At 54.3% G+C, this 56,936-nt stretch carries 53 protein-coding genes and 1 tRNA gene; 37 read left to right on the forward strand and 17 right to left on the reverse strand.

The window, feature by feature from the left end; translation table 11 throughout:
• Window positions 1-165 precede the first annotated feature (165 nt).
• The 8 genes from AC4IC4_RS04210 to dinB all read left to right on the forward strand — a co-directional run bounded on the left by AC4IC4_RS04210 (window position 166) and on the right by dinB (window position 7,372).
• Window positions 166-1,509, forward strand: a complete 1,344-nt coding sequence (locus tag AC4IC4_RS04210) for a Na(+)-translocating NADH-quinone reductase subunit A (protein WP_491472204.1) — start codon at window positions 166-168, stop codon at window positions 1,507-1,509.
• Window positions 1,510-1,512: 3 nt separating this feature from the next.
• On the forward strand, window positions 1,513-2,748 hold the full coding sequence (locus AC4IC4_RS04215; protein ID WP_491472205.1) for an NADH:ubiquinone reductase (Na(+)-transporting) subunit B: 1,236 nt from the start codon (window positions 1,513-1,515) through the stop codon (window positions 2,746-2,748).
• Entirely contained in the window at window positions 2,741-3,535 is a 795-nt protein-coding gene (locus AC4IC4_RS04220; RefSeq protein ID WP_032646966.1) for a Na(+)-translocating NADH-quinone reductase subunit C, read from the forward strand. Before AC4IC4_RS04215 ends, AC4IC4_RS04220 begins: the two co-directional genes overlap by 8 nt.
• Window positions 3,528-4,166, forward strand: a complete 639-nt coding sequence (locus AC4IC4_RS04225; protein WP_032646968.1) for an NADH:ubiquinone reductase (Na(+)-transporting) subunit D — start codon at window positions 3,528-3,530, stop codon at window positions 4,164-4,166. The genes AC4IC4_RS04220 and AC4IC4_RS04225 overlap by 8 nt, the downstream gene beginning before the upstream one ends.
• A gap of 6 nt (window positions 4,167-4,172) precedes the next feature.
• Complete coding sequence (gene nqrE / locus AC4IC4_RS04230; protein ID WP_023334613.1) at window positions 4,173-4,769, forward strand: NADH:ubiquinone reductase (Na(+)-transporting) subunit E; 597 nt, start codon at window positions 4,173-4,175, stop codon at window positions 4,767-4,769.
• Window positions 4,770-4,779: 10 nt separating this feature from the next.
• Window positions 4,780-6,003 (forward strand): NADH:ubiquinone reductase (Na(+)-transporting) subunit F, encoded by a 1,224-nt coding sequence (gene nqrF / locus AC4IC4_RS04235; protein ID WP_491472206.1) that lies wholly within the window; start codon window positions 4,780-4,782, stop codon window positions 6,001-6,003.
• Entirely contained in the window at window positions 6,003-6,206 is a 204-nt protein-coding gene (gene nqrM, locus AC4IC4_RS04240) for a (Na+)-NQR maturation NqrM (protein ID WP_023615899.1), read from the forward strand. Before nqrF ends, nqrM begins: the two co-directional genes overlap by 1 nt.
• A gap of 107 nt (window positions 6,207-6,313) precedes the next feature.
• Window positions 6,314-7,372 carry a DNA polymerase IV gene (gene dinB, locus AC4IC4_RS04245; protein ID WP_008500252.1) on the forward strand — a complete coding sequence of 353 codons (1,059 nt, stop codon included), beginning with the start codon at window positions 6,314-6,316 and terminating at the stop codon, window positions 7,370-7,372.
• A 76-nt stretch (window positions 7,373-7,448) separates the two neighbouring features.
• Here the strand turns inward: dinB and pepD are convergent, their stop codons facing one another.
• The gene (gene pepD, locus AC4IC4_RS04250) at window positions 7,449-8,906 is read right to left on the reverse strand and encodes a cytosol nonspecific dipeptidase (RefSeq protein ID WP_491472207.1); all 1,458 of its coding nucleotides are present in this window, start codon (window positions 8,904-8,906) and stop codon (window positions 7,449-7,451) included.
• 260 nt (window positions 8,907-9,166) lie between these two features.
• Here pepD and gpt point away from each other — a divergent pair, with 260 nt between their 5' ends.
• The 3 genes from gpt (at window position 9,167) to crl (ending at window position 11,433) form a co-directional block, all read left to right on the forward strand.
• Window positions 9,167-9,625 carry a xanthine phosphoribosyltransferase gene (gpt, locus tag AC4IC4_RS04255; RefSeq protein WP_010427903.1) on the forward strand — a complete coding sequence of 153 codons (459 nt, stop codon included), beginning with the start codon at window positions 9,167-9,169 and terminating at the stop codon, window positions 9,623-9,625.
• Between the two features lie 104 nt (window positions 9,626-9,729).
• Window positions 9,730-10,974 (forward strand): esterase FrsA, encoded by a 1,245-nt coding sequence (gene frsA / locus AC4IC4_RS04260; RefSeq protein WP_045909843.1) that lies wholly within the window; start codon window positions 9,730-9,732, stop codon window positions 10,972-10,974.
• A 57-nt stretch (window positions 10,975-11,031) separates the two neighbouring features.
• Complete coding sequence (crl, locus tag AC4IC4_RS04265; protein ID WP_024909470.1) at window positions 11,032-11,433, forward strand: sigma factor-binding protein Crl; 402 nt, start codon at window positions 11,032-11,034, stop codon at window positions 11,431-11,433.
• Window positions 11,434-11,582: 149 nt separating this feature from the next.
• Here the strand turns inward: crl and phoE are convergent, their stop codons facing one another.
• Complete coding sequence (gene phoE / locus AC4IC4_RS04270; protein ID WP_032646978.1) at window positions 11,583-12,635, reverse strand: phosphoporin PhoE; 1,053 nt, start codon at window positions 12,633-12,635, stop codon at window positions 11,583-11,585.
• Window positions 12,636-12,939: 304 nt separating this feature from the next.
• Here phoE and proB point away from each other — a divergent pair, with 304 nt between their 5' ends.
• The 4 genes from proB to AC4IC4_RS04290 all read left to right on the forward strand — a co-directional run bounded on the left by proB (window position 12,940) and on the right by AC4IC4_RS04290 (window position 18,096).
• Window positions 12,940-14,043 carry a glutamate 5-kinase gene (gene proB / locus AC4IC4_RS04275; RefSeq protein WP_061715910.1) on the forward strand — a complete coding sequence of 368 codons (1,104 nt, stop codon included), beginning with the start codon at window positions 12,940-12,942 and terminating at the stop codon, window positions 14,041-14,043.
• A gap of 11 nt (window positions 14,044-14,054) precedes the next feature.
• On the forward strand, window positions 14,055-15,308 hold the full coding sequence (proA, locus tag AC4IC4_RS04280) for a glutamate-5-semialdehyde dehydrogenase (RefSeq protein ID WP_491472208.1): 1,254 nt from the start codon (window positions 14,055-14,057) through the stop codon (window positions 15,306-15,308).
• 111 nt (window positions 15,309-15,419) lie between these two features.
• Window positions 15,420-15,495: transfer RNA gene (locus tag AC4IC4_RS04285), tRNA-Thr, on the forward strand.
• A gap of 918 nt (window positions 15,496-16,413) precedes the next feature.
• Window positions 16,414-18,096: a hypothetical protein gene (locus AC4IC4_RS04290; protein WP_491472209.1), complete on the forward strand. Its 1,683-nt coding sequence runs from the start codon at window positions 16,414-16,416 to the stop codon at window positions 18,094-18,096.
• A gap of 78 nt (window positions 18,097-18,174) precedes the next feature.
• On the opposite strand, the gene AC4IC4_RS04295 is transcribed toward AC4IC4_RS04290, so the two are convergent.
• From AC4IC4_RS04295 to AC4IC4_RS04325, 7 genes are all read right to left on the reverse strand, one after another.
• Entirely contained in the window at window positions 18,175-19,065 is an 891-nt protein-coding gene (locus tag AC4IC4_RS04295; RefSeq protein ID WP_491472210.1) for a DUF5677 domain-containing protein, read from the reverse strand.
• Window positions 19,066-19,444: 379 nt separating this feature from the next.
• On the reverse strand, window positions 19,445-20,122 hold the full coding sequence (catA, locus tag AC4IC4_RS04300; protein WP_491472211.1) for a type A chloramphenicol O-acetyltransferase: 678 nt from the start codon (window positions 20,120-20,122) through the stop codon (window positions 19,445-19,447).
• A 63-nt stretch (window positions 20,123-20,185) separates the two neighbouring features.
• Window positions 20,186-22,117: a putative bifunctional diguanylate cyclase/phosphodiesterase gene (locus tag AC4IC4_RS04305; protein WP_491472212.1), complete on the reverse strand. Its 1,932-nt coding sequence runs from the start codon at window positions 22,115-22,117 to the stop codon at window positions 20,186-20,188.
• Window positions 22,118-22,134: 17 nt separating this feature from the next.
• Window positions 22,135-22,629: a putative pterin-binding protein gene (locus AC4IC4_RS04310; RefSeq protein WP_024909477.1), complete on the reverse strand. Its 495-nt coding sequence runs from the start codon at window positions 22,627-22,629 to the stop codon at window positions 22,135-22,137.
• A gap of 400 nt (window positions 22,630-23,029) precedes the next feature.
• Window positions 23,030-23,617 carry a cytochrome b gene (locus tag AC4IC4_RS04315; protein ID WP_491472213.1) on the reverse strand — a complete coding sequence of 196 codons (588 nt, stop codon included), beginning with the start codon at window positions 23,615-23,617 and terminating at the stop codon, window positions 23,030-23,032.
• Window positions 23,614-24,687 (reverse strand): catalase family peroxidase, encoded by a 1,074-nt coding sequence (locus tag AC4IC4_RS04320; protein ID WP_491472214.1) that lies wholly within the window; start codon window positions 24,685-24,687, stop codon window positions 23,614-23,616. Before AC4IC4_RS04320 ends, AC4IC4_RS04315 begins: the two co-directional genes overlap by 4 nt.
• Before the next feature lie 162 nt (window positions 24,688-24,849).
• Window positions 24,850-25,461 carry a flavin reductase family protein gene (locus tag AC4IC4_RS04325; protein WP_491472215.1) on the reverse strand — a complete coding sequence of 204 codons (612 nt, stop codon included), beginning with the start codon at window positions 25,459-25,461 and terminating at the stop codon, window positions 24,850-24,852.
• 276 nt (window positions 25,462-25,737) lie between these two features.
• Here AC4IC4_RS04325 and AC4IC4_RS04330 point away from each other — a divergent pair, with 276 nt between their 5' ends.
• Window positions 25,738-26,031, forward strand: a complete 294-nt coding sequence (locus tag AC4IC4_RS04330; RefSeq protein WP_071884809.1) for a hypothetical protein — start codon at window positions 25,738-25,740, stop codon at window positions 26,029-26,031.
• On the opposite strand, the gene AC4IC4_RS04335 is transcribed toward AC4IC4_RS04330, so the two are convergent.
• Window positions 26,028-27,812, reverse strand: a complete 1,785-nt coding sequence (locus AC4IC4_RS04335; RefSeq protein WP_491472216.1) for a diguanylate cyclase — start codon at window positions 27,810-27,812, stop codon at window positions 26,028-26,030. The genes AC4IC4_RS04330 and AC4IC4_RS04335 overlap by 4 nt on opposite strands.
• A gap of 119 nt (window positions 27,813-27,931) precedes the next feature.
• Window positions 27,932-29,041, reverse strand: a complete 1,110-nt coding sequence (locus tag AC4IC4_RS04340) for an AI-2E family transporter (RefSeq protein ID WP_024906767.1) — start codon at window positions 29,039-29,041, stop codon at window positions 27,932-27,934.
• 363 nt (window positions 29,042-29,404) lie between these two features.
• On the opposite strand from AC4IC4_RS04340, the gene mmuP reads away from it, so the two are divergent.
• From mmuP to tauD, 6 genes are all read left to right on the forward strand, one after another.
• Entirely contained in the window at window positions 29,405-30,805 is a 1,401-nt protein-coding gene (mmuP, locus tag AC4IC4_RS04345) for an S-methylmethionine permease (RefSeq protein ID WP_008503244.1), read from the forward strand.
• Window positions 30,792-31,724: a homocysteine S-methyltransferase gene (mmuM, locus tag AC4IC4_RS04350; protein WP_208763541.1), complete on the forward strand. Its 933-nt coding sequence runs from the start codon at window positions 30,792-30,794 to the stop codon at window positions 31,722-31,724. The genes mmuP and mmuM overlap by 14 nt, the downstream gene beginning before the upstream one ends.
• 649 nt (window positions 31,725-32,373) lie before the next feature.
• Window positions 32,374-33,336, forward strand: coding sequence for a taurine ABC transporter substrate-binding protein (gene tauA, locus AC4IC4_RS04355; RefSeq protein ID WP_001018397.1), 963 nt, complete (start codon window positions 32,374-32,376; stop codon window positions 33,334-33,336).
• 10 nt (window positions 33,337-33,346) lie between these two features.
• Entirely contained in the window at window positions 33,347-34,114 is a 768-nt protein-coding gene (gene tauB / locus AC4IC4_RS04360; RefSeq protein ID WP_491472217.1) for a taurine ABC transporter ATP-binding subunit, read from the forward strand.
• Entirely contained in the window at window positions 34,111-34,938 is an 828-nt protein-coding gene (tauC, locus tag AC4IC4_RS04365) for a taurine ABC transporter permease TauC (RefSeq protein WP_048225831.1), read from the forward strand. The genes tauB and tauC overlap by 4 nt, the downstream gene beginning before the upstream one ends.
• Window positions 34,935-35,783 carry a taurine dioxygenase gene (gene tauD, locus AC4IC4_RS04370; RefSeq protein WP_148768971.1) on the forward strand — a complete coding sequence of 283 codons (849 nt, stop codon included), beginning with the start codon at window positions 34,935-34,937 and terminating at the stop codon, window positions 35,781-35,783. Before tauC ends, tauD begins: the two co-directional genes overlap by 4 nt.
• 105 nt (window positions 35,784-35,888) lie before the next feature.
• Here tauD and olsF read toward each other — a convergent pair whose 3' ends face one another.
• Together olsF and hemB are read right to left on the reverse strand one after the other, a co-directional pair.
• Entirely contained in the window at window positions 35,889-37,589 is a 1,701-nt protein-coding gene (gene olsF / locus AC4IC4_RS04375; protein WP_491472218.1) for a bifunctional ornithine lipid synthase OlsF, read from the reverse strand.
• A gap of 72 nt (window positions 37,590-37,661) precedes the next feature.
• Complete coding sequence (hemB, locus tag AC4IC4_RS04380) at window positions 37,662-38,636, reverse strand: porphobilinogen synthase (RefSeq protein WP_023334658.1); 975 nt, start codon at window positions 38,634-38,636, stop codon at window positions 37,662-37,664.
• Between the two features lie 451 nt (window positions 38,637-39,087).
• Here hemB and AC4IC4_RS04385 point away from each other — a divergent pair, with 451 nt between their 5' ends.
• A complete protein-coding gene (locus AC4IC4_RS04385; RefSeq protein ID WP_491472219.1) occupies window positions 39,088-41,862 on the forward strand; it encodes an autotransporter YaiT-related protein in 2,775 nt (924 codons plus the stop codon).
• 97 nt (window positions 41,863-41,959) lie between these two features.
• The gene (locus AC4IC4_RS04390; RefSeq protein ID WP_491472220.1) at window positions 41,960-42,583 is read left to right on the forward strand and encodes a helix-turn-helix domain-containing protein; all 624 of its coding nucleotides are present in this window, start codon (window positions 41,960-41,962) and stop codon (window positions 42,581-42,583) included.
• Between the two features lie 2 nt (window positions 42,584-42,585).
• On the opposite strand, the gene ampH is transcribed toward AC4IC4_RS04390, so the two are convergent.
• Window positions 42,586-43,746 carry a D-alanyl-D-alanine-carboxypeptidase/endopeptidase AmpH gene (gene ampH, locus AC4IC4_RS04395; RefSeq protein WP_024906778.1) on the reverse strand — a complete coding sequence of 387 codons (1,161 nt, stop codon included), beginning with the start codon at window positions 43,744-43,746 and terminating at the stop codon, window positions 42,586-42,588.
• A 204-nt stretch (window positions 43,747-43,950) separates the two neighbouring features.
• On the opposite strand from ampH, the gene AC4IC4_RS04400 reads away from it, so the two are divergent.
• From AC4IC4_RS04400 to AC4IC4_RS04410, 3 genes are all read left to right on the forward strand, one after another.
• Window positions 43,951-44,484, forward strand: coding sequence for an isochorismatase family protein (locus AC4IC4_RS04400; protein WP_024906779.1), 534 nt, complete (start codon window positions 43,951-43,953; stop codon window positions 44,482-44,484).
• Window positions 44,485-44,599: 115 nt separating this feature from the next.
• On the forward strand, window positions 44,600-45,820 hold the full coding sequence (sbmA, locus tag AC4IC4_RS04405) for a peptide antibiotic transporter SbmA (protein WP_148768968.1): 1,221 nt from the start codon (window positions 44,600-44,602) through the stop codon (window positions 45,818-45,820).
• Window positions 45,821-45,834: 14 nt separating this feature from the next.
• A complete protein-coding gene (locus AC4IC4_RS04410) occupies window positions 45,835-46,932 on the forward strand; it encodes a DUF1615 domain-containing protein (protein ID WP_491472221.1) in 1,098 nt (365 codons plus the stop codon).
• On the opposite strand, the gene AC4IC4_RS04415 is transcribed toward AC4IC4_RS04410, so the two are convergent.
• Window positions 46,929-47,228, reverse strand: a complete 300-nt coding sequence (locus AC4IC4_RS04415) for a DUF2755 family protein (RefSeq protein ID WP_024906782.1) — start codon at window positions 47,226-47,228, stop codon at window positions 46,929-46,931. The two genes, AC4IC4_RS04410 and AC4IC4_RS04415, sit on opposite strands and share 4 nt — an antisense overlap.
• A gap of 247 nt (window positions 47,229-47,475) precedes the next feature.
• On the opposite strand from AC4IC4_RS04415, the gene AC4IC4_RS04420 reads away from it, so the two are divergent.
• A complete protein-coding gene (locus AC4IC4_RS04420) occupies window positions 47,476-47,712 on the forward strand; it encodes a DUF2754 domain-containing protein (RefSeq protein WP_023334666.1) in 237 nt (78 codons plus the stop codon).
• Here the strand turns inward: AC4IC4_RS04420 and ddlA are convergent.
• Complete coding sequence (gene ddlA, locus AC4IC4_RS04425; RefSeq protein WP_491472222.1) at window positions 47,709-48,809, reverse strand: D-alanine--D-alanine ligase; 1,101 nt, start codon at window positions 48,807-48,809, stop codon at window positions 47,709-47,711. The two genes, AC4IC4_RS04420 and ddlA, sit on opposite strands and share 4 nt — an antisense overlap.
• A 103-nt stretch (window positions 48,810-48,912) precedes the next feature.
• Between ddlA and AC4IC4_RS04430 the strand changes: the two genes are divergently transcribed.
• The 6 genes from AC4IC4_RS04430 to adrA all read left to right on the forward strand — a co-directional run bounded on the left by AC4IC4_RS04430 (window position 48,913) and on the right by adrA (window position 54,581).
• A complete protein-coding gene (locus AC4IC4_RS04430; protein WP_417926935.1) occupies window positions 48,913-49,596 on the forward strand; it encodes an extensin-like domain-containing protein in 684 nt (227 codons plus the stop codon).
• Window positions 49,597-49,764: 168 nt separating this feature from the next.
• Window positions 49,765-50,979, forward strand: coding sequence for a multidrug efflux MFS transporter (locus AC4IC4_RS04435; protein ID WP_024906785.1), 1,215 nt, complete (start codon window positions 49,765-49,767; stop codon window positions 50,977-50,979).
• A gap of 210 nt (window positions 50,980-51,189) precedes the next feature.
• On the forward strand, window positions 51,190-51,450 hold the full coding sequence (gene iraP, locus AC4IC4_RS04440) for an anti-adapter protein IraP (protein ID WP_024906786.1): 261 nt from the start codon (window positions 51,190-51,192) through the stop codon (window positions 51,448-51,450).
• Between the two features lie 99 nt (window positions 51,451-51,549).
• The gene (gene phoA, locus AC4IC4_RS04445) at window positions 51,550-52,965 is read left to right on the forward strand and encodes an alkaline phosphatase (protein WP_491472223.1); all 1,416 of its coding nucleotides are present in this window, start codon (window positions 51,550-51,552) and stop codon (window positions 52,963-52,965) included.
• Between the two features lie 89 nt (window positions 52,966-53,054).
• Complete coding sequence (gene psiF, locus AC4IC4_RS04450; RefSeq protein WP_023334671.1) at window positions 53,055-53,375, forward strand: phosphate starvation-inducible protein PsiF; 321 nt, start codon at window positions 53,055-53,057, stop codon at window positions 53,373-53,375.
• 102 nt (window positions 53,376-53,477) lie between these two features.
• Window positions 53,478-54,581: a diguanylate cyclase AdrA gene (adrA, locus tag AC4IC4_RS04455; RefSeq protein ID WP_491472224.1), complete on the forward strand. Its 1,104-nt coding sequence runs from the start codon at window positions 53,478-53,480 to the stop codon at window positions 54,579-54,581.
• Window positions 54,582-54,597: 16 nt separating this feature from the next.
• On the opposite strand, the gene proC is transcribed toward adrA, so the two are convergent.
• A complete protein-coding gene (gene proC, locus AC4IC4_RS04460; protein WP_032646136.1) occupies window positions 54,598-55,407 on the reverse strand; it encodes a pyrroline-5-carboxylate reductase in 810 nt (269 codons plus the stop codon).
• 97 nt (window positions 55,408-55,504) lie between these two features.
• Here proC and AC4IC4_RS04465 point away from each other — a divergent pair, with 97 nt between their 5' ends.
• The 3 genes from AC4IC4_RS04465 to yaiA all read left to right on the forward strand — a co-directional run bounded on the left by AC4IC4_RS04465 (window position 55,505) and on the right by yaiA (window position 56,867).
• A complete protein-coding gene (locus tag AC4IC4_RS04465; RefSeq protein ID WP_491472225.1) occupies window positions 55,505-55,963 on the forward strand; it encodes a YaiI/YqxD family protein in 459 nt (152 codons plus the stop codon).
• A 143-nt stretch (window positions 55,964-56,106) separates the two neighbouring features.
• Window positions 56,107-56,631: a shikimate kinase AroL gene (gene aroL, locus AC4IC4_RS04470; RefSeq protein WP_090418061.1), complete on the forward strand. Its 525-nt coding sequence runs from the start codon at window positions 56,107-56,109 to the stop codon at window positions 56,629-56,631.
• A gap of 44 nt (window positions 56,632-56,675) precedes the next feature.
• Window positions 56,676-56,867, forward strand: coding sequence for a protein YaiA (yaiA, locus tag AC4IC4_RS04475; RefSeq protein WP_023334675.1), 192 nt, complete (start codon window positions 56,676-56,678; stop codon window positions 56,865-56,867).
• Window positions 56,868-56,936: the final 69 nt, after the last annotated feature.

A 56,936-nucleotide genomic window follows, 5' to 3' on the forward strand; every position in this document is an offset into this window, starting at 1 on the left:
AAATTAGTTTTACTTTATAAACCATCAAAATCGCGATGGCTCCAGGAACTTTGCGCATTAGCTCGCAATTTGGCGCGCGCGACGGCGGATTCCCTGCCCGCGAGAAGGGGAAAATGTTACACTTCGCGCCCACTGGATTGTTGTTCATGGAAACCTGCTAACCACATGTTTAAAATAAAAAAAGGACTTGATCTGCCGATTGCAGGCGTGCCCGCGCAGCACGTTTCGACAGGCGCAAGCGTTCATCATGTCGCCATTGTGGGCGACGACTACCTGGGAATGCGACCTTCTATGTTGGTACAGGAAGGCGATCGCGTGATCAAAGGACAGGCGCTCTTTGAGGACAAAAAAAATCCCGGCGTGGTGTTCACGGCGCCCGCGAGCGGCACCGTTGTGGCGATTAACCGTGGCGAACGGCGCGTTCTGCAGTCGGTGGTTATCCGCATTGAAGGCAACGAACAGCGTGAATTCGCCCATTACGTTGCCGCAGACCTCGCGTCGTTGAGCCGTGACGCCGTTCAGGCTCAGCTTCTGGCGTCCGGTTTATGGACCGCGCTTCGTACGCGTCCCTTCAGCAAATCCCCTGTTCCGGGCACGGAACCGGCCGCGATTTTCGTCACGGCCATCGACACCAATCCGCTTAGCGTGGACCCGCAGCCGGTTATCCTGGCACAGCGCAAAGCCTTCGATGCCGGATTGACCGTTTTAACCCGCCTCACGTCAGGGAAAGTCCACGTTTGCCAGGCCGGCGGCGGCAAGCTTGGCGGGCATACGCAGGGGCAGGTCACGTTTAATGAGTTTGCTGGCCCGCATCCGGCGGGTCTGGTCGGAACGCACATCCACTTTCTTGAGCCGGTAAGCCTGACGAAACGGGTCTGGCATCTGAATTATCAGGACGTCATCGCCATCGGTAAGCTTTTTACGACGGGTGAACTCTGCGCTGAACGGATCGTTGCCATCGGCGGGCCGCAGGCTGCACACCCGCGCCTGGTGAAGACGCTGCTGGGCGCAGATATCAATGAACTGCTGGTGGGGGAAACCAAAGAGGGTGAAAACCGCCTGATTTCCGGTTCGGTCCTCAGCGGACGCCATGCTGCCAATGCACATGCGTATCTGGGACGTTTCCATTTGCAGGTCAGCATTGTGCAGGAAGGGCGTGAGAAAGAGCTGTTCGGCTGGGTGCTGCCCGGTGCGGAAAAATATTCCGTCACCCGCACCACGCTGGGCCATTTCCTGCGTAATAAGCTGTTTAGCTTCTCGACCAGTACGCACGGTGGCGAGCGCGCCATGGTCCCGATTGGTAACTACGAGCGCGTCATGCCGCTGGATATTCTGCCGACCATGCTGCTGCGCGATCTGCTCGCCGGTGATACCGACAGCGCGCAGGCGCTGGGCTGTCTGGAGCTGGACGAAGAAGATCTGGCGCTCTGTACCTATGTCTGTCCGGGCAAATACGAATATGGACCGGTATTGCGCGAGGTGCTAACCCGCATTGAGCAGGAAGGATAACCGATGGGCTTAAAACACCTCTTTGAAAAAATTGAGCCGCACTTTACCGAAGGGAAGCTCAAAAAGTACTACCCGCTGTATGAAGCAACGGCGACCATTTTCTACACGCCGGGGCTGGTGACGAAAGGCGCGGCGCACGTTCGCGACGCCATCGACCTCAAGCGAATGATGATCCTGGTGTGGTTTGCGGTCTTCCCGGCGATGTTCTGGGGGATGTACAACGTTGGCCTGCAGAGCATACCGGCGCTGCACCACATGTACGATGCGCAGCAGCTGGCGCAGGTGCTCCAGTCTGACTGGCACTACCGTCTGGCCCAGTCGTTAGGGGTGAGCTTCGCTGCAGACGCGGGTTGGATCAGCATGATGACGCTGGGCGCGGTGTTCTTCCTGCCGATTTACCTCACGGTATTTATCGTGGGCGGCTTCTGGGAAGTGCTGTTTGCCATCATCCGTAAACACGAGATCAACGAAGGCTTCTTCGTGACCTCGATTCTGTTTGCCCTGATTGTCCCCCCCACCTTACCGCTCTGGCAGGCGGCGCTGGGCATTAGCTTTGGCGTGGTCATTGCCAAAGAGATCTTCGGCGGCACCGGGCGGAACTTCCTCAACCCGGCGCTGGCTGGGCGTGCGTTCCTCTTCTTTGCCTATCCGGCGCAAATCTCGGGCGACCTGGTCTGGACGGCGGCAGACGGTTTTTCCGGCGCGACGCCGCTTTCACAGTGGGCAGCCCACGGTGGCGAAACGCTGGTGAACAACGCGACGGGTCAGCAAGTCACCTGGTTTGATGCCTTTATTGGCAACATTCCGGGCTCCATCGGTGAAGTCTCGACGCTGATGATTTTGCTTGGCGGGGCGATCATTCTTTTCGGACGTGTGGCCTCCTGGCGGATTGTGGCGGGCGTGATGATCGGCATGGTGCTGACCGCCACCCTGTTCAACGTTATTGGTTCTACTACCAACCCGATGTTCTCCATGCCGTGGTACTGGCATCTGGTGCTGGGGGGCTTCGCGTTCGGCATGATGTTCATGGCGACGGACCCGGTCTCGGCCTCGTTTACCGATAAAGGTAAATGGAGCTATGGCGTGCTCATTGGCGCGATGTGTGTCCTGATCCGCGTGGTCAACCCGGCGTATCCGGAAGGGATGATGCTGGCCATTCTGTTTGCCAACCTGTTTGCGCCGCTGTTCGACTACCTGGTGGTGCGGGCCAACATCAAGCGGAGGAAGGCGCGTGGCTGAGGTTAAAAATAACGACAGCATCAGCAAAACGCTGCTGGTGGTGCTGGTGCTCTGTCTGGTCTGTTCCATCGTCGTGGCCGGTTCTGCCGTCGGGTTAAAACCTCTGCAGCAGGAGCAACGCGCGCTGGATAAACAGCGCAACATTCTGGCCGTGGCCGGGCTGATGCAGGAAGGAATGAGCGCAGACGACGTTTCGGCCGTCTTTGCCGAACGTATTTCCGCGCGGCTGGTGGATTTAAAAACGGGTGAACTGCTGGATAAAGACCCGGCAACCTTCAACCAGGCGCTGGCGCTGAAAGATCCGCAGATGAGCGTGACGCTCGAGGCATCGCAAGATCCCGCTGGGATTAAGCGCCGCAGTAATCTCGCCGAAATTTACCTGGTGCGTGACCCCCAAAAACGCATTCAGGAAGTGGTGCTTCCTGTCTACGGCAACGGCCTGTGGTCAATGATGTATGCCTTTGTGGCCCTGGATACGGATGGCCGCACGGTCAAAGGCATTACGTATTACGACCAGGGCGAAACGCCGGGGCTGGGCGGTGAAGTGGAAAACCCTAACTGGCGGGCACAGTTTGTCGGCAAGAAAGTGCTCGACGATAACGGTCTGCCTGCGCTGAAGGTGATGAAAGGGGCGGCACGTCCCGGTGACGACTACGCCGTCGACGGGCTTTCCGGCGCCACGCTCACCTCAAACGGGGTGCAGCACAGTTTTGATTTCTGGATGGGCGAGCTGGGCTTTGGTCCTTTCCTGAAAAACGTACGTGAAGGAGCGCTGAACAATGGCTGATACCGATGAACTGAAAGAAGTGAAAAAGGTGCTCATTGGCCCACTGCTCGCCAATAACCCGATCACGCTGCAGGTGCTGGGCGTCTGTTCAGCTCTGGCGGTAACGACCAAGCTGGAAACGGCGGTGGTGATGACGCTGGCCGTCACGCTGGTCACGGCGTTTTCGAGCATGTTTATCTCGATGATCCGCCACCACATTCCCAACAGCGTGAGGATCATCGTGCAGATGGCGATCATCGCCTCGCTGGTGATCGTGGTCGATCAGCTGCTGCGCGCCTTCGCCTATGAAACCTCCAAACAGCTCTCGGTGTTTGTCGGGCTGATTATCACCAACTGTATTGTCATGGGGCGTGCGGAAGCCTACGCCATGAAAATGCCGCCGCTGGCGAGCTTTATGGACGGTATCGGCAACGGCCTGGGCTACGGCGCGATCCTGCTGACCGTAGGGTTCCTGCGCGAGCTGATTGGCAGCGGCAAGCTGTTTGGCATCACGGTGCTGGACACGGTGCAAAACGGCGGCTGGTATCTGCCAAACGGCCTGTTCCTGCTGGCCCCTAGCGCATTCTTCATTATCGGTTTGCTGATCTGGCTGATTCGTACGCTGAAGCCAGAACAGCAGGAAAAGGAGTAACCGACGATGGCTCATTACCTGAGTTTGTTTGTGCGCGCGGTGTTTGTTGAAAACATGGCGCTCGCGTTTTTCCTCGGCATGTGCACGTTCCTTGCTGTGTCTAAAAAGGTCTCCACGGCATTTGGGCTGGGCGTGGCGGTCACCGTTGTGTTGGGGCTGTCGGTTCCGATTAACAATCTGGTGTACAACTTCGTGCTGCGGGACGGCGCGCTGGTGGAAGGGGTTGATCTCAGCTTCCTGAACTTCATCACCTTTATCGGGGTGATCGCAGCGCTGGTGCAAATCCTCGAAATGATCCTCGATAAGTACTTCCCGTCGCTGTACAACGCGCTAGGGATCTTCCTGCCGCTGATCGCGGTGAACTGCGCCATCTTTGGTGGCGTCTCGTTTATGGTTCAGCGTGATTACAACTTCAGTGAATCCGTGGTGTACGGTTTTGGTTCCGGCATCGGCTGGATGCTGGCGATTGTCACCATGGCGGGGATCCGCGAGAAAATGAAATATGCCAACGTGCCTGCGGGTCTGCGTGGCTTAGGGATCACCTTTATCACCACCGGGCTGATGGCGCTGGGCTTTATGTCCTTCTCCGGTGTGCAGCTATAAGGGCTAACAGATGGAAATTATCCTTGGCGTGGTGATGTTCACGCTGATTGTACTGGTGCTGTCAGGACTCATTCTGGCGGCGCGGGCGAAGCTGGTGAATTCCGGCGACGTGGTGATTGATATTAACGACGATCCGCAGAATCAGATCCGCACGCCTGCGGGAGATAAACTGCTCAACACGCTCTCCGGTAACGGTATTTTTGTCTCCTCAGCCTGCGGCGGCGGCGGCTCCTGCGGGCAGTGCCGCGTGACGGTAAAAGAGGGCGGTGGCGATATTCTGCCCACCGAGCTGGCGCATATCACTAAGCGTGAGGCAAAAGAGGGCTGCCGTCTGGCCTGCCAGGTCGCGGTGCGCCAGAACATGAAAATTGAGCTGCCGGAAGAGATCTTCGGCGTTAAAAAATGGGAGTGCGAGGTTATCTCTAATGATAACAAAGCCACCTTTATTAAAGAGCTGAAGCTGCGGGTACCGGAAGGGGAAGATGTTCCGTTCCGCGCCGGGGGATACATTCAGATTGAGTGTCCTGAGCATACCGTGGCCTATGCGGACTTCGACGTGCCTGAGGAGTACCGGGCCGATTGGGATAAATTCAATCTCTTCCGCTTTGTATCCGAGGTAAAAGAGCCGACGCTGCGCGCTTACTCGATGGCTAACTATCCGGAAGAGAAGGGCATTATCATGCTCAACGTGCGTATCGCCACGCCGCCACCGAATGTGTCGAATGCACCGCCGGGCGTGATGTCGTCATACATCTGGTCTCTGAAGCCGGGAGATAAGGTGACCATCTCCGGTCCGTTCGGGGAGTTCTTCGCGAAAGATACCGACGCGGAAATGGTCTTTATCGGCGGCGGTGCCGGTATGGCCCCGATGCGCTCGCACATTTTTGACCAGCTCAAGCGGCTCGGCAGCAAGCGTAAAATCAGCTTCTGGTACGGGGCGCGTTCGCTGCGCGAAATGTTCTATGACGACGAGTTTGAACAGCTGGCGCGTGAAAACCCGAACTTTACCTTCCATGTGGCGCTCTCCGATCCGCAGCCGGAAGATAACTGGACGGGCTATACGGGGTTCATCCACAACGTGCTGTATGACAACTATCTCAAACAGCACCCGGCGCCCGAGGACTGCGAGTTCTATATGTGTGGTCCGCCGATTATGAACGCCGCCGTGATTAAGATGCTGAAAGATCTCGGCGTTGAAGATGAGAACATCATGCTTGATGACTTTGGAGGCTGATGATGCTGACGTTTCTGGCAACCTTTGTGGTTTTTGTGCTTGTCATCTTCGGCATGTCGTTAGGCTGGATCGTTAAGCGGAAAAGCATTCAGGGCAGCTGCGGCGGTATTTCCTCCATTGGGATGGAAAAGGTGTGCGACTGCCCGGAACCGTGCGACGCCCGCAAAAAACGCATGGCGCGCGAGCAGCAGCGCATTATTTAATCTGCCAGGTCGGGTAAGGCGAAGCCGCCACCCGACAATTCCCACGCACACTTCTCAATCCTCATTTATTTACTGTATACTTATCCAGTAATGAGTGAGGGCTTACTATGCGCAAAATAATCCATGTCGATATGGACTGCTTTTTTGCCGCAGTGGAGATGCGTGACAACCCGGCGCTGCGGGATATTCCCATCGCCATTGGTGGCAGCCGCGTTCAGCGTGGTGTCATCAGCACCGCCAACTATCCTGCGCGCAAATTTGGCGTGCGCAGCGCCATGCCGACGGCGATGGCCTTAAAGCTTTGCCCTCATCTCACGCTTCTGCCCGGGCGGTTCGACGCCTATAAAGAGGCTTCCCTTCATATTCGGGAAATCTTCTCCCGCTATACCTCTCTAATAGAGCCGCTGTCGCTGGACGAAGCCTATCTGGATGTGACCGACAGCGTGCACTGCCACGGCTCCGCCACGCTGATGGCGCAGGAGATCCGCCAGACGATTTTCAACGAGCTGAATCTGACGGCATCGGCGGGTGTGGCGCCCGTTAAATTCCTTGCCAAAATCGCTTCGGATTTAAATAAGCCCAACGGCCAGTACGTCATCACGCCGGAAGAGGTGCCTGCGTTTTTGAAAACGCTACCGCTCGGTAAAATCCCCGGCGTCGGGAAAGTCTCCGCCGCAAAGCTGGAAAGCATGGGGCTACGGACCTGCGAAGACGTGCAGCGAAGCGACCTCGCCATGCTGCTCAAGCGCTTCGGGAAGTTTGGCCGCGTGCTGTGGGAGCGCAGCCAGGGGATTGACGATCGCGATGTGAACAGCGAACGGCTGCGGAAATCCGTCGGCGTTGAGCGCACCCTCATTGAAGATATTCATGACTGGTCCGAATGCGAAACCATAATTACGGAACAGCTTTACCCGGAGCTGGAGCGACGCTTAAGCAAGGTGAAGCCGGACCTGCTGATTGCCCGTCAGGGTATCAAATTAAAATTCAATGACTTCCAGCAGACCACGCAGGAACACGTCTGGCCGCGACTGAATAAAGACGATCTTATCGCGACGGCAAAAAAGGCATGGGAAGAAAGACGAGGCGGGCGAGGAGTAAGGCTGGTGGGATTGCACGTCACGCTGCTGGATCCGCAGTTAGAGCGACAGCTGGTATTAGGATTGTAAAAAAGCCCGGTGCGCTACGCTTACCGGGCCTACGTTGTTCACCCTCTCCCTTTGGGAGAGGGCTAGGGTGAGGGTATTACTTAACGGGGATCGCTTTCAGCAGTTCAGTCAGCAGCGTCCAGTAGTGACCAACGCTTTCGATATGAACCTGCTCATCCGGCGAGTGCGGACCGGTAATGGTTGGCCCGATAGATACCATGTCCATGTCCGGATACGGCTTCTTGAACAGACCGCATTCCAGACCGGCGTGGATCACCTGAATGTTCGGGGTGCTGTTGAACAGACGCTGATAGGTTTCACGCACCAGCGCCATCACCGGAGAACTTGCATCCGGCTGCCAGCCCGGGTAGCTGCCTTTGGCAGAGGTTTTTGCTCCCGCCAGCGTACCCAGCGATTCCAGCATGCTCACCACGTACTCTTTACCGCTGTCGATAAGGGAGCGGATCAGGCAGATGATTTCCGCGCTGTCGTCGCTCATGGTCACCACGCCCACGTTCAGCGAGGTTTCCACCACGCCTTTCGCCACGTCAGAGTTGCGGATCACGCCGTTTGGCGTCGCGTTCAGCAGCTGAACGAAGTTGTCACGAGACTTCGCGGTCAGCGCGGCTTTATCCGTGGAGACGGATTCCAGCACCACGGTCAGGTTCTTCTCTTTCGCTGACAGTTCGTTTTTCAGGATATCCAGGTATACGGTGGAGAGTTTTTTCAGCTCGTCCGCTTTTGCCGCCGGTACTGCCACTGTGGCGAAGGCTTCGCGTGGGATCGCGTTGCGCAGGGTACCGCCGTTGAAATCAACCAGACGCAGATCCAGCTCAGCCGCATGGCCTGCCAGGAAGCGCGCCAGCAGCTTGTTGGCGTTGCCCAAACCCAGGTGAATATCGCCGCCGGAGTGGCCGCCCTTCAGCCCTTTCAGCGTCAGCTTGAAGGTCTGGAAACCGGCAGGAATCGCTTCGCGTGACAGCGGCAGGGTAGAGATGAAATCAATCCCGCCCGCGCAGCCCATGTAGATCTCACCTTCTTCTTCAGAGTCGGTGTTGATCAGGATATCCGCCTGCAGCCAGTTCGCCTGCAGACCGAACGCGCCGTCCATGCCCGCTTCTTCGGTCATGGTCAGCAGCACTTCCAGTGGACCGTGCTCAACGCTGTCGTCAGCCAGTACCGCCAGCGCAGAGGCCATACCGATGCCGTTATCCGCGCCCAGGGTGGTGCCGCGTGCTTTCACCCAGTCGCCGTCGATGTACGGCTGGATTGGGTCTTTGGTGAAGTCGTGAACGGTGTCGTTGTTCTTCTGTGGCACCATGTCCAGGTGCGCCTGCAGCACAACCGGTTTGCGGTTTTCCATGCCTGCGGTGGCGGGTTTGCGGATCAGAATGTTGCCAACCTGGTCGCGTTCAGCATGCAGACCTTTTTCCTTCGCCCAGCCCATAATATGTTCGGCAAGCTGTTCTTCATGGTAGGAAGGGTGTGGAATGGAGCAGATTTTGGCAAAAATATCCCACAGCGGCTGCGGAGATAGTTGAGACAGTTCAGACACGATAAGTCTCCTTGTCGAGGCGCTGCAAACAGGGTTGCAGGTCACAGGGTTAGCAGGTTAATAGTTACCACAAGTCAGGCTTGCGAGATGAAACTGAGAATACCACTTTCTCTGCTGGCTGGTAGCATAAAGCATGTAAAAACACAGGCAGAGGGCGCTAAACACTGGTTTTTAGTGCGCCAGATCTCTATAATCTCGCGCAACCTATTTCCCCCTCGAACACTTTTTAAGCCGTATAAAAACAGGCTGGGACACTTCACATGAGCGAAAAATACGTCGTCACCTGGGACATGTTGCAGATTCACGCACGCAAACTGGCTGCGCGTCTGATGCCTTCCGAACAGTGGAAAGGCATTATTGCCGTCAGCCGTGGCGGTCTGGTACCGGGGGCGCTGCTGGCACGTGAGCTGGGTATTCGTCATGTCGATACCGTTTGCATCTCCAGCTATGACCATGACAACCAGCGTGAGCTGACCGTGCTGAAACGCGCGGAAGGCGACGGTGAAGGTTTCATCGTGATTGATGACCTGGTGGATACCGGCGGTACTGCGGTCGCTATCCGCGAAATGTATCCGAAAGCCCATTTCGTCACTATCTTCGCGAAACCTGCTGGCCGCCCGCTGGTTGACGATTACGTGATTGATATCCCGCAGGATACCTGGATTGAACAGCCATGGGATATGGGCGTGGTCTTCGTACCGCCGATTTCAGGCCGTTAATCCCAGTACGTAACTTTACACGCCCGGCAATGCCGGGCGTTGTTCTTTTTGGCCTGCCACGCGTTACAATAGTCTTCATATGACGTATTCATGGAGGCAACGCAATGACGCAGGCGAATCTCACCGAGACACTTTTCAAACCCCGTTTCAAACACCCTGAAACGTCGACGCTGGTGCGTCGCTTTAATCCGGGGACCCAGCCTGCCGTCCAGTCCGCGTTAGACGGTAAAAACGTGCCCCACTGGTATCGTATGATTAACCGCCTGATGTGGGTCTGGCGCGGTATCGATCCCCGTGAAATCCTTGATGTGCAGGCACGTATCGTGATGAGTGAAGCCGAGCGTACCGACAGCGAACTCTATGATACGGTAGTGGGCTATCGCGGCGGAAACTGGATCTACGAGTGGTCTAAACAGGCAATGCTCTGGCAGCAGAAAGCCACCCAGGAAGAGGATGCCACGCGCAGCGGCAAGCACTGGCTGCATGCGGCCAATCTCTATGCCATTGCCGCGTATCCACATCTGAAAGGTGATGAGCTGGCTGAGCAGGCACAGGCGCTGGCGAATCGCGCCTATGAAGAGGCGGCTCAACGCCTGCCGGGCCAGATGCGCGAACTCGAGTTTACCATTCCGGGTGGGTCATCCATTACCGGGTTCCTGCATATGCCTGAAGGTGAAGGTCCGTTCCCGACCGTCCTCATGTGCGGTGGGCTGGATTCGTTGCAGATCGATTATTACAGCCTGTATGAGCGCTACTTCGCACCAAAAGGGATCGCGATGCTGACGCTGGATATGCCCTCAATCGGCTTCTCCTCCAAATGGAAACTGACTCAGGATTCCAGCCTGCTGCACCAGCATGCGCTAAAAGCGCTGGAAAACATTCCTTGGGTCGACCACACCCGCGTGGCGGCATTTGGCTTCCGCTTTGGTGCAAACGTCGCGGTGCGTCTGGCTTACCTTGAGTCTTCTCGCCTGAAAGCCGTCGCCTGCCTTGGTCCGGTCGTTCACGCCCTGCTCAGCGATCCTGCACGCCAGGGGAGCGTACCTGAAATGTACCTTGATGTGCTGGCCAGCCGTCTTGGCATGCATGATGCATCAGACGAAGCGCTGCGCGTTGAGCTCAATCGCTACTCGTTAAAAACGCAAGGGTTGCTGGGACGTCGCTGCCCAACGCCGATGCTGTCGGGATTCTGGAAAAACGATCCGTTCAGTCCGGAAGAAGAGTCGCGCTTAATCACGTCGTCATCTGCGGATGGCAAATTGCTAGAAGTGCCGTTCAGCCCGGTCTATCAGAATTTCGATAAAGCGCTGAAAGAGATTACGCGCTGGATCGCTCAGAGATTGTGTTAATAGATTGCTAAATTTTGCTGGTTTGGTAAAACAGTGGCTTCACAAAAGGAGATCGCAATGACGTTACCGAGTGGACACCCGAAAAGTAGACTGATTAAGAAGTTTATGGCTCTCGGCCCGTATATTCGAGAAGAGCAGTGTGAAGAGAATCGCTTTTTTTTCGACTGCCTGGCTGTATGCGTCAACGTGAAGCCTGCACCCGAAAAACGTGAATTCTGGGGCTGGTGGATGGAAATGGAAGCAGAGGAAAAACGCTTTACGTATAGCTACCAGTTTGGCCTGTTTAATAAAGACGGCAACTGGCAGGCCACCTCTATTAAAGATCAGGAAGTGATTGACCGCCTGGAATATACGCTAAAAGAGTTCCATGATAAGGCTCGTGCACTGCTGGCGACTCTGGATCTCAAGCTCGAGCCCGCAGATAACTTTTCCAGTGAAGCGGTGAAGCTGACTGCCTGATGGCGTCCCAGCGCCGGGTGGCGGCTTCGCCTTACCCGGCCTACAAAAAATGATGGTTTTCTCCCTCTCCCCGTGGGAGAGGGCACCAGACCGCATTAATCCCTGAAATAAAAAAACCGGCACGAGGCCGGTTTTTTTATTTCGCATCATCAGAACTGGTAGGTCATACCCACGGCAACGATGTCATCGCTGCTCACGCCCAGTTTATTTTTGTCGTCAATCTGGTTGATTTTATAATCAACAAAGGTGGACATATTTTTGTTGAAGTAATAGGTCGCGCCAACGTCAATGTATTTCACCAGATCTTCGTCACCAATACCTTCGATATCTTTGCCTTTAGACTGGACATAACCCAGGGACGGGCGCAGACCAAAGTCGAACTGATATTGTGCGACCACTTCAAAGTTTTGCGCTTTATTTGCAAATCCGCCAGAAATTGGCGTCATATTGCGGGTTTCTGAATACATCGCTGCCAGATAAATATCGTTCGCGTCATATTTCAGACCGGTTGCCCAGGCTTCTGCTTTCTGGCCCTGGCCACGCGCCAACAGGTTCTGCGCATTGGTGCGGTCAGAGTTGGTGTAAGCACCGCTGACGGCGAAATCGCTGCCGCCGAAGTCATAGGTCAGAGAGGTACCAAAACCGTCACCGTTCTGTTTCTTGGCGTCACGGTTTTCGTTTTTGCCCTGGTACTGCAGGGTCATGTCCAGACCGTCAACCGCGCCGAAGAAGTCGGTGTTACGGTAGGTAGCAAGACCGGTCGCACGCTTGGTCATGAAGTTATCGGTCTGCGCGGAAGAGTCACCGCCGAACTCAGGGAACATGTCGGTCCATGCTTCAACGTCATACAGGGCACCCAGGTTACGACCGTAATCCAGAGAACCAAAGTTTTTCAGCTTCAGGCCCGCGAACGCCAGACGGGTTTTCTGAGAGGAGTCGCTCTCGGCTTTGTTACCTGCAAATTCAGATTCCCAACGGCCATAGCCCGTCAGCTGATCGTTAATCTGGGTTTCGCCTTTAAAACCGAAACGAACGTAAGTCTGATCGCCATCTTTGGTGGCATCATCGCTGATGTAGTGCATGGCTTTCACTTTGCCGTACACGTCCAGCTTATTACCATCTTTATTATAAACTTCAGCTGCGTGAACGGATGCAGAAGCCACTACGCCCATAACCATTAATGCCAGAGTGCTCTTTTTCATTTTCGATCCTGTCTTATAAACGCGCTAAAAAATTCGCTGGACGATAAGCTCATGCTTAAGTCCCGTGAAAAAACAGGAAGGGTTTTATCGTTCTGGAATGAAACTTTTATGACAAACTAAGAATAATTTTAAAAAACTGTGATTTATTATTTCGGTAATAAAAGTGTCAAATTCTCCCGCTACGCTTCCTGATCCCGCGCAACAAAGTGTTTCGCGATGTGCTAAGGCAGTTGGCAACGGGGCTGACTCCTGCTAAAACGTTCGTTCGACATTACTTTCCCTTATCGTTGAACGGCAGAGAATCATGAGTGACAGCCAGACGCTGGTGGTAAAACTCGGTACCAGTGTTTTAACAGGCGGATCGCGCCGCCTAAATCGCGCCCACATTGTTGAGCTTGTACGTCAGTGCGCTCAGTTACATGCCGCAGGGCATCGTATTGTGATTGTGACCTCCGGGGCGATTGCCGCCGGGCGTGAACACCTGGGTTACCCCGAACTCCCCGCGACGATCGCTTCGAAACAGCTGCTGGCCGCCGTGGGGCAAAGCCGACTCATTCAACTCTGGGAACAGCTGTTCTCTATCTATGGCATCCACGTCGGGCAGATGCTGCTGACGCGTGCGGATATGGAAGACAGAGAGCGCTTCCTGAACGCCCGCGATACCCTGCGCGCGCTGCTGGACAACAATATTGTTCCGGTCATTAACGAGAACGATGCCGTTGCTACCGCTGAAATCAAAGTAGGCGATAACGATAACCTCTCTGCGCTGGCCGCCATTCTGGCCGGTGCCGATAAATTACTGCTTCTGACCGATCAGCAGGGGCTGTTCACCGCCGATCCGCGCTCCAACCCGGATGCCGAGCTGATTACCGACGTTCACGGTATCGACGATGCGCTGCGCGCCATCGCCGGTGACAGCGTGTCCGGCCTCGGAACGGGCGGCATGGGGACCAAGCTGCAGGCCGCTGACGTCGCATGCCGCGCCGGTATCGACACCATCATTGCGGCGGGCAGCCGCCCAGGCGTGATTGGTGACGTGATGGAAGGCATCTCGGTCGGCACCCGCTTCCACGCTCAGGAATCCCCGCTGGAAAACCGTAAACGCTGGATTTTTGGCGCGCCGCCCGCGGGCGAACTCGTCGTCGATGAAGGGGCAACCGCCGCGATTCTGGAACGAGGAAGTTCATTACTTCCTAAAGGAATTAAAAGCGTGACAGGCAACTTCTCCCGTGGTGAAGTGATCCGTATCCGTAACCTCGAAGGTCGGGACATCGCCCACGGCGTAAGCCGCTATAACAGCGATGCCCTGCGCCGCATCGCGGGTCACCATTCGCAGCAGATCGACGCCATTCTGGGCTATGAATATGGCCCGGTTGCCGTACATCGCGATGACATGATTATTCGTTAAGGAGCCAGAACATGCTGGAACAAATGGGCGCCGCCGCGAAGGCCGCCTCTTACAAACTGGCGCTCCTTTCCAGCCGCGAGAAAAACCGCGTGCTGGAAAAAATCGCTGATTATCTGGAATCACAGTCCCAGGAAATTTTGCTCGCCAACGAACAGGATATACTGGAAGCGCGCCGCAACGGTCTGAGCGAAGCGATGCTCGACCGTCTGGCGCTGACCCCGGCCCGCCTGAAAGGCATCGCCGACGATGTTCGTCAGGTCTGCAATCTGGCCGACCCGGTAGGGCAGGTGATCGACGGCGGGCTGCTCGACAGCGGTTTACGCCTGGAGCGCCGCCGCGTGCCGCTCGGCGTTATCGGCGTCATTTATGAAGCCCGTCCAAACGTGACGGTGGATGTCGCCTCCCTGTGCCTGAAAACCGGCAACGCCGCAATTCTGCGCGGTGGGAAAGAGACCTGGCGCACCAATGCCGCGGCGGTGAAAGTCATTCAGCAGGCGCTGGAGGAGTGTGGCTTACCGGCGGGTGCCGTACAGGCGATCGAGAGCCCGGACCGTGCGCTGGTCAACGAGATGCTGCGCATGGACAAATACATCGACATGCTGATCCCACGCGGCGGCGCGGGCCTGCACAAGCTGTGCCGCGAGCAGTCGACGATTCCGGTGATCACCGGCGGTATCGGCGTATGTCACATCGTTGTAGACGACAGCGCTGAGATTGCACCGGCGCTGAAGATTATCGTTAACGCAAAGACCCAGCGTCCAAGCACCTGTAACACCGTTGAAACGCTGCTGGTGCATCAGGATATTGCGAACACCTTCCTGCCGGCCCTGAGCAAACAGATGGCAGAGAGCGGCGTGACGCTGCATGCTGACGCCAGTGCGCTCGCACTGCTTCAGGAAGGCCCGGCTAATGTTGTTCCCGTCAACGCGGAGCAGTACGACGATGAGTTCCTGTCACTGGATCTGAACGTGAAAATCGTGAGCGATCTTGACGACGCCATTGCACACATCCGTGAGCATGGGACGCAGCATTCTGATGCTATCCTGACGCGTACGCTGCGCAATGCCGATCGCTTCGTGAATGAAGTGGATTCCTCTGCGGTATACGTTAATGCCTCCACCCGCTTCACCGACGGCGGCCAGTTCGGGCTCGGCGCTGAGGTGGCGGTTAGCACGCAGAAACTGCATGCGCGCGGTCCGATGGGGCTGGAAGCGCTGACCACGTACAAGTGGATCGGCTTCGGCGACGATACGATTCGTGCGTAAATAATCACGGGTGATGCAAAAGTAGCCGTTTGATTCAAAAGGGCATTGACGCATCACCCGGATAGATCTAACCTTTTGCCCCGTGGTTACATTCGTAACCGGCCTCTCAGGGCCGATATAGCTCAGTTGGTAGAGCAGCGCATTCGTAATGCGAAGGTCGTAGGTTCGACTCCTATTATCGGCACCATCTTTTCATCCAGTACCATCCCCAGTCGTCCATTTTTCCTTGTATTTCGCCCTGCGAGTATGCGAACGGCCCCAGCTTCGTCCAGCTCTGCCCCAGAAACTGTATTGAGTTAAACCAGCGGATAGAGGTAGCAGCCGCTGAGCTGGGTTTTGATGTTCAGCACGAGTCCGAAGAGCAACTGCTGATTCTCTTCCGGCCGGATGAAGAAACCCACAGCTTCTATGGCAAAGACCGTGCAGCAGGCGCTTTACGTTTTCTTCGTTCTGAGCTGGCTTACGTTGCCACAATGCACCCCGATACGCTGGATGACTGGAACAAAACTGGTTTAATGTCACTCTGCCTGCTGGACGGCGAAAAACTGTAACCCCCCCCCAGCCCCTCAAACTTGACACTTTTTCGCGAGAAACTGGGAAAAGTGTCAACCCAACCTAACGGATCCTGACGCCCAAGAACAGCAGCTAGAGCAGAAGTGTAAAGGGCTGGCGTTGAGATTTGTTGAGCCTTGGCTGTTAGCGTTTGTTAATCCTGATGCGAAGCAGGGCAGGTGTCAGCCTATTATGGTTTGTTATGCCTTACTAAGAAAGTGTCAACGGCTACCGCTCTAGAAAACTTCAGGTACAGCTCCTTGGTTGCATCTATCAAAACCTGTCACTCACCGGCACCGCCAGCGGGGGGAGTTGGCGCTATACCCACTCTAAGTTACAGTTGATGCAAACAGTCAAATTTGATGATTAAATCGATACTATCATCAATGTAGATTATAAAATGTTAAGTATAATCTTGGTTAGTGGACTGGTTTAAAATAGAAGGGTATGCGGCTGAGATTGTTAAAAATTATCACTTGAATCATGACCAGTTTTTAGCGTGCAATAGTAAGTTAAAAATATATCTTTAATAATAGTTAACATTGGAGATTATATGAACGACGCAGAAAAAAAAGCAGAAGAAGAAGATTACGAAAAAAGACTGCGAAGGAGATTAAAGATACTGCAGGAGAAATTTAAAGAGGGTAAGATTGTAATTCAAAAAGGACTCAGCATAGAGGATAGTTTGCTTGCAGTAAGATATGGGCCTGATGGAGAAATAGATTTAAATACTGTAGACGGCGCAGTGCGTTCTATGGCTTTGGCTATCACTGCTGTTCATGATAGAGAGGAGATGAAAAAAGAAACATCTCTCAATGAAATACAAAAGACTTATTTTTCTTATATTGATAAGAATTTTGGTGAAATTTATAAGGAAATGGTAAGGAATGAATTAACACCACATCAAGTTGCACGAGCCTTAACTCGCAATAATGATTTTATGGATAATCTTAAAGGAGGGTTTAGGGATTTTCTCGAGGTAATAAATGAATTCTGGGGTTCTGTAGGAGAAATTGCACATATTCATGTAGAAGATATGCGCGGAAATATTAAGGCTGTGTTCGGGGGGGATCTATTTCCAGCTCATGATGAAAATATAGCTTCAAAATGCGGAATTTATACAGATACTATAGTGCTGCCAGATCCTTTTTTACGGTCAAAATTTATTTTTGAGAATAACTCTTACGAAGATTGCATTTACTATCTTGTAAAACATGCCATGAATATTCTCAAATATAAAGATTTAGCATGTGTCGAATTTGAAACGCCGATTGTAGTCATTCTCCCAGATTTGTCTGTTTTACAGGAAAATGAAAGAGATTTCTTTAGAATGCTTGGGCGTCAGGATGCATTAATTCATGCTGGGAAACTATTTGGCAGGAATTTTGAGTCTTTTGATGAATTAATGGATTTCGGAAGTTCTCTAGATACGATTGAAAGAGCAGCAGCAGAAATTAAAGATGTAAGCAGAGTTCTTTTCGATACTGACTGGAAAGGTAATGTAGAGACTCAATTAAAACGAGCTTTAGAAAGTAAACATTACAAGCCTTATATTTCCTCTCCGGGCATTCTATTGGCGTCTCAATCATTTAGTAGAATGAGTGTTAGCAATGAGTTGTTAGTAAAATCAAGGCAATTGAATGGAACGCCAATAATTGATGCGCCTACTTCATGGCAATATCTTGTGTGGAAAATGGAATATGATGCTGATCGAGCAGAAAATGAATTAAACACTCAAGGACTACATATTGTCAAAGGCTTGGGCGATCTTGCTCGTAATGAGATGCAATGGTTGGGTAATATACCTCCACATTCTCTCATAGAACTTAGGAAACAAGGCGCGATGGATGAGATACGCAACATCTTAGGGGATGGCATCAATGAAATAATCCAATCTAGCCCACAGGATTTCTCGAAGAGCAAAATACAGATTTTTGGTAACATTGATTCTGCTTTTAAACAACATAAAGAAAATGTAAGTGAATTGACCAAGAAAAATTGGAAGTTCGCAGGGACGGATATAGGTTCTTGGCTTGTTGTTGGTTCCCTTGAGGTGACTGCAGCCGTAACAGGAACGCCCGTTTGGGGTTTAGCAACAATTGTAGCAGATCAATTGTTAGAGGTTCCTAAATTAAAAGATATTCCAAAGTCTATAAAAAATATTGTTGAAGAAAACAATAAGGTTAAAAAATCTCCAGTAGGAATGCTTTTTAATATTAAGAAAAAGTATTCTTAATGATTTATGTCTTTTAATTGGCGTGCTTGTAAGTCTTTTACTAAAAGTAAATAAATCCAAAAGCACGCTTTAGAGTTTTTATCTACCACCGTTAGCTTTATACTCGCCTTCATAAATGGCATCAAATTTGAGGAAAAGAGTATTATTTACTTTTTCTATCCATTCCAGCGTATCTTTTATATAACCATCGTAAACATCTATTCGCTCTAGCCAAAGTTTGAAGGGGGTGATCGTAAAGGTTAACGTTGGTGTCAAAAATCTTATATCTGCTGGATGATAATCCGTAAAGGCCGAAAAGGTTCCATCCTCATTTCGCACTAAGCACCAGTCCATGGATTCATTCCATGAACCATGAATTGATTCCGACATTATGCCATAAGTTGCTGGGTATATATCATCATGCACAATTTCTGAAAATATTGACCTAAAACTTTTTCCTTGCAGTTTCCATCTGTTTTTTTTCTGTTTTTCAAAGTCGTTAGGAGTTAAGCCTTCTAACTCCATCTTTTCTTTTACCGCGGCAAGTAATCTTTTTCCTGCTTTAGTGTCAAAAAAAGGAGAGCCGTTTTCTAAATCTCTCAGTATTCGTAATCGGTCTTTATAGGAACATTTTCTATAATCTTCTATTACTTCTTCTGTATTAAGCATTAGATAGCTACTTATTGTCGTCGCTTCAATCAGTGGGCGTTCGAAAATTGAAATAACTTCGGCATTATCTTGCTCATAATATTTTACGCATTCTTTTAGTAACTTTGTTATCCTAACAAGTAGACCAAGTATAGGAGCATCATTGATTGAAAATCCTATTGGATTGCGTTCAATATTTCGAACTCTTGTAAAAGTATCATATATATCTGCGACATCTTTGAAAAATTGAATTGAAAATGTATGTAAACCTTTAAGTGTGTTGAGGTGTAAGTTAATGTATTGCGGGTTATATTTATCAGTTATTTCTTTAAGTTCAACCATTTATGATTCTCCACTGTGTTTTTCCAGATTCAATAGAAATTTTAAATTTACACTACTAACCAATTGGCTTCTAGGCATCGTTATCCTTTATGACGATTAGTAGTTTTCATACTGGTTGTACATTCATAATCTAGGCAAGGCAGTTGTCACATAAACTTCAGCATTTAAGTGTTGCAACAATCATACTGCTGCGAATGGGTTTTAACTATTATGGCCGTAAGGAATTTTTATGGGGGTACTTTTGGGGGTGCCTTAGATCTTGGAATTAAATAATAACTATAAAAACATTGAGTTAATCTTTATGTTTCGTTCCTATTATCGCACCATCTTTAAACGTAGTCTTCCGACTATCAAATAAACAACATTTGTCCCTTGTTCATTAGCCATTCCTCTCCTCTGACAGCCCCGACAAACCATCACACATCTCCTGCAACTCATTAAACATCCTTGCCACATGGAAGCCATCGCACACCGAATGATGGACCTGCACCGCGAGCGGCAGCAGCACTTTTCCATCCTGCTCGTAGTATTTTCCAAACGTGAACATAGGCGAAAAGAAGTTCTTCATATGCGCAATGTTCATATTAAAGTTCGTAAACGTTACCCACGGAATCGACGACACGAAAAAGACATTTTCCCGTGACTCTTCCTTGGGCCAGTAAGAAAGGTTATTTCCATAGCGGGCCGTATCTTCTGCATACGTGTTCTGGAAGTGATGAATATTGCCATCGTAGTGACTCCACAATGACGAAAACGTCTCCGTTTCGGGATGGAAAATCGTATAGCTTGGATGAATTTCATTCCAGACGACGAGCTCATTGTCCTTCATGGCCATACGGAATTCCGGATGCCGGTTCATGATGTTAGACAGGAGAAAAATGATAGTGGGGTAAAACTTCCAGCCGACCTCTTTGATATATTTTCGCAGCGCGGTAATGTCGATCAGAACGGTTTGGTTAATTGTGCACTCAGCAAATGACTGGAAGACTTCAAAATGCTCCTTCCTTGGCCAACGAGATAAATCAACAGGCGTATAGGCCGGGGCTGTTTTTTTCATTGTTTAACCTTTGATTATCAATCGTCTACATGATTTTGGGCCAGAAACAACCGCACAACCATTTCAACCGTATCTAATCTTCCTGTCAATCTCAGCCTGTGGTTTTCCGAACAGGTATCCCTGCACGAGATCGCAGCCAAGCGCCTGAAGACGTTCAAGCTGCGCTTCGGTTTCAACACCCTCTGCAATGACCCGCATATTGAGGCTCTTCGCCATGCCGGTAATCAACTTAACGATATTTAGGGCATCATCCTGCGTGGATATCGGGTTCACAAAGGATTTGTCGATTTTAATTTTATCAAAATTCAGTTCACTCAGTCGCGAGAGCGAGGAATATCCCGTTCCGAAATCATCGATGGAAATTTTTACGCCCAGTGCCCGGAGCTTTTTGAGAATAGTGATCGGCATGTTGCTGTCACTGAAGAGCGAAGACTCTGTTACCTCTAACTCAAGTCGGTTGGCCGGTAGCCCCGTCTCTTTCAGAATGGACTGTACCATCGTGGTGAACGATTTAGTGCCTAGCTGAACGGGTGAGACGTTCACCGAGATCCTGGCCGGCACCGCCCAGGACACCGCTTCCCGGCAGGCCATCTCAAGCACCGACTTGCCGATCTCATTGATCATTCCCGTTTTTTCAGCGACGGAAATAAAATAATCTGGCGCGAGTATCCCTTTCACCGGGTGTATCCAGCGAATAAGCGCTTCATAGCCGTAAATTTCATTGCTGAATGCATCGACAATAGGCTGGTAATACACAACGAATTCATTGTGATCGATCGCCAGAGCCATATCATGTTCAAGGGTCCTGCTTTCCTGCAGTCTTTGCAGCATCCACTGCCGGAAGACTTTGATCTGCTGCGAACCTTCTTTTTTCGCTTCGTAGAGGGCCAGGTCGGCAAATTTGTAAAGATAATCAGAGCGTCGTTCATTATCAGATAAAACGATGCCCACGCAGGTGGCAATTTTTATCAGCTGATTATTAATCGTATAGGGCTGGCTGATATGATCGCTGATTTCTTTGGCGCGCGAAACGGCGGCGGTTTCCGTGAGTCCGCTGGAGAGAAGGGCGAATTCATCGCCGCCCAAACGGTAAAACGTATCCGTTGCGCTGCTCATCGAGGTCAGCCGTCGGGATACCTGATTCAGCAGCAAATCTCCCGTATCATGGCCATAGGTATCGTTGACCTCTTTGAAGCGGTCTAAATCAAATAACATCACCGTGACGGGGACGTGGTTTTTATCTGCCTGAAGATTAATTTTGTTGAGATCGTCCCAGAAGAAAAGGCGGTTTTTCATGCCGGTGAGGGAGTCATGATAAACATCATATTCCAGCTTCGAGTTCTGAATTTGCAGTTTTTCTTTTGATATTTGAAGTTCGTCAGCCAGGCTTTTAACCTGCATGTGTGCTTTCAGAATGTTTTTATTCTGGTAGATCATTAAGAAGCCAAGAATAAAGCTTAAAATCACCAGAAGCAAAGAAAGTGCGGAATAAATATAATACAGGATTTGTATTTTGTTGTTGGATTCATTAACAGTGTTAATATCTTTTGTTAATGCTGTTGCAGACAGCTGGCTGAGCGGTGCGTCGAGCTCATGCATATTTGTCAGGTATGCCTGTAACTCCGGGTGGCTCATTTTTTCAAGATGACTATCCAGATAAGCGAGTATGTTTTCTAAGCGTAAAGCGAGCTCCTGATGCGTTTTATCGCTGTTAATGTAGCGACCTAAATCGCCCCCCTTCATTAAATCGCCCTGACTGAGCATAATTTCGAGGCGCATACGGACCTGGTCTATCGTAACGTCATCAGTATCGGTTGCGTATAGACCAAGCCATGATTCAAAACGGTAATACTCTGATACCAGTTGTGCCACGGACCAGGACTCAGTGTATTGAGTCAGTTTTTGCAATTCCTGCTGTCGATCATAAACAAGGTATGCAATATATCCTGTCGTGATAAAAAGAGAAAAAATGATACCAACCAGTATCCTGTTCATTATGTTCTCCTGAACGACTACTCAATCTTCATTTTGCTTACCTGCCATGCTGATCGTGAGTAATAAATCTGATTATTCAACTCAGGAAGACTGTCATAGGGGTATACAATGAACGATGGGCCTTTATCGCGGATGCGCATATATTCGCCATTGACCTTTAAGGCAAGGATGGCGTTGTATTTTTTAAAGTCGCTGAGAGGGATGACGGTTGAGTAATCATTGAGCGCAATAACATTAACGTTCGTACCTTTTGCACCCACATAATCCATGAGCTTGCTCATGGGGACACCCTCAAACTTCGTACGACCGTTATACCAGGGGGAAGTCGTCTCGAAACTCACTACTCCGAGTTTTTCAAGACTGGCGAGATCAAACACTGCTTTTCCATTTTCATTGGTATTTTCTATATTACCGTAAATCGTTAAAATGGGTTTACCAACTGGTTTTGGCAGGTCGCCAGCCCAGGTTACACTTTGTACCAGACAGCATAACAGCAGTAGGGTTAATCGCATTTTGGCCTCCACCTTTTTAACCGAAGTATAAGAATTATAATTTAGATATCACACGAGTTGATATATTTTGTTGGGGAGTAGGGGGTTTTATCGTTTTTATTGATGTAAACTCATTCTAATCAACGAGTTAGGTGTTGCGGGTGTCTGGGTGTTTGATACTCGAGCGACGTTTAACTTTTTGATAAAAGCTAAAATTGCGGGCATAAATGCTCTTCTGTTTAAAAAATAATCGCTTTAATTGAGAGATATTATCTTCCACGATAATTGCGGGGTGTCCGTGGCTTTTTGGCGCGCGAATCTGGCGACTAAATACGCGCCCCGGTTGTGTGCGCTGTTTCAGGATGATGATGATAAGCGAGGACACGAACATTCTGATTGTGCGTGTCCCCTACCGCTTGCCTTACTTCACGTCATCCCGGATGGCTGACGCCGACTTACCCCCTTTCGCCATGCTGGCAAACACTGTGTCCCGGTAGATCCACGCATGAACGAGTGCGGCGGAGAGATGGGCCAGCACCACGGCAAAAAGCAACTTTGCCAGAAGGCTATGGGCGTCGTGGCACCAGGCATAGAGTGCTGGACTGGTCGGGACAATCGCCGGCAGGTTGACGCCATCAAACATGACAATTGGCAGGCCCGCTGCCGACAGCTGCGCCCAGCCCAGCAGAGGCATTGCCAGCATTAACCCATACAGCATCCAGTGTGATGCCTTTGCGGCAAGCACCTGCCAGACGGGCAAATCGGCAGGAAGTGGGGGCGTGCGGCTCAGGAGCCGGTTGACCAGACGAACCAGTGCCAGCAGTAAAATGGCGATACCCAGCGGCCGGTGGAGGTCGATTAACCAAATCCGGTGATGTAACGACGTCATCATCGCGGCACCGATGAAAAGCATGGCCAGGATCATCACCGCCATCAGCCAGTGCAGGCTTCGCGCCAGGGTATTGAAATGCTGCGGCGCGTGCGCTCGCATATCTTTATTTGAGCTCATTTTACCTCCTGCTTTTGCACGGCTTCGGTGGCCTTGCCGTAGCCGATTTCCCGCTCACGGCGGCTGAAAGAGTGGGAGTAGGCAGCGGAGCGGGCGTTTAAGATGGGATCATCAGACACCGCAACGCCTGCAGGAACGACAGAAGGATCAAAGTTAACGTCGCGGCACGCGCCTGTGGATTGTGCTTCGACCCGCGTCACTTCCAGCGTACCGGCTACCACCTTTTTGCGATCGTCCGGCCATGGCTGGGATGGGTCATCAACCGGATCGCCCGGTTGTGCGAGCTGCAAAACGTAATCCCAGTAGAGTGGCTTCTGCGCCAGGCGCTGACGCAGGTTTTCGAACAGGAAGTTGTCATCGGCTTTCTGTCGTTGCTCATCGCTTATCGACAGGAAAGACTCGTGCGGACGCATCATCCAGCGAACGGCCTGGCGATCCCCCTGCGCGTTCACAAGGTAAAAGGCGTTAATGCTGTAAAACGTCGCGCCCGCGAAGCTGCCGGGCGCAGGTTTTTGTGCCGCCCATTTAAGGTATTTCTCCGCCTCCGGGTACGCTTTCAAAAAGTCAGCCAGACGCTGCGGATACGGTTTGCCGGTGGCCGCATCAACGGCCGTGGCTTTTCGCAAGGCCAGAAAACCTTCCGGGCTGTGCGTGGCGAAGAAAGGCTCGTTGTTCATCGCCATCCGCCATTGTTGCTTGTCATCTGTCTTCAGCAGCAGCGCCATGCTCAGGGTTTTGGTCGTACTATCCGGGGCATGCGGATCGCCAGTACCAATAGAGAATCGACCCACCACGGGCACTTCCTGCTGCGAGAAGAGGCGGGAGGCAGAAAGAGAAACCGCCGAGCCGTTTGGCGTAAAGGTGCCGGCAAAGCAGATGCCTTTTCCATGCGCGCGGCGAAAACCCGGCGGGAAGGGTTTCGGTGTTTCCCCTACCAGTGCCTGGCTGACCGTGCGTGAACCAAGCCAGCCCGCTGTCCATGCAAAAGCAGATGCTAATGTACCGGCGACAACGGCGATTGCTGCCAGCGCGCCCCAGGTTTTTTTGGACCTCAAATCCAGTTTCGACATAGACGTTTTTCCAGAACAAAATATCTTCATCTGTCATGCACAACGTATTGCGCGTGACAGGTGTTAATACAGTGGCGAATATGGCTCGAGTATAGGAACTAAGGGGAGTAAAGAAAGAATATCACGAAAAGTTTAAACCTTTCCGCTGTCAAAAAGGCCGGGTTACTCATCGTGTCGGAAGTTGTGACCGAGTCGGTGACCCAGCGAGAAATAGTGGCGAAATAGATAATAGAGGGGGTTCCATTTCCCCATATTAAATTTCACCCCTCGCTGAGTACGAATTAATAAAGCCTCAGATATGTGGACGCAGGTTATCGTGGCATCAACGGACACCAGGTTCCCATGCGAACCGGTCAGGGGCGATATCCCGCCAACCTTAGCCTCTATTTGTACAGGACACTCTTTAATTCTCAACGAGTTAATCGTTACCGCCTTTTCCTTATGGAAATTCCCGCAGCTAAATTTGTCCTGTTCAAAAACATATCCCATCTTTTTCTTCCATTCCGGTGGCGATGCTTTTCCCGTTTTATTTGCGATAGCTTCAATATTCGGCCAGAGCCTGCTGTCCGGGATGTTCAGAACAATATCGGGGTTACCCGTGATATTTTCATAACACTTTCCGGAGGTGCCAAGCCCGAACACGATATTCCGGTCGAGGATCCACCACGAGGAGACCGGGCTCAGGTTGGTTGAACCGTCAGGATTTTGGCTGGAGATAATGGCGACCGGTGTACCAAAATACAAAGAAGCAAAATCGACCTGCTGGGTTTTCATTTTATCATCCTCTGATTAACGAAGGCCCAGTCTACGTTTTGCAAACGTGCGTTACTTCGGTGAAGCGCGAAGTAAAACACGGCAGGCTAAAATTCCCAGGGGAACTGCAATAGCTGCCTTGTACCCAACTGAGCGAGAACGTGCATAATGCGTCCACCTTTTGCGAGAACGCGTAAGGTTCGTTGTCCCTGCCGGAACAGATTTATTGACTTAAATCATGATGTCTCTTTCATTCGCCGCCTATTGTGTACACCCCCTCCTTAAAACGAATCAAAAATGAAAAAAAGACCGTTCCTGATGGTGCTTTGTGCTGTGTGCTGCTTTTTTGTAGCGGACATCGCCATGGCAAAAAACAGTTCAGTTTCCAGTGAACAGGTTAAAGAGAACGTTATTGCAGAGTCGATAGCATCTTATCCCGGAGTATGCGCTTGTCCTTTTAACCGGGCCAGAAACGGAAGCGCTTGCGGGAGACGCAGCGCATGGAGTAAGGCGGGAGGCTATGCTCCCATTTGTTATAAAAATGAAGTAACAGATGAGATGGTAAAGCAGTGGCGTGAAAATAATAGCTAACCCGCCTCCAGCATCCCAAAACTCACAATCCGCGCGCGTCCCAGCTCTTTTGCCCGGTACAAGGCCACATCCGCAGCGCGCAGCAGGTTGTCGGTCTGGGCATGCTGTGGGTAGCTGGCAATCCCAATCGACACGTCCACCGGCCCAATCTCGGTCAGCCCGTAGCGAATCGACAGCTCATGCACGCCGGTGTAAATCTTCTGCGCGCAGGCGTACGCTTCTGCTTCATCGGCACCGGAAAGCAGCACCAGAAACTCCTCGCCGCCGTAGCGGAATGCCAGTCCGTTGTCATGTGCGGCCCGCTGAACAATTGACGCCACGCTTTTGATCACCAGATCGCCCGCTTCATGGCCGAACCGATCGTTAATGCTCTTGAAGTGGTCGATATCAATCATCATGCAGCTTAACGGCACGCCAGTGCGTATCGCCTGTGCCGTTTGGGTTTGCAGGGTATCTTCCAGATGGTGACGATTACGCAGGCCGGTGAGCGGGTCAAACAACGCTTTTTCCAGCAACGCGTCGCGCAGACGCTGGTTGGCCAGCGCCAGCCCGAGCGCCTCGGCCATCAGCTCCAGATACGCGCGGGAAGGGGCATTGTCCGCCGTGATATTCTGGAAGGAGAGCAGGCCAATGGCCTCGCCCTGAGCGATAAGCGGCACGCAAAGCGCGCTTTCCGCCTGGGATGCCGGAAGATGGTAGCAGGCAATATCCGGCTCACCGTTCACCGGCGGGTGACTTTGCCCGCGTCGCACGGCCCAGCACTCGTCCGGATGGAACGTCGTCTCTTCACCAACCGGCGAAAGCCACTGCGCGACGCAGCGCATCTGCCACGGTTCGCGGTCAAGGACGTAGAGCCGGCCCGCGATCCCCGGCGCGATATTGGGGGCAAACAGCTCCGCCACGTTAATCACATCGTTAAAGTTCTCACACCCCTGCAGCCGCTGGGTCATGCGCGCCAGCAGCTCGCGGATGGCCCAGTCGGCATCGCGCTCTTTTTCCAGACGCTGTCGTGCCAGGCCGTTTTCACGGAAGATGCTGATGGCCTGGGCCATATCGCCTATCTCATCGATCTGGTTGAAATTGGGCGTTTCAACCGCGTAATCCTGGGATGCCAGGCGGTGCACCACGTCGCTCAGGCGCACCACGGGGCGCAGCACGCGGCGTTTCAATATAAAGCCGAGCACAAACAGGAACAGCAGGGCGGTCAGGCCGACCGTCAGCTCAGAGGCGGTACGCAGCGCTTTCGATTTTTTTGTCGCCTCCTGAACGGCGGCGATGACGCGCTTATCGAGTATCTGGCGGAAGTGATCGAGCTGGTTCTGCGCGCGCTCAAGCTCCTGTTCATAGGGCTGACCATAGAGTAAAGCAACGGCCTGGGCGTCTTCTCCGCGTTCAAGGCTGGCGAGGGCGGTTTGCTGTTCGTCCTGCAGCTCATCGATGATTTTTATGCCTTCGCGCAGCAGGGACAGCTCATCATCCGATGCGCCGTTGTCCCGCAGTTTTTCCAGACGAAGCTCGATGCGCTTCAGGCTGTTTTCTGCCTGGTTATATTCCTTGAGCACCTGAGGATCTTTTTTGATGACGTACAGCCGTGCTAAATCAGACTGCGCCCAGATATCGGTTTCAATATCTTCCGTCAGCTGATCAAATTTCTGCCGTTGTTCAACGGCCTGACGCTCGAGGGTATCTGCACCGGACGCCATCAGCATGATGATGCCGGAGGCGATGGTCAGGCAGACCGTGGCCCCATAGGCCCAGTTGGTTATCGTCGCGATTCGCACCAGATGATCCTTTTACGACATGAGTAGGATGGCGTTCTTCAAATTATAGAAAACGTCTGATTTAAGGCGAAAAAAAAGGCGGCACAGCGCCGCCTGGTGTGGTCTTTATCGTCACGTCCTTACAAATCTGGAGGATTTTTTCCTTCTTCGATGAAATCGGGGTCCAGCTCTTCGGCGTTACCTTCGTGATCGCGCCCTGAGAAGAGGTTCCAGCAGGCGATAAACAGCGCGGCGATGAGTGGCCCAATCACAAAGCCGTTAATGCCGTACAGCTCCATGCCGCCGAGGGTGGAGATCAGAATCAGGTAGTCCGGCATTTTGGTGTCTTTCCCCACCAGCAGCGGGCGCAGAATGTTGTCCACCAGCCCGACGACGATCACGAAGAAGCCGACAATAAACAGCCCCTGCCAGATCTGGTGCGTGGCGAACAGGAAGATGGCGGCGGGCACCCAGACAATCGCCGAGCCGATGGCGGGCACCAGAGAGAGGAACGCCATCAGCGCACCCCAGAGCACGCTGCCGTCAATACCCGCAATAGCAAACGCAATCCCGCCGAGTATGCCCTGAACCACGGCCACTGCCGCCGTCCCTTTTACCGTGGCGCGCGACACGCCGACGAATTTGGCGAACAGGTGCTGCTTGGCGAAATCAGACAGCGGTAAGGAGTCGAGGATCTGGCGCACCAGATACGGGCCGTCTTTCAGCAGGAAGAACAGCAGATACAGCATGATGCCGAAGCTAATCGCAAAGCCAAACGTTCCCTTGCCAATCAGAAACGCGCTACCGGCGAGATACTGTCCGCCCTGCAGAGCGACATCGGAGAGTTTTTTCTGGATCTGCGCCGCGTTGGTCAGGTTGTGATCCGCGAGGAAGCCGCTGGCCCAGTCAGGCAGGTGGTTGAAGATGCTTGCCACCACCTCCGGGAACTGGGTGTTGTTCTCCTGCAGTTTGGTGTAAACCACGTTCAGCTCAATGGCGAGCGAGGAGAGGATCACCATCAGCGGAATAAAGACGATCAGGCAGATAATACCGATGGTCAACAGCGAGGCCAGCCCGTTACGATCCCCCAGCGCGGCGCGCAGCTTGTTTTTTACCGGGTTGAAGATGACGGTCAGAATGGCGGCCCACAGTATCGCGGAGAAGTAGGGCGACAGCACGTCGAAGAAGGCCCAGGTCACAAGGGCGAGAATGAAAATAAAGAAACCTTTAGTCAGTCCGTTAAAGCGCATCAGTCAGTCCTGGTTACTCATAAACTGTGTCGACTATAGAACTGATTGTGAGAATTACCAACCTTGCATCGGGTGGCGGCTGCGCCTTACCCGTCCTGCGGGCAGTGTTACGGTATGACTTCGCGCTTTACGGATACCACTTTCGACTGACCGAATACCGCCTTATCCCGCACCATGCTGTAAGTATCTGCTTGCGGAGGTGCTTATGGCCTGGCGTCCGATTCTCTATGTGATTCTCACAACCCATCCCAGACTCAGCGCGCGGCGCGCCCGTTTGCGTCTGGTCATCTAGCTTTTTATTAACAATCGCGGTATAACACACCTTCTTTGGATGTTTAGATGTCCATACGTATAGAAGGTAATATGCAAACACAACAAGAAAATGGGCAGCTTAAGCGCACCATGAAAACACGCCACCTGATCATGCTCTCGCTGGGTGGCGTGATTGGGACAGGGTTATTCTTCAATACCGGCTACATCATTTCCACAACCGGGGCGGCGGGCACGCTGCTGGCGTACCTGATTGGCGCGCTGGTGGTCTGGCTGGTGATGCAGTGTCTGGGCGAACTCTCCGTGGCGATGCCGGAAACCGGCGCGTTCCACGTCTATGCCGCCCGCTATCTTGGCCCGGCGACGGGCTACACCGTGGCGTGGCTCTACTGGCTCACCTGGACGGTGGCGCTCGGGTCGAGCTTTACCGCCGCCGGGTTCTGCATGCAGTACTGGTTCCCGCAGGTGCCCGTCTGGGCGTGGTGCGTGGTCTTCTGCGTGGTGATTTTTGGCCTGAACGTCATCTCAACGCGCTTCTTTGCGGAAGGCGAGTTCTGGTTCTCCCTGGTGAAAGTCATCACCATCATCGCTTTCATTATTCTTGGCGGCGCGGCGGTCTTTGGCTTTATCCCGATGCAGGACGGTTCACCCGCGCCGGGCTTAAGCAACATCACCGCCGAGGGCTGGTTCCCGCACGGCGGACTGCCGATCCTGATGACCATGGTGGCGGTGAACTTTGCCTTCTCCGGGACCGAACTTATCGGCATCGCGGCGGGAGAAACGGAAAATCCGCACAAGGTGATTCCGGTCGCGATCCGCACCACCATTGCGCGCCTGATTATCTTCTTTATCGGCACCGTGTTTGTGCTGGCGGCGCTGATCCCGATGCAGCAGGCGGGCGTGGAAAAGAGCCCGTTCGTGCTGGTATTTGAAAAGGTCGGTATTCCTTACGCGGCGGATATCTTTAACTTTGTGATTTTGACGGCGATCCTCTCGGCGGCGAACTCCGGGCTGTACGCCTCCGGGCGCATGCTGTGGTCGCTCTCTAATGAGAAAACGCTCCCGCGCTGCTTTGCCCGCGTGAACAAAAACGGCGTGCCGCTGACGGCGCTGTCGGTTTCTATGCTCGGCGGCGTGCTGGCGCTGTTCTCAAGCGTCGTGGCGCCTGACACGGTGTTTGTCGCGCTCTCGGCGATTTCTGGCTTTGCGGTGGTGGCGGTTTGGATCAGCATCTGCGCGTCGCACTTCGTTTTCCGTCGTCGTCATCTGCAGTCCGGTCAGCCGCTCTCTGCGCTGCAGTACCGCGCGCCGTGGTACCCGCTGGTGCCGGTGCTCGGTTTTATCCTCTGCGTGGTGGCCTGTGTCGGCCTGTGGTTTGACCCAAGCCAGCGCATTGCCCTTTATTGCGGGATTCCGTTTGTCGCCCTGTGTTATGGTGCCTACTATCTGACCCGAAATATGACATCGCAGGAGCCCGAACATGTCGCAGAATAATCCGCTTACCGCCCTCCTTGAAAAGCAGCCGTTTGTGGTGCTGGATGGCGCGATGGCGACGGAGCTGGAAGCGCGCGGCTGTAACCTGGCAGACAGCCTCTGGTCTGCCAAAGTGCTGATGGAAAACCCGGAGCTTATCCGCGAAGTGCATCTTGATTACTATCGCGCGGGCGCGCAGGTGGCGATCACCGCCAGCTATCAGGCCACGCCTGCGGGTTTTGCGGCGCGCGGCCTGGACGAGGCGCAGTCCCGGGCGCTGATCGGCAGAAGCGTGGAGCTGGCGCGTAAGGCGCGCGAAGCGTATCTGGCTGAAAATCCGCATGCGGGCACGCTGCTGGTGGCGGGCTCCGTTGGGCCGTACGGCGCCTATCTGGCGGATGGCTCAGAGTATCGCGGCGACTACGTGCGCAGTGCGGAAGCGTTCACCGACTTCCATCGCCCGCGCGTGGAAGCGCTGCTGGATGCGGGCGCTGACCTGCTGGCCTGCGAAACCCTACCGTCCTTTGAGGAGATTAAGGCGCTGGCGGCGTTGCTGTCTGAATATCCCCGCGCCCGGGCGTGGTTCTCCTTTACCCTGCGGGACAGCGAGCACCTGAGCGACGGTACGCCCCTGCGTGACGTGGTCAGCGCGCTGGCCGACTCTCCGCACATTGTTGCGCTGGGCATTAACTGCATCGCACTGGAAAACACCACGGCGGCGCTGAAGCACCTGCAAAGCCTGACGTCGCTGCCGCTGGTGGTTTACCCGAACTCGGGCGAGCATTATGACGCGGTAACCAAAACCTGGCATCACCACGGCGAAGCGTGCGAGACGCTGGCAGGGTATCTGCCCCAGTGGCTGGACGCCGGAGCGAAGCTGATTGGCGGCTGCTGTCGGACCACGCCGAAAGACATTGCTGAGCTGAACGCGCAGCGCTGAGTGCTTTGCCGGATGGCGGCTACGCCTTACCCGGCCTACGGATCGCTGACCCTCTCCCACGGGGCTGAGGAATCCCCAGTAATTTTTTTACCTGAAGCGATGAACGTTGCTTCAAAAAAAATTAATAACTTACAGCGACGCCCTGGTCCGGCTGTAAATCGCCGAAGCGTTTCCGTAAGGCCGGGGCGAGGCGCAGGGATGCGCCGAGAGGGCGTGGCCTGCAGGGATGCAGGCTCATGCCCGACCCGATAGCCTGAAGGAATAAGCTGAGGGCACCGCGAAGCGGCGATTTACCGCCGGGAGCCCGGGTCGCCAGGGCGGCGGCGATTGAGCCGCCATGGCACGTTCACCGGTCATGTCCTTACAGAGTAGCAAGAAACATAAAGTGAACGGAATGACCACCACAGCCGTATGTTCCCCCTCACCCCAGCCCTCTCCCTCAAGGGAGAGGGGGTCGTCGGTGCAGGCATTATTTTGTGGGGATTCCTCAGCCCACGGGGAGAGGGAAAAAAAACAACTGCACAAAACCAACTATCCTTTCCCGCTTTTTATCTAAAAACGAATCGTTATGAGCGATTCATTTTTATTCCTTTATCAAAATTCCCGCGTTGGAAATACTGCCCTCATAACAACAAGGGGAGCAGGCACTATGGCAATTTCATCGCGAATCACACTTCTCGGCGCACTGGCGCTGTGGGCATTTCAGGCACAGGCGGTGGACGTCACCGTCGCGTATCAAACTTCTGCGGAACCGGCGAAAGTCGCGCAGGCGGACAACACCTTTGCCAAAGAGAGCGGCGCGAAAGTCGACTGGCGCAAGTTCGACAGCGGGGCCTCCGTCGTGCGTGCGTTAGCCTCCGGCGACGTGCAGATCGGCAATATCGGCTCCAGCCCGCTGGCGGTCGCGGCCAGCCAGCAGGTGCCGATCGAGGTGTTCCTGCTCGCTTCGCAGCTCGGTAACTCTGAAGCGCTGGTGGTGAAGAAAAACATCACCAAACCGGAAGATCTGATCGGCAAACGCATCGCCGTGCCGTTTATCTCGACCACCCACTACAGCCTGCTGGCGGCGCTCAAACACTGGGGCATCAAGCCGGGGCAGGTACAAATTATCAACCTCCAGCCGCCAGCGATTATTGCGGCCTGGCAGCGCGGCGACATTGACGGGGCGTATGTATGGGCACCGGCCGTGAACGAGCTGGAAAAAGACGGTACCGTGCTGACCGACTCCGAAAAGGTGGGCCAGTGGGGCGCGCCAACGCTCGACGTGTGGGTCGTGCGTAAAGACTTCGCCGAGAAACATCCTGAGGTGGTGAAAGCCTTCGCGAAAAGCGCGATTGACGCCCAGCAGCCGTATATCAGTAACCCGGATGAATGGCTGAAGCAGCCCGCCAACCTGGAAAAACTCTCCCGCCTGAGCGGCGTGCCGGAAGCGGACGTGCCGGGGCTGGTGAAGGGCAATACCTATCTGACCCCCGCGCAGCAGGTGCAGCAGCTGACCGGGCCGGTAAACAAAGCGATTGTTGATACCGCCACCTTCCTGAAAGAGCAGGGCAAAGTGCCCGCGGTAGCGACGGATTACAGCCAGTACGTGACCGATCGTTTTGTGAAATAAGGAGTCCGCCATGCTGAATATTACAAATCTGTCTGCTGATTACGGTGGCAAACCCGCGCTGGAGGAGATCAACCTGACGCTGGACAGCGGTGAACTGCTGGTGGTGCTGGGTCCGTCCGGGTGCGGAAAAACCACGCTGCTGAATCTGATCGCCGGGTTTGTCCCTTATCAGCATGGCACCATTCAACTGGAAGGTAAAAAGGTGGAAGGCCCCGGCGCCGAGCGCGGCGTGGTCTTCCAGAATGAAGGCCTGCTCCCGTGGCGCAACGTGCAGGAAAACGTGGCGTTTGGGCTGCAGCTTGCGGGCGTCAATCGTGAACAGCGGCTGGGAACCGCGCGGGCGATGCTGAAAAAAGTGGGGCTGGAAGGGGCGGAAAAACGCTATATCTGGCAGCTTTCCGGCGGCCAGCGACAGCGTGTCGGGATTGCCCGCGCGCTGGCAGCGAATCCGCAGCTGTTGCTGCTGGACGAGCCGTTCGGGGCGCTCGACGCCTTCACCCGCGAGCAGATGCAAACCCTGCTCCTGCGCCTGTGGCATGAGACCGGCAAGCAGGTGCTGTTGATTACCCACGATATCGAAGAGGCGGTGTTTATGGCCACCGAGCTGGTGCTGCTCTCGCCGGGGCCGGGCCGCGTGCTGGAGCGCTTGCCGCTGGATTTCGCCCGCCGCTACGTCGCGGGGGAACCCGTGCGTAGCATCAAATCCGATCCGCTGTTTATCGAACAGCGTGAGTACGTTTTAAGCCGCGTGTTTGAACAGCGGGAGGCCTTCTCATGAGCATCGTCTTCAGTGAAAAAACGCGCCGCACGCGTCTGGCGCTGCGCTGGCCTTTCTCACGTCAAATCACGTTGAGCGTCGGTACGCTGCTGGTGCTGCTGGCGGTGTGGTGGGCAGTTGCTGCCCTGCAGTGGGTCAGCCCGCTGTTTCTGCCGCCGCCGGGACAGGTGCTGGCCAAACTCATTACCATCGCCGGGCCGCAGGGCTTTATGGATGCCACGCTCTGGCAGCACTTAGGTGCCAGCCTGGCGCGCATTCTGGTGGCGCTGCTGGCGGCGGTGATTATCGGGATACCGGTCGGGATCGCGATGGGCCTAAGCCCGACGGTGCGCGGCATCCTTGACCCGCTGATTGAGCTTTACCGCCCGGTACCGCCGCTGGCCTATCTGCCGCTGATGGTGATCTGGTTCGGCATCGGGGAAACGTCAAAAATCCTGCTGATCTATCTGGCGATTTTCGCCCCGGTTGCCATGTCGGCGCTGGCGGGCGTGAAGAGCGCCCAGCAGGTGCGGATCCGCGCGGCGCAGTCGCTGGGAGCCAGCCGTACGCAGGTGCTGCTGTTCGTGATTTTACCGGGCGCGCTGCCGGAGATTTTAACCGGGCTGCGCATCGGCCTTGGCGTGGGCTGGTCCACGCTGGTGGCGGCGGAGCTGATTGCGGCCACGCGCGGCCTTGGGTTTATGGTGCAGTCGGCGGGAGAGTTCCTGGCGACTGACGTGGTGCTGGCAGGGATCGCGGTGATCGCCGCGATCGCCTTCGGATTAGAACTGGGGCTGCGCGCGTTACAGCGCCGTCTGACGCCCTGGCATGGAGAAATACAATGAGTGAACGTCTGACCATCACCCCGCTGGGGCCGTACATTGGTGCACAGGTGTCGGGCCTGGATGTGACCCGTCCGCTGAGCGATAACCAGTTCGAGCAGCTGTACCACGCGGTGCTGCGCCATCAGGTGGTGTTCCTGCGCGAGCAGGCGATCACCCCGCAGCAGCAGCGCGCGCTGGCCCTGCGCTTTGGCGATCTGCATATCCACCCGGTCTATCCGCATGCGGAAGGGGTGGAGGAGATTATCGTCCTCGACACCCACAACGATAACCCGCCGGATAACGATAACTGGCACACCGACGTGACCTTTATCGAGACGCCGCCTGCCGGAGCCATTCTGGCGGCGAAACTGCTGCCGGAAACCGGCGGCGATACGCTGTGGACCAGCGGGATTGCGGCGTATGAGGCGCTCTCCGCGCCGTTCCGGACGCTACTGAGCGGGCTGCGGGCGGAGCACGACTTCAAAAAATCGTTCCCGGAGTACAAGTACCGTAAAACGGAAGAGGAACATCAGCGCTGGCAGGAGGCTGTGGCGAAACATCCTCCGCTGCTGCACCCGGTGGTGCGGACCCATCCGGTGACGGGCAAACAGGCGCTGTTTGTGAACGAAGGGTTCACCACGCGCATCGTGGACGTGACGGAAAAAGAGAGTGAGGCGCTGTTAGGTTTCCTGTTTGCGCATATCACCAAGCCGGAGTTTCAGGTGCGCTGGCGCTGGCAGGAGAACGATCTGGCGATCTGGGATAACCGCGTAACGCAGCATTATGCCAATGCGGACTATCTGCCGCAGCGCCGGATTATGCAGCGGGCGACGATTTTGGGCGATAAGCCGTTTTACCGTCCTTAACCCGTCGCTCCCGTAGGCCGGGTAAGCGCAGCGCCACCCGGCGAAAACGGTGCACAATTGCCGGGTGGCGGCTACGCCTTACCCGGCCAACAAAATACCGCACATTTAAAGGTGCGCCTCAATATACCGCTGATAGCGATTCGCCTTCAGGTAACACAAATCCACCAGCACCAGCCCGTCAACGCAGTTGTTGAACGCCGGGTCGCTGCCAAAATCAATAAACTGTACGCCGCCGGGCTCGCACAGCTCGGAATATTGCTTGTAGAGCGGCGGAATACCGCAGCCAAGATTGCCGAGCAGGGACTTCAGCTTCGTCAGATCGTCCACGTAATCCACGCCGCCAAACTGCGCCAGCACGTCCGGCAGGGAGGCGGGATACGGCTGGCGCGAGGCGGCAAGCGGATGCGTCGCTGGGAACCACAGGCGGTAAAAGGCGACCAGCAGATCCCGCGCGGCAGGCGGTAAGCCACCGGAAATGGATACCGGGCCAAACAGGTAGCGGTAGTGCGGATAACGCGCCAGATAGGCCCCAATGCCGGACCATAAATAGTCCAGGCCGCGGCGCCCCCAGTAGCGCGGCTGAATAAAGCTGCGCCCCAGCTCAATGCCGTGCTCCAGCACGTCCTGCATTTTGTCGTCGTAGTGGAAGAGGCTATAGCTGTACAACCCCTCAACGCCGCGCTTTTTGATCTGCATGGCCGTCGGCATAAAGCGATAGGCCCCGACGATCTCCAGATCGTCCTCATCCCACAGGATCAGGTGCAGATAATCATCGTCGTAGCTGTCGGTATCCCGGCGTTTGCCGCTCCCTTCCTCCACCGCGCGAAAGGCAATCTCGCGCAGGCGGCCCAGCTCGCGCAGCAGCGGGACGTCTTCCTGACCGTTACGCTGCCACAGATAGATGGTTTTACCGTCGCTGGTTTTGCCCAGACATTCGGCCTGCGCCAGCGCGCGCTTCAGGGTGGCCCGGTCTTCCGGACGGGCAATCGCGCACTGGGTTTTAAAGACGCCGGGCACTCCCTTGCCAAGACGCATCACGTGCTGACGGCACTGCTCGGCCATCTCACGCGACGAAAGGGTGGCGCTGTGCCAGTGATGCCACGCAATCTGCTGGCCGATTTTGATCGGCAGCTGGCTATGGCGGCGGCGGAACATCTGCTGCATCAGCAACAGCATCGACAGCGTCGGGGAGACCAGCGTGCTGGCATAAAAGAGCAGGCTGTTATGCGCCTGAATATGCACCGGCAGCAGCGGGGCGCGCAGCTTGCCTGCGAGTTTAATAAAGCCGGAGTGCCACTTTTTATCGCGAATACCTTTGCGCGTGGGGCGGGACACTTCGCCTGCCGGGAAGAAGATCAGCACGCCCGCGTTTTGCAGATGCTGTTCCATCTGCACCAGGGATGTTTTCGCTGTCCTGCCGCCCATATTGTCCACCGGAATAAACAGCGAGCTGAGGGGCTCAAGGTGGGTCAGCATCCGGTTGGTCACGACTTTAACATCGCGCCGCACGCGGGAGACGGCATACAGCAGCGCCAGTCCGTCCAGCGTACCCGTCGGGTGGTTGGCAATGATGACCAGCGGGCCATGTTCGGGGATTTGTTCAAGATCGCGGGCGGAAACGGTGCAGAGAATATCAAGGTGTTCCAGAACTTGCTCCACCATATCCAGGCCTTTCAGGTGGCGGTGTGCTGCGGCAAATTGCTGAAATTCGTCTTCGTAAAACAGTCTTTTTAACAGACTTTTTTGCCAGGGTGCAGGCCTCGCCTGAGGCCAAAGATCGTCGAGAACGCTATCGAGGCTAAACATGATTACTCCTCCTGCCGTCTTGCGAAGACAGTAGAAGGAGCAGATGTCGGTTGTATTGCAGTTTGGTGAAGATTAGCGGAGGATTTTTTTCTCGGCCAGATCCAGCGCGAAGTAGCTGAAGATCAGATCCGCGCCCGCGCGTTTGATCGCCCCCAGGCTTTCCAGGATCACTTTCTCTTCATCAATGGCACCCGCCAGGGCGGCGAATTTGATCATCGCGTACTCACCGCTCACCTGATAAGCGCCCAGCGGCAGCTCGGTGCGCTCGCGGATATCGCGCAGGATATCAAGGTACGCGCCAGCCGGTTTCACCATCAGGCAGTCTGCGCCCTGGGCTTCATCAAGCAGGGATTCACGTATCGCTTCGCGGCGGTTCAGCGGGTTCATCTGATAGGTTTTACGATCGCCTTTCAGCGCCGTGCCCGCCGCTTCACGGAACGGGCCGTAGAAGGAGGAGGCGAATTTGGTGGAGTAAGACATGATGGCGGTGTCGGTAAAGCCCGCCGCGTCCAGCGCCTGACGAATCGCCTGAACCTGTCCGTCCATTGCCGCAGATGGGGCGATGAAGTCTGCACCGGCCGCGGCCGCGACGACAGCCTGCTTGCCAAGGTTCAGCAGGGTGGCATCGTTATCCACGCCGTGATCGCACAGCACGCCGCAGTGGCCGTGTGAGGTGTATTCGCAGAAACAGGTATCGGACATGACGATCATTTCCGGCACGGTCTCTTTGCAGATGCGGGACATGCGGGCGACGAGGCCATCTTCTTTCCACGCGTCGCTGCCGGTGGCATCGGTATGGTGTGAGATGCCGAAGGTCATCACCGAGCGGATCCCCGCGTTGGCGATGCGTTCAATCTCACGCGCCAGATATTTCTCCGGAATGCGCATGACGCCCGGCATGGCTTCGATGGCTTTGTAGTCATCGATCTCTTCTTCGACAAAAATCGGCAACACCAGATCGTTTAAGGTCAGGGTTGTCTCTTCAAACATAGCGCGCAGTGCAGGTGACTTGCGCAGGCGGCGTGGGCGTGCAATTAAATCGGTCATGGTATGCCTGATGTTTGTGGAACAAAGAAGGCTAGTGTACCTCAAAGTGAAGACGGGTGTTTTACTAAAGTGGGCATTTTGCTTTTTGCGAAATGCGGCAGGTCAGGTTTCATTTCATCAATATTTAATACAGGTTAGTATATTACTGATAGGGGGTGAGGTATTCGTGTTGTTTCTATATTAAGTGGGATGCATCATTAAAAATGATCTATTATTTGTTGTTATATATTTCTCCTTCGCTTGTCTGTATTTTAACGTTTTGTTTTTATAATATTTATCTTGAGTGAACCCTGCGTTTGTTGTTTTTGATGTGTTATTGGTCTGGATACGGACTTAATGGAAACATTCATTGAACCTTTTCGAAATGAAACTGCATAATTCCCTCCGCAATTAAATATTGCAAATTCATTGATGGACAAACTTGCTTACGTCCCTGAGGAGGGATGACCCAATGCAAACATGGAAAAAGAAACTCGTTGTATCTCAACTTGCATTAGCCTGCACCCTGGCTATCGCTTCTCAGGCCAGTGCGAAGGATATTTCCGGTACAACTTATAATACCTTCGGATACGATAATACAGTGTCCACCCCCTGGTATTATGGCTATGCCGACTGGGATTACTCAGACGTTACCCACGACGGTGATATTTATCCGGTGATTAATAAATCCACCGTGAATGGTATTATTTCAACATACTATCTGGATGATGGTATCAATGGTCGGGCTAATGCATTAAGCATTTCCAACAGTACCATTAATGGCATGATTACCTCTGAGTGTATGACCACCTCGTGTGCTGATAGTATAGACACCGACGGCACGACCCATTCTCAGTACGATCGTTTTAGCCTGACCGTTGATCACTCCACCATTAACGACACCTATGAGCATTATGCTTACAATGTGGTAAATGGCGATAATACCGAAACCCACTATCTTGATACCTATGGGTTGGGCAATGCAATTACCCTGGATGTTGAATCGGATATTGTTATCCAGAATAACTCTCACGTCGCGGGTATTACCCTGACGCAGGGGTATCAGGAGCTGGATAATACCCCGTACGACGGTGTTGAAGGCGTAGCCAACAGCAGCAACGTCTTTACCGACACGCTACTGGTGAAAGATTCGGTACTGACTTCTGGTGCGTACAGCGATTTAGGTACCAGCGGATTCTACGGTCAAACCGCGAAGCCGAGCGACTATGGTGAAACCAACGCGACAGCGGCAGATGATGCGGCGCTGATTGTGGCCGCCAGCGCGTCTGATAACGCGATGCAGACCAGCGCCACGTTCGATCACTCCACCGTGACTGGAGACATTCTTTTCTCCAGTACCTTCGACAACAACTTCTACCCGAACGGCGATCCGGCAACGGATACCAGTGCAGACGGTATCTATAACCCAACCACCAACGGCTGGGACGGTACCGATAAGCTGGACGTTACCCTGACCAATGGCAGCAAATGGGTTGGTGCAGCGCAGTCGAGCGTCGAGGCTATCGGCACGGCGCAGATGTATGGCCTGGGCTACAGCAACGTAGACTGGAGCGCTCTGTCCCCAAACAGCATTTGGCCAGACTCCACCTATGACAGCAACGGACATGTTGCGGGCGAAGCGGTGTATCAGAGCGGTCTCTTTAACATCACGCTGGATAACGGTTCCGAGTGGGATACCCGCAAGGTGTCTAACATCGACACGCTGACGGTAAATAACCAGTCTCAGGTCAATGTTGAAAACTCAGGTCTGCTGGCGGATACCATCACCCTGACTAATGCTTCCTCATTGAATATCGGCGACAGCGGCGGCGTGGCCACCGACCATCTGTATCTGGACAGCTATAGCCGTGCGGCACTGACGGAAGAAACGGCCGATCTGTATGCCAACACCATCACCGTGGATAACGGTGCAGAGCTGGCGCTGGGGTTGGGACAGGTTGATACGCACAATATGGTACTGACCGATGGTGGTGTGCTGAACGTTGCCAGCCGTGATTACGTGCTGAACAGCGATCTGAACAACGCACGCTATATCACCAACGATAAGCACAATGCCGATTACGACTACGGCGTTGTGGCGATTAATTCTGAAGGCCATCTGTCAGTGAACGGTGACGTCGCCGGTAACTACAAGGTCCGTATCGACAACGCGACCGGAGCCGGTTCCGTCACCGATTACAAAAACAAAGAGATTATTCGCGTCTATGACAATAACGCGGATACTGCAGCCAGCTTTACTGCTGCAAACAAAGCCGATTTAGGTGCCTACACCTACCAGGCGCAGCAGCAGGGTGACGCCGTTGTCCTCCAGCAGAAAGCGCTGACCGACTACGCCAATATGGCGCTGAGCATCCCTTCTGCCAACACCAACATCTGGAATCTGCAGCAGGATACCGTTGGTACGCGTCTGACCAACAGCCGTCACGGCCTGGCGGATAACGGCGGGGCGTGGGTGAGTTACTTCGGCGGTAACTTCGACGGCGACAATGGCGTTCTTAGCTACGATCAGGACGTGAGCGGTATTATGGTCGGTCTGGATACCCAGATTGACGGTAATAATGCGAAGTGGATCGTCGGTGGTGCGGCAGGTTTCGCGAAGGGGGATATCAGCGATCGTACCGGTCAGGTCGATCAGGACAGCCAGACGGCGATGATCTACGCGTCTGCGAAGTTCATGAACGATCTTTTCCTCGACAGCTCCCTGAGCTACACCCGCTTCAACAGCGATCTCTCTGCTAACATGAGCAACGGCCAGTATGTTGACGGCAACACCACCAATGACGCGGTTGGTTTTGGGCTGAAACTGGGCTATGACTGGAAACCAAACCTGTCCGGCTACGTCACACCATACGCAGCCGTGTCTGGCCTGTTCCAGTCTGGCGATGATTATCGCCTCAGCAATGACATGCGCATGGATGGGCAATCTTACGATAGCCTGCGTTATGAACTCGGTGTTGATGCGGGTTACACCTTCAACTACGGCGGCGATCAGGCTCTGACGCCTTACTTCAAACTGGCCTGGGTCTATGACGATGCTGATAACAATGCCGACATTAACGGTGACAGCATTGATAACGGCGTTAAAGGCTCCGCTGTGCGCGTAGGGCTGGGCACCCAGTTCAGCTTCACGAAGAACTTCAGTGCTTACACTGATGCCACTTATCTGGGCGGCGGCGACGTTGATCAGAACTGGGGCGCAAACCTGGGTGTGAAATATACCTGGTAATAAATAAAAGCGGGGGGGAGGTGTTACCTCCCCCCGCTTTTTACAGAAGTAATAAAAATAATATTGAACCGACAAATACGGATGCCTTGAGGTCTGCATGAAGGTTAATGCGAAACCACTTTCTGAATTACGCCGGCTCGAACAGTGTTTGAAATCAGCCAGTACCCCTTTTAAATCTGCTCCAAAACAATTAATTATATCCGGTGAATGTAATGAGCCCCGTACCATCGTATTCCAAACCGGTGTTATCGAAATCTATCGACATTCAGATGAACTGCTTGTGGGCATCGCGACAGCGCCGTTTATTTTGGGTTTGTCCACAGTGATGATTAATCACTGTCAGGAATATAGAGTGATAGCCAAAACATCCTGCACGGGTTTTTATTTGCCCACTGAAACCACCCGTCAACTTATACAACAGCACGCGCTATGGAAAGAGGCCTTCGGTTGGTTATCCTGGATAAACTACATTCTTGAGAAACGCGATATGCAGCTGGTGGGAAATAATTCCTATCATCAGATCCGCGCCATGCTGTTGAATATGGCGGAGTGGGATGAAACGTTGCGTTCAAAAATCGGTGTGATGAATCATATTCAACAAAGTACGCGTATTTCACGTTCAGTGGTTGCTGAGGTTCTCGCTGCCCTGCGGCAAGGTAACTATATCAATATGAGCCGGGGCAAGCTGGTCAGCATCAACCGCTTGCCCACGGAATATTAAGATCAGTTAGACGCGGTGAGCACCTGGGCTTTATTGGCGCTCAGTTCTGCCACCAGGTTATTAATCCCGTCACTCATATTGACGAAACGCGTATGCGGGGAGCGGGTGACCACCACAAACGCGCCCACGTTTGACTGCGGGATCATGGCCATATAGGTGATGAATCCACCGCCGCCGCCGGTTTTCTGAATAATACCCGGACGCCCATTTTTCGGCGCCATATAGACCCACCCCATGCCGAGCGCATCGGCTTTACCCGGCACGTCCATCCCGATGACGCGGTGCAGCTGAGTACGCTGATAAATCAGAGTCTGCATGCGATCGGCCTGGCTGGTGCGAGCGTAGAAATCTGAAGAAAGGAACTGCTGCATCCAGCGCATCATGTCGCCAGGCGTGGAGTAAACCCCGCCGCTGCCCACAGCCGCGAGCGTGTTATTACAGGGGCTGGCGCCTTTCTCTGCCACCATCAGGCGACGGCACTGATCCGGTGACGGGGTAAACGTGGTGTCTTTCATGCCGAGCGGACGGGTGATCTGCTCTTCAAACAGCTGCGTATAGGGTTTGCCAGCCGCCGTTGAGAGGGCATCCGCCAGCAGGTCGAACGCCAGGTTTGAATAAGAGGCCTGCGAGCCCGGTGCCGCTTTCAGCGTGGCGGTACTCAGATAGCTCCAGCGCTGGTCGCGCGTTGGCCAGACAAATACGTCACGATGCGCCGCCCCGCCTGGCTGCTCACGCGGCAGGGCGCTGGTGTGGGTTGCAAGGTTCACAAGCCGGATCGGCGTCCCCTGATACGTGGGGACCCGGGCACCTGGCGGCGCGTATTTGCTGAGCGGATCGTCAAGCTTCACCACGCCCTGGTCGAGCAGTTTCACCAGCATTTCGCTGGTCATCAGCTTGGTTAAGGATGCGATGCGGATAACGGAATCCAGCTGCGGGTGAACGTTATTTCCCGGGCGCGTTTCGCCAAAGCTGCGGAACACACGCTGGTTGCCGTCGATGACGACCATCGCCATCCCGGTCGCGCCGCTGCCGTAATAGATAAGGTTCGCGTAGCGATCGGCAATATCTGAAGCTAAAACGGGTGCCGTCAGCGGTTGGGCTGCCTGGGCGGTAGAAAAGCTCACCGCACACAGCGCGGCAAAAGAGAGCAGACAACGTTTCAACGAAAAGCATCCATGAAGTGAATGAGGAAAGTAATGGGTATTTATACTACTAATCGGAACCGCGCAATGCCCCGAATTGCATAACGATAGCGAGAAAAACGTAACCATGGGTAAATATGAACAATTTACTTACGAGCCATCTCCCATTTTGTGACATCGGGCTTATGATAGGCACCAGTTTCACTCAATCTTACGGAGAACGGTATGTCTGAGAAGCGTGTGGTTATGGTTGTCGATATGCAGAACGGGGTATTTGAAACCCCTCGTCATCAGCGTGAAAAGTGTGTCTCTCTGATCAACCAGCTTACGCAGGCAGCCGACACGGTGATTTTTATTCAGCATACTGAGGCTGGTGGCCTGGAAGAGGGGAGTGAGGGGTTTGCACTACTGCCTGAACTCCATCAACCTGCTGACGCGCTTTACGTGACCAAAACCGCCTGTGATGCCTTCTACAACACCGCGCTTGAGGCGCTGCTGCGTGAGCAGGGCATTCGCGAGTTTGTCATTTGCGGCTGCGCCACCGATTACTGCGTCGATGCGACGGTTAAGAACGGCGTCAGCCGGGGTTATCACATCACCGTGGCGGAAGATGCCCATACTACAGCCAATCGCCCGGCTGCTGAAGCACAGATCCTGATTAACCATCACAACGACGTCTGGCGTAACTTCATTGCGCCGGCGAATCCTCTCGCGGTGAAACGCACCGATACAATTCTTGAAAATTGGAAAGCGAACTAATAATTAACGATCGGGTCTGACCTTTTTGCCTGAGCCAGGAGGCTGGCTCGGGCAGGTTTTTCGTGTGGTGACGTGTTGTACACAGCAACAGCCATAACAACAAGAAGGAAGCATTATGTTTAAGTCTTTTTTCCCAAAGCCGGGGCCTTTTTTCCTGTCGGCATTTATTTGGGCACTGATCGCTGTCATTTTCTGGCAGGCGGGCGGCGGCGCATGGCTGACGCGCATCACGGGGGCGACAGGCGAGGTGCCGATTAGCGCGGCGCGCTTCTGGTCGCTGAGCTACCTGCTGTTTTACGCCTACTACACGGTGTGCGTAGGGCTGTTTGCACTGTTCTGGTTTGTCTATTCTCCGCACCGCTGGCAGTACTGGTCGATCCTCGGTACATCGCTGATTATCTTTGTGACCTGGTTCCTCGTGGAGGTGGGCGTGGCGGTTAACGCCTGGTATGCGCCGTTCTACGATCTGATCCAGACCGCGCTCAGCTCGCCGCATAAGGTGACCATCAACCAGTTCTACCATGAAGTTGGCATCTTCCTCGGCATTGCCCTGATTGCGGTTATCATCGGCGTGATGAACAACTTCTTCGTCAGCCACTACGTTTTCCGCTGGCGTACCGCGATGAACGAACATTATATGGCGCACTGGCAGCATCTGCGCCATATCGAAGGCGCCGCGCAGCGTGTGCAGGAAGACACCATGCGTTTTGCCTCCACCCTTGAAGACATGGGCGTCAGTTTTATCAACGCCATCATGACGCTGATTGCCTTCCTGCCGGTGCTGGTGACGCTCTCTGCGCACGTGCCGGATCTGCCTATTGTCGGTCATCTTCCGTATGGTCTGGTGATTGCCGCGATCGTCTGGTCGCTGATGGGAACGGGCCTGCTGGCGGTGGTGGGGATCAAACTGCCGGGGCTGGAGTTTAAAAATCAACGCGTCGAAGCCGCGTACCGTAAAGAGCTGGTTTACGGCGAAGATGATGCCAACCGCGCCTCGCCGCCGACCGTCCGCGAGCTGTTTGGCGCCGTACGCCGTAACTACTTCCGACTCTACTTCCACTATATGTATTTCAACATTGCCCGTATTTTGTATCTGCAGGTGGATAACGTTTTCGGTTTGTTCCTGCTGTTCCCGTCGATTGTTGCGGGTACGATTACGCTCGGTCTGATGACGCAGATCACCAACGTTTTCGGTCAGGTTCGTGGGTCGTTCCAGTACCTGATCAGCTCCTGGACCACGCTGGTAGAACTGATGTCTATCTACAAACGTCTGCGCAGCTTTGAACGCGAGCTGGACGATCGTGACCTGCAGGAAGTCACCAACACATTTAGCTAATACAGGACGTTGCTATGTCTTTTGCCGTACCGCGCGCGTTACCGTTGTCCTTGCTGGCCGCTCTTGTGCTGGCAGGCTGTGCCGAAAAAGGGGCTGCTCCGCTCAAAAAGGGGGAGAAGCCCGTCGATGTGGCAAGCGTTGTGCGGCAGAAAATGCCCGCCAGCGTGAAGGATCGCAATGCGTGGGCAGACGCGCTGGCAAAAACCTTTGAAAGCCAAAAGATCGCGCCGACCGAGGAGAACATTTGTTCGGTGCTGGCGGTGGCGCAGCAGGAGTCGATGTACCAGTCAGACCCGGCTGTGCCGGGGCTGAATAAAATTGCCTGGAAAGAGATCGACCGCCGCGCGGAGTCCATGCACATCCCGGCGTTCCTCGTGCATACCGCGCTTAAAATCACCTCACCGAACGGCAAAAGTTACAGCGAGCGGCTGGATACGGTGAAAACCGAAAAACAGCTTAGCGCCATCTTTGATGATTTCATCAGCATGGTCCCAATGGGGCAGAAGCTGTTTGGCTCACTGAACCCGGTCCACACCGGAGGCCCAATGCAGGTAAGCATCGCGTTCGCGGAGAAGCATACCGACGGCTACCCGTGGAAAATCGACGGCACGGTGCGCCAGGAGGTCTTCTCCCTGCGCGGCGGGCTGTGGTTCGGCACGTATCACCTGCTGAACTACCCGGCGAACTACGATGAGCCGCTGTACCGCTTTGCCGACTTTAACGCCGGCTGGTATGCCAGTCGTAATGCGGCATTCCAGAGTGCGGTCAGCCGCGCAAGCGGCGTTAAGCTCGCGCTGGACGGCGATCTCATCGCTTACGGCAGCAGCGAGGCGGGAAGCACTGAGCTTGCCGTACGGAAATTATCGACAACGCTTGGTTTGAGCAACAGCGACATTCGCCGTCAGCTTGAGAAAGGCGATAGCCTGGCCTTTGAGAAAACGGATCTGTACAAGAAGGTGTTTGCGCTAGCAGAGCAGAAAAGCGGGAAAACGTTACCGAGGGCTATCCTGCCGGGGATCCAGCTGGAAAGCCCGAAGATCACGCGTAACCTGACCACCGCGTGGTTCGCAAAACGCGTGGACGATCGCCGGGCTCGCTGTATGGGGCTTTAACGGCGACGGCGAAAGCGCAGCGCTAATGCCACCACGCCCAGAATCATACATCCCGCGAGGAAGGGAATCAGGCCGAACAGGGTGCTGACGCCAAAGCCAATCTCAACTCGCGGGCGTCCGTTATCCTGTACCTGCATCAGGTGTTCATAAACGCCTGGCGCATGGACCAGCATATTGAGCAGCTGTGAGCCAGCCCAGAAGCAGAACAGGACAAACAGGGCATACGCGATATTACCCGCCGTGGAGGTTTTTGGTTTTCCGCCAAAAATCGGTTTCGACAATGTAAAGTCAGCCATGATGACCTCCGGATAAATCGCTCTGTTAATACGCTTCGTACAGGGTGAGTTTGACAGGTCATCGCATTTGTCAATATCAGAATCGTGGTAATTTACGCGCCGGAATCCTCCTGGATTGTTGATTTCTGCAGCACATCACAATTTCATGACTTAACTGAAATTGCGTCGCGTTTCAGAATTTCCGTATCTGCCACAGACCTGGCCGTAAAACTGTGAGAGGATGTCTTTTTTTCCTGCCGGAGTTGTTATGAAGCTCACGTCCAAACTACGCCGTGACTGGCACTACTACGCCTTCGCTATCGGGCTGATCTTTATTCTTAATGGTGTCGTGGGCCTGTTGGGGTTTGAGGCAAAAGGCTGGCAAACGTATGCCGTTGGGCTGGTGACCTGGGTGATCAGTTTCTGGCTGGCGGGGTTGATTATCCGCCGTCGTCCTGAAGAGACGACAGCGGATGAGGCGGAGTCGGCGAAGCGCGCCGATTAACCGTTTACGGAACTTTTAAGCGCGCTGTCGGCGGCGTGACGCTCCAGCGCCAGTTCGATCAGGCGGGTGATCAATTCCGGGTAGCTCAGGCCACTTGCCTGCCACAGCTTTGGATACATGCTGATGTTAGTGAACCCTGGCAGCGTGTTAATTTCATTGATCACCACCTCGTTTTCCGGCGTCAGGAACACATCCACGCGCGCCATGCCGCAGCAGCCGAGCGTCTGATAAGCGCGAATGGCGATCGCCCGGATCTTATCGTTAACCGCCGGATCGATATCCGCAGGCACGACAACCTGGGCGCCTTTGTCATCAATGTATTTAGTGTCGTACGAGTAGAAGTCGCTGTTTAACACCACCTCTCCGCAGGTGCTCGCCTGTGGAAAATCGTTGCCCAGCACGGCGCACTCAATTTCACGGCCTTTAATACCCTGCTCAACCACCACTTTATGGTCGAACTCAAACGCCAGGCGGACGGCCTGCGTGAACTCAGCTTCGCTGGTCACTTTGCTGACGCCCACGGAGGAGCCCTGGTTTGCAGGCTTCACAAACAGCGGCAGACCCAGCTCTCCGCTAATTTGCGCGAAGCTGTGTTTGTCGCGGTTGGCGCGGGTGAGGGTCACGAATGGCGCAATGTTCAGCCCGGCATCGCGCAGCAGGCGTTTGGTCACGTCTTTGTCCATGCATGCGGCAGAGCCGAGTACGTCCGAGCCGACGAACGGCAGGTTGGCCATGCGCAGCATTCCCTGCAGGGAACCATCTTCCCCCAGTGTGCCGTGAACGATAGGGAAGACAACGTCGATCTGGGCGAGAGCCTGTGCATTGCCAGCGTCGATAAGCTGCCCCTTCACGACGCCGGGTACGGTGGCGACGCTCACTTCCGAAGGATTAAGGGCGATGTGTGCCGGATCGTGAGCATTCAGCAGATACTGGCTGGCATCGTTAACGTGCCACTGGCCCTGTTTATCAATGCCCAGCAGCACCACGTCGAAGCGGCTTTTATCGATCGCATCAACGATATTTTTGGCCGATTGCAATGACACTTCGTGTTCCGCTGATTTTCCCCCAAAGACAATACCTACGCGCTGCTTAGCCATCTCACTCTCTTCCAGTCTGACGAAAAGCCAATAACATACCACGATGCCCGGCGGGTTTCGCGGCCTTCTGCCATAATGTTTTGGGGAATGTTGAGGGGGGAGAGTGAAAGGAAAAACGCTGCTGACCGTATTTATCATTTTGGCCATCGCAACGGTGGGTTACCGCTGGTTGCCGCCTTACTACAACCCTTTCATGCCGCTGACGCTTGACGACCCGCCGGGCCGAATCACCCAGTATAAGCTTCGGCGCTTAACCCCCGAGGCGTGCGCGAGCCTGCTTTCGCAGGCTAACCAAAGAGATCTCATCCGCACCCAGCCGGTGGCTGACAGCGGCGGCGCGTGTCCGCTTAACAACGTTGTGCGCGTGCGTGACTTCGGTCCGGTCGGCCTGAACAGCAGTTTTCTCGCCAGCTGTCCGCTGGCGCTCAGCTCAGCCCTCTTTATCAGCCAGCAGGCCCGGCCGCTGACAAAACGCTATACGAGCAGCGACCTGGCGCGTATCGATCATCTCGGCAGCTTTGCCTGCCGCAATATTTACCACCGCCCTGACGCGCGACGCAGTGAACATGCTACGGCTGAGGCGCTGGATATCGCCGCTTTTCGTCTGACGAACGGGGAACGCGTCACGGTGCTGAACGGTTGGAAGGCGGCAACAACGCAGCCATGGCTGAAGGCCATGCTGGCGGCGAGCTGCGGCTACTACGGAAACGGCCTGGGGCCGGAGTATAACGCGGCGCATGCCAACCATTTTCATCTGGGCATGCGCGGTTTCGGACTCTGTCGGTAAAGCATAATATTCCGCCAGAAAATGGATGAATTGTGACTTATTTCACAAATATGATGACTGGGAAGATAAAACACCAAAGTCAGTCAGGCCGCATCTCTGGTGCGACGTCAAAACGCGTAACTTGCTAATCTGACGGCGAATTCGCCTAAAAATGAAGACTATTTCTTTATGGAATCCTGGAAAGTTAATCTCATCTCGGTCTGGTTCGGCTGCTTCTTCACCGGGTTGGCCATCAGCCAGATCCTGCCGTTCCTGCCGCTGTATGTCTCGCAGTTGGGGGTGACTTCGCATGAAGCGCTCTCCATGTGGTCCGGTCTGACGTTCAGCGTCACGTTTCTGGTCTCCGCCATTGTGTCACCGATGTGGGGCAGCCTGGCGGATCGGAAAGGCCGAAAGCTGATGCTGCTGCGCGCCTCGCTCGGGATGGCGATTGCTATTCTGCTGCAGGCCTTCGCCACCAACGTCTGGCAGCTGTTTTTCCTGCGCGCGGTGATGGGGCTGACATCCGGGTACATTCCGAATGCCATGGCGCTGGTCGCCTCTCAGGTGCCGCGCGAGCGTAGCGGCTGGGCGCTGAGTACGCTCTCCACGGCGCAGATCAGCGGCGTCATCGGCGGTCCGCTCCTGGGGGGCTTTCTGGCGGACCACGTCGGGCTACGCGCGGTATTTATCATCACTGCGGTTCTGCTGGTGGTCAGTTTTCTGGTGACGCTCTTTCTGATTAAAGAGGGGGGCCGTCCGGTTATCAGTAAATCTGAACGTCTGAGCGGCAAGGCTGTCTTCGCCTCGCTGCCCTATCCGGGACTGATGATCAGCCTGTTTGTGACCACCATGGTGATCCAGCTTTGTAACGGTTCGGTCGGTCCGATTCTGGCGCTGTTTATCAAGTCGATGGAGCCGGATAGCACCAATATCGCTTTTCTGAGCGGCATGATTGCCGCCGTGCCGGGCGTATCCGCCCTGATTTCCGCGCCGCGTCTGGGAAAACTGGGTGACAGGATCGGCACGGCGCGCATCCTGATGGCGACGCTGATCTTTGCGGTGGTACTCTTCTTCGCGATGTCGTTTGTCACCTCTCCGCTTCAGCTTGGCGTATTGCGATTTCTGCTTGGGTTTGCTGATGGCGCCATGTTGCCTGCGGTGCAGACCCTGCTGGTTAAATATTCCAGCGACCAGGTGACGGGGCGTATTTTTGGATATAACCAGTCATTTATGTATCTGGGGAATGTTGCCGGTCCGCTTATTGGCGCATCCGTTTCCGCGATGGCCGGTTTTCGCTGGGTATTTGCGGCGACAGCGATTGTTGTTTTAATCAATATTATCCAGCTGGCTATTGCGCTGCGACGCCGCAGACAAATGGCGGAGGCCAAATCGGCGAGATAACAATTTCGCAGATGTATTATATATTCTTATGGTCGCCGCATTTTTATATAACAAAATGCGGCGTCTTTTTATAGAAAAACGTTTCGATCACGGCGCTACCTCTTTATTTCTGTTCCTGTGTCACTTTTGCATACCATAATTAATTTCTTCTCTTTGCAATAGGGATTCAGAGTGATAACGTCAGACAAAACTGAAAAAGGAACTGGCACGATGAAAAACCTCATTGCTGAATTGCTGGTTAAGCTGGCACAAAAGGAAGAAGAGTCAAAAGAGCTGGTGGCTCAGGTCGAAGCGCTTGAAATTGTTGTCACCGCGCTGCTGCGACAAATGGCAAAAACCGATCAACAGGCGTTGATAGAGAGCGTGGAAGGTGCGCTGGACAGCGTCAGGCCTGAATCGCAGGTTCCGGTTGAGGATGCCGAGATGCTCCACCAGTACGTAAAGAAGCTGTTAAGGCATCCGCGCAGCTAAACCGTCACAGGACGTAACGACGTGTCATAGAATTGTCATGCAGGATGCCTATAGTCGCTCTGTTTTTATTTTTATGTATTTGTACATGGAGAAAATAAATTGAAACAGAGCGCACTTTTCATTGCATTACTTCCCCTGTTAATTACCCCTGCCATTTATGCTGATACGACGCAAACCAGCGTGCTGGATAATCGTGCGGCAAAAGGGGATATCACCCAGCCTGGCGGCGCGCGCCGTTTATCAGAAGATCAAACTGCCGCTATTCGCGCTTCGCTGAATGATAAGCCGGCGAAAAATATTATTCTGCTGATTGGCGATGGAATGGGCGATTCCGAAATCACGGCGGCGCGAAATTATGCCGAGGGAGCGGGCGGCTTTTTTAAAGGTATCGATGCCTTACCGCTGACCGGACAATATACCCATTACGCGCTGGATAAAAAAACCGGTAAACCGGATTACGTAACGGACTCCGCGGCCTCTGCCACGGCGTGGTCCACCGGCGTGAAAACCTATAATGGTGCGCTGGGCGTGGATATTCACGAAAAAGATCATCAAACCCTTCTGGAGATGGCAAAAGCGGCGGGCCTGGCGACGGGCAACGTCTCCACCGCTGAACTCCAGGATGCAACGCCCGCGGCGCTGGTGGCGCACGTGACCTCGCGTAAGTGCTACGGCCCGTCAGTAACCAGCGAAAAATGCCCAACGAATGCGCTGGAAAAAGGCGGCAAAGGCTCGATTACGGAACAGCTGCTGAACGCGCGTCCTGACGTGACCCTGGGCGGCGGCGCGAAAACCTTCGCGGAAACGGCGACGGCGGGCGAGTGGCAGGGCAAAACGCTGCGCGAGCAGGCGCAGGCTCGCGGCTATCAGCTGGTGAGTGATGCCAGCTCTCTGGCGGCGATAAGCGAGGCGAACCAGGACAAGCCGCTGCTGGGGCTGTTCTCTGACGGCAACATGCCCGTGCGCTGGGAAGGACCAAAAGCCTCGTATCACGGCAACATCGATCAGCCTGCTGTGACCTGTACGCCGAACCCGAAACGTACGGACAGCGTACCGACGCTGGCGGCGATGACCGATAAAGCGATCTCTCTTTTGAGCAAGAGCGAAAAAGGGTTCTTCCTGCAGGTTGAGGGCGCGTCGATCGATAAACAGGATCATGCCGCGAATCCGTGCGGCCAGATTGGCGAAACCGTCGATCTGGACGAAGCGGTGCAGAAGGCGCTCGCGTTCGCGAAAAAAGACGGTAACACCCTGGTGATCGTCACCGCGGACCACGCGCACGCCAGCCAGATCATTCCGCCAGATACCAAAGCCCCTGGCCTGACGCAGGCGCTGAACACCAAAGATGGCGCCGTCATGGTGATGAGCTACGGTAACTCTGAAGAAGAGTCCATGGAGCACACGGGCACCCAACTGCGCATTGCCGCCTACGGTCCGCATGCGGCCAACGTGGTAGGCCTGACCGATCAAACGGATCTGTTCTACACCATGAAGGCGGCGCTGGGTCTGAAATGATAAAATCCCGGCGGAAATCACATCTGTCGGCTGGTTTTTTTCCTGTCAAGAACCAGACTTACAGGGAATGTTCACAAAAGGATGGTGCAATGAAAACAACATTACTGGTTACTCTGCTCTCCGGCCTGTTCCTGGTCGCATCGGCGAACGCGGAAGAGAAAACGTTAACGCCGCAGCAGCAGCGTATGACCACCTGTAATCAACAGGCGACGTCTCAGAGTCTGAAGGGAGATGCTCGCAAGACCTATATGAGCGACTGCCTCAAAAACGGCGCTGCGAAGCCAGCTGAAAAAAGCCTGACCCCGCAGCAGCAAAAAATGCGCGAGTGTAATGCGAAGGCAACCGAACAGTCCCTGAAAGGGGACGACCGCAGCAAGTTCATGAGTGCCTGCCTGAAGAAAAAAGTGTAGTTCTAACGGGTGAGCGGCTCCGGCGGCTCACCCGAAATTTCATACTTTCCCCGCAGACCCCCTCTCTATAATTTGGGAAAATGTTTCAGAATATTCCCAAAAATGATGAATGATGAAACGTATTACAACAAAAAGCGCATTCGGGAAGAGTGGAATTTAACCCTTTCTCAGGATGACCCTCACCGCGCCGGCATTCAGTTTGCCCGGCGAGTTAGGCTGGCGCGCGCCGTGGGGCTGGCGGCGATGTTTTTCCCGGTTGCGGGAATGCTGGTCACCCATTTTTTACCCGGAGGCTGGTGGCTTTTACTGGTGGGGTGGTCGTTCGTCTGGCCCCATTTCGCCTGGCAGCTATCCTGCCGGGCCACGTCACCTCATCAGCAGGAAACTTTCAATCTTAAAATAGATGCCATTATTGCCGGGCTCTGGATCGGCGTAATGGGGATGAATGCGTTACCCACGGCAGCGCTGGTGATGATGGTGGGGATGAATATGATGGGCTCCGGCGGTTGTCGTCTGTTCATCCCGGGGATCGCGTTGACGCTGCTCTCCGCGCTGGTGACGCTGCCGCTTGTCGGGAAGGTGGCCGTTTTCAACCCCGACCCCGTGGAGTGGGGCTTAACGCTGCCTGTTCTCGTATTTTATCCTATGCTGTTTGCCTGGCTCAGCCACCGCACTGCCGTCAGGCTTGCGGAGCACAAGCTGCGGCTGGAAATGATGAGCACCCGCGACGGCATGACCGGGGTCTTTAACCGCCGACACTGGGAAATGCTGTTGCGAAATGAATTTGAGCATTGTCGGCGCGACCACAGCACCGCCACGATACTGCTGATTGATATCGACCACTTTAAAAACATCAACGACACCTGGGGGCACGACGTGGGCGACGAGGCGATCATTGCTATTACGCGCCAGCTCCAGCGGTCAGTACGGTCAGGCGATGCTATCGGCCGGTTTGGTGGGGATGAGTTTGCGGTGATCATGTCCCAGACAGCAGCGGAAAGCGCCATCGCCGTGATGTCGCGGTTGCATGAGCGGCTGGAAAACCTGACGTTACCGTGCGCGCCAAAAGAAGCGCTGCGCATCAGCGTAGGCGTTGCCCCCTGGGGACCGCAGTTTGGACATTATCGGGAATGGCTGAAGGCGGCTGACGTGGCGCTGTACAGGGCGAAAAATGCCGGGCGCGGCCGCACCGAAGTGGCGGCCTGACGCCCGATGGAGAGTATCAGGATTTACTCAGCTTCTCTGATTTTTCCATGCATTTTGCCATCGCTTCAATGACCGCCGAGCGGAACCCGCGCTCTTCCAGCACCCGCACCGCTTCGATGGTGGTACCGCCCGGGGAGCAGACCATATCTTTCAGTTCACCCGGGTGTTTGCCGGTTTCCAGCACCATTTTGGCGGAGCCCATGACGGCCTGCGCGGCGAACTTATACGCCTGTGCGCGCGGCATTCCGCCAAGCACGGCGGCGTCGGCCATCGCTTCTAAAAACATGAAAACATAGGCAGGGGCTGAGCCACTCACGCCGACCACCGGATGGATCATCGATTCGGCAATCACTTCAGCTTCACCGAAGCAGCGGAAAATGTTCAGCACATCGGCCACTTCTTCTGTGGTTACCAGCGCGTTAGGCGTGACGGAGGTCATGCCGGCGTTGACCAGCGAAGGGGTGTTGGGCATCGCGCGGATGATTTTACGATCGTGACCCAGCGCGCGCGCCAGCTGATCGAGCGTGACGCCCGCGGCAATCGACACGACCAGCGTCTCTTTGTTCAGGCTGGAGGTGATATCGCTCAGCACTTTGATCATGATGTTCGGCTTGACGGCGCCAAAGACGATATCGGCGACCTGGGCCACTTCCTGCGCGCTTTCGGCAGCGTTGATCCCGTACTGATCGCGCAATGCGGCGACCTTGTCCGGTGACGGGGTATAGACCCAAATCTGACCCGGCAGCACCTGCCCGCTGGCGATCAGACCGCCCAGGATGGCTTTGCCCATGTTACCGCAGCCGATAAACCCGATTTTCTTGTCCATCACGATTCTCCGTCATTATGCGTTGTTTTCTCTGATTGATAGCTTAACAACGAAATGCAGGCGACAATAGTCGACAGAGTCATTATGGGGAGACAATATGGCGATTTGGGTTGATGCGGACGCGTGTCCGAATGTGATTAAAGAGATTTTATTTCGCGCCGCCGAGCGCGTTCAGATGCCGCTGACGCTGGTGGCGAACCAGAATATTCGCGTACCGCCTTCGCGCTTCATCCGCTCTTTACGCGTGCCGGCCGGGTTTGACGTAGCGGATAACGAAATTGTCCGCCTGTGCAGCGCGGAGGATCTGGTGATCACGGCGGATATTCCGCTGGCTGCCGAAGTCCTGGAGAAAGGGGCGGCGGCGCTCAATCCGCGCGGAGAGCGATACTCGCCGTCGACCATTCGCGAGAAGCTCACTATGCGCGATTTTATGGATACGATGCGGGCCTGCGGCGTGCAGACCGGTGGGCCGGATAGCCTGTCACAGCGCGATCGCCAGCAGTTTGCTGCCGAACTGGATAAATGGCTGCTGGAAGTGAAGCGCCGCACAGCGTAATGATAATTATTGTCAATTTGTGGTACAGTGTGGCCTCCACAGGGTTGTCATCCCGTACCGCTTTGCAGTAAAGTAAACGAAACATCTTCTGCAATTATTTCTTTACACTCTTCAGCCATTCGGCATCAAGGGGAACACCTGGCATGACCCAACCCATCTTTTTAGTTGGCCCCCGCGGCTGTGGGAAAACCACCGTTGGCCTGGAGCTGGCACGCGTGTGTCATCGCCAGTTTGTTGATACCGACCACTGGCTGCAAACCGAGGCCGGAAAAACCATCGCTGAGATTGTTGAGCAAGAGGGATGGGAGAGCTTTCGCGCACGCGAAACCGCCGCACTGAAAGCGGTCACTACCCCGTCTTCCGTGATCGCGACCGGGGGTGGCATTGTTCTGGCGGAGTGTAATCGTCACTTTATGCGCGAAAAGGGGATCGTGATTTATCTCAGTGCGCCGGTGTCGGCTCTGGTAGGGCGTCTGGAAGCTTTTCCGGAAGAGGGGCAACGCCCTGCGCTGACCTCCAGGCCACTCAACGAAGAGGTGAGTGAAGTGCTGGCCGAACGCGATGCGTTATACCGCGAAGCGGCTCACCACGTGGTGGATGCGTCAGCCACTCCCGAAGACGTTGTGATTCAGATTATTACCGCCCTGCGTTTGGCGTGTGCCAGCTAAGCGGCGTCTATACTTATAGCTCAGACATAAAAAAAGGATGAGCTATGCCAACCAGACCTCCCTATCCGCGTGAAGCGCGCATTGTTACCGTTGAAAAAGGCCATACGGGTCATACCGTGACCTGGTATCAACTGCGTGCGGATCACCCAAAACCGGACTCGCTGATCAGTGAACACGAGACTGAGCAGGAAGCGCTGGATGCGAAACGGCGCTATGAAGATCCCGACATAACCTGAATGTTTTCCTAAACGCTCCAGGATCGTGCCTGAATCACACTTTTTACTCATCGGGAAAGTTAAGCAGGA

The organism is Enterobacter sp. Taxon_2 (genome assembly GCF_058355295.1).

What these genes read in the sequence shown, in the direction of transcription:
- gpt (WP_010427903.1), top strand. Translation starts at nt 9,167, where the DNA reads ATGAGCGAAAAATACGTCGTCACCTGGGACATGTTGCAGATTCACGCA.
- AC4IC4_RS04415 (WP_024906782.1), bottom strand. Translation starts at nt 47,228, where the DNA reads ATGGCTGACTTTACATTGTCGAAACCGATTTTTGGCGGAAAACCAAAA.
- AC4IC4_RS04435 (WP_024906785.1), top strand. Translation starts at nt 49,765, where the DNA reads ATGGAATCCTGGAAAGTTAATCTCATCTCGGTCTGGTTCGGCTGCTTC.
- AC4IC4_RS04385 (WP_491472219.1), top strand. Translation starts at nt 39,088, where the DNA reads ATGCAAACATGGAAAAAGAAACTCGTTGTATCTCAACTTGCATTAGCC.
- olsF (WP_491472218.1), bottom strand. Translation starts at nt 37,589, where the DNA reads ATGTTTAGCCTCGATAGCGTTCTCGACGATCTTTGGCCTCAGGCGAGG.
- mmuP (WP_008503244.1), top strand. Translation starts at nt 29,405, where the DNA reads ATGCAAACACAACAAGAAAATGGGCAGCTTAAGCGCACCATGAAAACA.
- adrA (WP_491472224.1), top strand. Translation starts at nt 53,478, where the DNA reads ATGATGAATGATGAAACGTATTACAACAAAAAGCGCATTCGGGAAGAG.
- AC4IC4_RS04210 (WP_491472204.1), top strand. Translation starts at nt 166, where the DNA reads ATGTTTAAAATAAAAAAAGGACTTGATCTGCCGATTGCAGGCGTGCCC.
- psiF (WP_023334671.1), top strand. Translation starts at nt 53,055, where the DNA reads ATGAAAACAACATTACTGGTTACTCTGCTCTCCGGCCTGTTCCTGGTC.
- tauA (WP_001018397.1), top strand. Translation starts at nt 32,374, where the DNA reads ATGGCAATTTCATCGCGAATCACACTTCTCGGCGCACTGGCGCTGTGG.
- tauD (WP_148768971.1), top strand. Translation starts at nt 34,935, where the DNA reads ATGAGTGAACGTCTGACCATCACCCCGCTGGGGCCGTACATTGGTGCA.
- AC4IC4_RS04390 (WP_491472220.1), top strand. Translation starts at nt 41,960, where the DNA reads ATGAAGGTTAATGCGAAACCACTTTCTGAATTACGCCGGCTCGAACAG.
- sbmA (WP_148768968.1), top strand. Translation starts at nt 44,600, where the DNA reads ATGTTTAAGTCTTTTTTCCCAAAGCCGGGGCCTTTTTTCCTGTCGGCA.
- iraP (WP_024906786.1), top strand. Translation starts at nt 51,190, where the DNA reads ATGAAAAACCTCATTGCTGAATTGCTGGTTAAGCTGGCACAAAAGGAA.
- AC4IC4_RS04325 (WP_491472215.1), bottom strand. Translation starts at nt 25,461, where the DNA reads ATGAAAACCCAGCAGGTCGATTTTGCTTCTTTGTATTTTGGTACACCG.
- hemB (WP_023334658.1), bottom strand. Translation starts at nt 38,636, where the DNA reads ATGACCGATTTAATTGCACGCCCACGCCGCCTGCGCAAGTCACCTGCA.
- catA (WP_491472211.1), bottom strand. Translation starts at nt 20,122, where the DNA reads ATGAAAAAAACAGCCCCGGCCTATACGCCTGTTGATTTATCTCGTTGG.
- nqrM (WP_023615899.1), top strand. Translation starts at nt 6,003, where the DNA reads ATGATGCTGACGTTTCTGGCAACCTTTGTGGTTTTTGTGCTTGTCATC.
- phoE (WP_032646978.1), bottom strand. Translation starts at nt 12,635, where the DNA reads ATGAAAAAGAGCACTCTGGCATTAATGGTTATGGGCGTAGTGGCTTCT.
- AC4IC4_RS04305 (WP_491472212.1), bottom strand. Translation starts at nt 22,117, where the DNA reads ATGAACAGGATACTGGTTGGTATCATTTTTTCTCTTTTTATCACGACA.
- tauB (WP_491472217.1), top strand. Translation starts at nt 33,347, where the DNA reads ATGCTGAATATTACAAATCTGTCTGCTGATTACGGTGGCAAACCCGCG.
- AC4IC4_RS04310 (WP_024909477.1), bottom strand. Translation starts at nt 22,629, where the DNA reads ATGCGATTAACCCTACTGCTGTTATGCTGTCTGGTACAAAGTGTAACC.
- ddlA (WP_491472222.1), bottom strand. Translation starts at nt 48,809, where the DNA reads ATGGCTAAGCAGCGCGTAGGTATTGTCTTTGGGGGAAAATCAGCGGAA.
- dinB (WP_008500252.1), top strand. Translation starts at nt 6,314, where the DNA reads ATGCGCAAAATAATCCATGTCGATATGGACTGCTTTTTTGCCGCAGTG.
- AC4IC4_RS04290 (WP_491472209.1), top strand. Translation starts at nt 16,414, where the DNA reads ATGAACGACGCAGAAAAAAAAGCAGAAGAAGAAGATTACGAAAAAAGA.
- nqrF (WP_491472206.1), top strand. Translation starts at nt 4,780, where the DNA reads ATGGAAATTATCCTTGGCGTGGTGATGTTCACGCTGATTGTACTGGTG.
- proC (WP_032646136.1), bottom strand. Translation starts at nt 55,407, where the DNA reads ATGGACAAGAAAATCGGGTTTATCGGCTGCGGTAACATGGGCAAAGCC.
- frsA (WP_045909843.1), top strand. Translation starts at nt 9,730, where the DNA reads ATGACGCAGGCGAATCTCACCGAGACACTTTTCAAACCCCGTTTCAAA.
- aroL (WP_090418061.1), top strand. Translation starts at nt 56,107, where the DNA reads ATGACCCAACCCATCTTTTTAGTTGGCCCCCGCGGCTGTGGGAAAACC.
- tauC (WP_048225831.1), top strand. Translation starts at nt 34,111, where the DNA reads ATGAGCATCGTCTTCAGTGAAAAAACGCGCCGCACGCGTCTGGCGCTG.
- AC4IC4_RS04340 (WP_024906767.1), bottom strand. Translation starts at nt 29,041, where the DNA reads ATGCGCTTTAACGGACTGACTAAAGGTTTCTTTATTTTCATTCTCGCC.
- AC4IC4_RS04320 (WP_491472214.1), bottom strand. Translation starts at nt 24,687, where the DNA reads ATGTCGAAACTGGATTTGAGGTCCAAAAAAACCTGGGGCGCGCTGGCA.
- mmuM (WP_208763541.1), top strand. Translation starts at nt 30,792, where the DNA reads ATGTCGCAGAATAATCCGCTTACCGCCCTCCTTGAAAAGCAGCCGTTT.
- proB (WP_061715910.1), top strand. Translation starts at nt 12,940, where the DNA reads ATGAGTGACAGCCAGACGCTGGTGGTAAAACTCGGTACCAGTGTTTTA.
- AC4IC4_RS04215 (WP_491472205.1), top strand. Translation starts at nt 1,513, where the DNA reads ATGGGCTTAAAACACCTCTTTGAAAAAATTGAGCCGCACTTTACCGAA.
- AC4IC4_RS04295 (WP_491472210.1), bottom strand. Translation starts at nt 19,065, where the DNA reads ATGGTTGAACTTAAAGAAATAACTGATAAATATAACCCGCAATACATT.
- yaiA (WP_023334675.1), top strand. Translation starts at nt 56,676, where the DNA reads ATGCCAACCAGACCTCCCTATCCGCGTGAAGCGCGCATTGTTACCGTT.
- AC4IC4_RS04225 (WP_032646968.1), top strand. Translation starts at nt 3,528, where the DNA reads ATGGCTGATACCGATGAACTGAAAGAAGTGAAAAAGGTGCTCATTGGC.
- AC4IC4_RS04410 (WP_491472221.1), top strand. Translation starts at nt 45,835, where the DNA reads ATGTCTTTTGCCGTACCGCGCGCGTTACCGTTGTCCTTGCTGGCCGCT.
- proA (WP_491472208.1), top strand. Translation starts at nt 14,055, where the DNA reads ATGCTGGAACAAATGGGCGCCGCCGCGAAGGCCGCCTCTTACAAACTG.
- AC4IC4_RS04400 (WP_024906779.1), top strand. Translation starts at nt 43,951, where the DNA reads ATGTCTGAGAAGCGTGTGGTTATGGTTGTCGATATGCAGAACGGGGTA.
- crl (WP_024909470.1), top strand. Translation starts at nt 11,032, where the DNA reads ATGACGTTACCGAGTGGACACCCGAAAAGTAGACTGATTAAGAAGTTT.
- AC4IC4_RS04465 (WP_491472225.1), top strand. Translation starts at nt 55,505, where the DNA reads ATGGCGATTTGGGTTGATGCGGACGCGTGTCCGAATGTGATTAAAGAG.
- nqrE (WP_023334613.1), top strand. Translation starts at nt 4,173, where the DNA reads ATGGCTCATTACCTGAGTTTGTTTGTGCGCGCGGTGTTTGTTGAAAAC.
- AC4IC4_RS04315 (WP_491472213.1), bottom strand. Translation starts at nt 23,617, where the DNA reads ATGAGCTCAAATAAAGATATGCGAGCGCACGCGCCGCAGCATTTCAAT.
- AC4IC4_RS04420 (WP_023334666.1), top strand. Translation starts at nt 47,476, where the DNA reads ATGAAGCTCACGTCCAAACTACGCCGTGACTGGCACTACTACGCCTTC.
- AC4IC4_RS04330 (WP_071884809.1), top strand. Translation starts at nt 25,738, where the DNA reads ATGAAAAAAAGACCGTTCCTGATGGTGCTTTGTGCTGTGTGCTGCTTT.